The sequence below is a fragment of the Nocardia sp. NPDC058499 genome (assembly GCF_042719915.1).
Taxonomy (GTDB): Bacteria; Actinomycetota; Actinomycetes; order Mycobacteriales; family Mycobacteriaceae; genus Nocardia.
Genome location: NZ_JBHXMZ010000002.1, coordinates 373447 through 428109, shown reverse-complemented (window position 1 = coordinate 428109; position 54663 = coordinate 373447). Strand labels below are relative to the sequence as shown.

At 66.8% G+C, this 54663-nt stretch carries 58 protein-coding genes and 1 pseudogene; 26 read left to right on the top strand and 33 right to left on the bottom strand.

The features are described from left to right. Window positions 1–5: 5 nt before the first annotated feature. Entirely contained in the window at window positions 6–494 is a 489-nt protein-coding gene (locus tag ACFWPH_RS07155) for a nuclear transport factor 2 family protein (RefSeq protein ID WP_378748698.1), read from the bottom strand. 206 nt (window positions 495–700) lie between these two features. On the opposite strand from ACFWPH_RS07155, the gene bphC reads away from it, so the two are divergent. After that, window positions 701–1612 (top strand): biphenyl-2,3-diol 1,2-dioxygenase, encoded by a 912-nt coding sequence (gene bphC / locus ACFWPH_RS07150; RefSeq protein ID WP_378748697.1) that lies wholly within the window; start codon window positions 701–703, stop codon window positions 1610–1612. Between the two features lie 8 nt (window positions 1613–1620). On the opposite strand, the gene ACFWPH_RS07145 is transcribed toward bphC, so the two are convergent. Continuing rightward, entirely contained in the window at window positions 1621–3165 is a 1545-nt protein-coding gene (locus tag ACFWPH_RS07145) for an acyl-CoA carboxylase subunit beta (RefSeq protein WP_378748696.1), read from the bottom strand. 199 nt (window positions 3166–3364) lie between these two features. Between ACFWPH_RS07145 and ACFWPH_RS07140 the strand changes: the two genes are divergently transcribed. Next, complete coding sequence (locus ACFWPH_RS07140; RefSeq protein WP_378748695.1) at window positions 3365–4858, top strand: alpha/beta hydrolase; 1494 nt, start codon at window positions 3365–3367, stop codon at window positions 4856–4858. Window positions 4859–4904: 46 nt separating this feature from the next. After that, window positions 4905–5642 (top strand): MerR family transcriptional regulator, encoded by a 738-nt coding sequence (locus ACFWPH_RS07135; protein ID WP_378748694.1) that lies wholly within the window; start codon window positions 4905–4907, stop codon window positions 5640–5642. Window positions 5643–5796: 154 nt separating this feature from the next. Here the strand turns inward: ACFWPH_RS07135 and ACFWPH_RS07130 are convergent, their stop codons facing one another. The 7 genes from ACFWPH_RS07130 to kdgD form a co-directional block, all read right to left on the bottom strand. After that, on the bottom strand, window positions 5797–6261 hold the full coding sequence (locus tag ACFWPH_RS07130) for a RidA family protein (protein ID WP_378748693.1): 465 nt from the start codon (window positions 6259–6261) through the stop codon (window positions 5797–5799). Window positions 6262–6340: 79 nt separating this feature from the next. Further along, window positions 6341–7990 carry a M24 family metallopeptidase gene (locus tag ACFWPH_RS07125; RefSeq protein WP_378748692.1) on the bottom strand — a complete coding sequence of 550 codons (1650 nt, stop codon included), beginning with the start codon at window positions 7988–7990 and terminating at the stop codon, window positions 6341–6343. A gap of 54 nt (window positions 7991–8044) precedes the next feature. Beyond that, window positions 8045–8824: an ABC transporter ATP-binding protein gene (locus ACFWPH_RS07120; RefSeq protein ID WP_378748691.1), complete on the bottom strand. Its 780-nt coding sequence runs from the start codon at window positions 8822–8824 to the stop codon at window positions 8045–8047. A gap of 19 nt (window positions 8825–8843) precedes the next feature. Then, window positions 8844–9869 carry an ABC transporter substrate-binding protein gene (locus ACFWPH_RS07115; protein WP_378748690.1) on the bottom strand — a complete coding sequence of 342 codons (1026 nt, stop codon included), beginning with the start codon at window positions 9867–9869 and terminating at the stop codon, window positions 8844–8846. A gap of 20 nt (window positions 9870–9889) precedes the next feature. Continuing rightward, window positions 9890–10747, bottom strand: coding sequence for an ABC transporter permease (locus tag ACFWPH_RS07110; protein ID WP_378748689.1), 858 nt, complete (start codon window positions 10745–10747; stop codon window positions 9890–9892). A 222-nt stretch (window positions 10748–10969) separates the two neighbouring features. Further along, complete coding sequence (locus tag ACFWPH_RS07105; RefSeq protein WP_378749417.1) at window positions 10970–12541, bottom strand: aldehyde dehydrogenase (NADP(+)); 1572 nt, start codon at window positions 12539–12541, stop codon at window positions 10970–10972. A gap of 77 nt (window positions 12542–12618) precedes the next feature. Continuing rightward, window positions 12619–13545: a 5-dehydro-4-deoxyglucarate dehydratase gene (gene kdgD / locus ACFWPH_RS07100; RefSeq protein WP_378748688.1), complete on the bottom strand. Its 927-nt coding sequence runs from the start codon at window positions 13543–13545 to the stop codon at window positions 12619–12621. A gap of 115 nt (window positions 13546–13660) precedes the next feature. Here kdgD and ACFWPH_RS07095 point away from each other — a divergent pair, with 115 nt between their 5' ends. Then, complete coding sequence (locus ACFWPH_RS07095) at window positions 13661–14569, top strand: LysR family transcriptional regulator (protein ID WP_378748687.1); 909 nt, start codon at window positions 13661–13663, stop codon at window positions 14567–14569. Between the two features lie 16 nt (window positions 14570–14585). Here ACFWPH_RS07095 and ACFWPH_RS07090 read toward each other — a convergent pair whose 3' ends face one another. Then, window positions 14586–15527, bottom strand: a complete 942-nt coding sequence (locus tag ACFWPH_RS07090; protein ID WP_378748686.1) for an SDR family oxidoreductase — start codon at window positions 15525–15527, stop codon at window positions 14586–14588. A gap of 287 nt (window positions 15528–15814) precedes the next feature. On the opposite strand from ACFWPH_RS07090, the gene ACFWPH_RS07085 reads away from it, so the two are divergent. Next, on the top strand, window positions 15815–16654 hold the full coding sequence (locus ACFWPH_RS07085) for a helix-turn-helix transcriptional regulator (RefSeq protein ID WP_378748685.1): 840 nt from the start codon (window positions 15815–15817) through the stop codon (window positions 16652–16654). A gap of 38 nt (window positions 16655–16692) precedes the next feature. Here the strand turns inward: ACFWPH_RS07085 and ACFWPH_RS07080 are convergent, their stop codons facing one another. Then, on the bottom strand, window positions 16693–16902 hold the full coding sequence (locus ACFWPH_RS07080) for a hypothetical protein (RefSeq protein ID WP_378748684.1): 210 nt from the start codon (window positions 16900–16902) through the stop codon (window positions 16693–16695). 374 nt (window positions 16903–17276) lie between these two features. Between ACFWPH_RS07080 and ACFWPH_RS07075 the strand changes: the two genes are divergently transcribed. Next, window positions 17277–18017: a hypothetical protein gene (locus ACFWPH_RS07075; protein WP_378748683.1), complete on the top strand. Its 741-nt coding sequence runs from the start codon at window positions 17277–17279 to the stop codon at window positions 18015–18017. 155 nt (window positions 18018–18172) lie between these two features. Beyond that, window positions 18173–19048, top strand: a complete 876-nt coding sequence (locus ACFWPH_RS07070) for an alpha/beta fold hydrolase (RefSeq protein WP_378748682.1) — start codon at window positions 18173–18175, stop codon at window positions 19046–19048. Between the two features lie 86 nt (window positions 19049–19134). Here ACFWPH_RS07070 and ACFWPH_RS07065 read toward each other — a convergent pair whose 3' ends face one another. After that, window positions 19135–19299, bottom strand: a complete 165-nt coding sequence (locus tag ACFWPH_RS07065) for a hypothetical protein (RefSeq protein ID WP_378748681.1) — start codon at window positions 19297–19299, stop codon at window positions 19135–19137. Window positions 19300–19427: 128 nt separating this feature from the next. Here ACFWPH_RS07065 and ACFWPH_RS07060 point away from each other — a divergent pair, with 128 nt between their 5' ends. The 3 genes from ACFWPH_RS07060 to ACFWPH_RS07050 all read left to right on the top strand — a co-directional run bounded on the left by ACFWPH_RS07060 (window position 19428) and on the right by ACFWPH_RS07050 (window position 22143). Continuing rightward, entirely contained in the window at window positions 19428–20945 is a 1518-nt protein-coding gene (locus ACFWPH_RS07060; protein ID WP_378748680.1) for an FAD-dependent monooxygenase, read from the top strand. Beyond that, window positions 20942–21505 (top strand): TetR/AcrR family transcriptional regulator, encoded by a 564-nt coding sequence (locus ACFWPH_RS07055; RefSeq protein WP_378748679.1) that lies wholly within the window; start codon window positions 20942–20944, stop codon window positions 21503–21505. The genes ACFWPH_RS07060 and ACFWPH_RS07055 overlap by 4 nt, the downstream gene beginning before the upstream one ends. Window positions 21506–21702: 197 nt before the next feature. Continuing rightward, the gene (locus ACFWPH_RS07050) at window positions 21703–22143 is read left to right on the top strand and encodes a DUF6069 family protein (RefSeq protein WP_378748678.1); all 441 of its coding nucleotides are present in this window, start codon (window positions 21703–21705) and stop codon (window positions 22141–22143) included. Window positions 22144–22224: 81 nt separating this feature from the next. Here the strand turns inward: ACFWPH_RS07050 and ACFWPH_RS07045 are convergent, their stop codons facing one another. The 4 genes from ACFWPH_RS07045 to ACFWPH_RS07030 all read right to left on the bottom strand — a co-directional run bounded on the left by ACFWPH_RS07045 (window position 22225) and on the right by ACFWPH_RS07030 (window position 25936). Beyond that, the gene (locus tag ACFWPH_RS07045) at window positions 22225–23466 is read right to left on the bottom strand and encodes an MFS transporter (protein ID WP_378748677.1); all 1242 of its coding nucleotides are present in this window, start codon (window positions 23464–23466) and stop codon (window positions 22225–22227) included. A gap of 345 nt (window positions 23467–23811) precedes the next feature. Continuing rightward, the gene (locus ACFWPH_RS07040; RefSeq protein ID WP_378748676.1) at window positions 23812–24300 is read right to left on the bottom strand and encodes an FBP domain-containing protein; all 489 of its coding nucleotides are present in this window, start codon (window positions 24298–24300) and stop codon (window positions 23812–23814) included. A gap of 99 nt (window positions 24301–24399) precedes the next feature. Continuing rightward, window positions 24400–24828: a VOC family protein gene (locus ACFWPH_RS07035; protein ID WP_378748675.1), complete on the bottom strand. Its 429-nt coding sequence runs from the start codon at window positions 24826–24828 to the stop codon at window positions 24400–24402. A 139-nt stretch (window positions 24829–24967) separates the two neighbouring features. Beyond that, entirely contained in the window at window positions 24968–25936 is a 969-nt protein-coding gene (locus tag ACFWPH_RS07030; RefSeq protein ID WP_378748674.1) for an AraC family transcriptional regulator, read from the bottom strand. Between the two features lie 86 nt (window positions 25937–26022). Here ACFWPH_RS07030 and ACFWPH_RS07025 point away from each other — a divergent pair, with 86 nt between their 5' ends. Both ACFWPH_RS07025 and ACFWPH_RS07020 read left to right on the top strand, forming a co-directional pair. Beyond that, on the top strand, window positions 26023–26451 hold the full coding sequence (locus ACFWPH_RS07025; RefSeq protein ID WP_378748673.1) for a nitroreductase family deazaflavin-dependent oxidoreductase: 429 nt from the start codon (window positions 26023–26025) through the stop codon (window positions 26449–26451). Between the two features lie 267 nt (window positions 26452–26718). Continuing rightward, entirely contained in the window at window positions 26719–27807 is a 1089-nt protein-coding gene (locus ACFWPH_RS07020) for a protein kinase family protein (protein WP_378748672.1), read from the top strand. Window positions 27808–27898: 91 nt separating this feature from the next. Here the strand turns inward: ACFWPH_RS07020 and ACFWPH_RS07015 are convergent, their stop codons facing one another. Beyond that, a complete protein-coding gene (locus ACFWPH_RS07015) occupies window positions 27899–28267 on the bottom strand; it encodes a hypothetical protein (RefSeq protein WP_378748671.1) in 369 nt (122 codons plus the stop codon). A gap of 289 nt (window positions 28268–28556) precedes the next feature. Here ACFWPH_RS07015 and ACFWPH_RS07010 point away from each other — a divergent pair, with 289 nt between their 5' ends. Beyond that, window positions 28557–29123 (top strand): dihydrofolate reductase family protein, encoded by a 567-nt coding sequence (locus ACFWPH_RS07010; RefSeq protein ID WP_378748670.1) that lies wholly within the window; start codon window positions 28557–28559, stop codon window positions 29121–29123. A 27-nt stretch (window positions 29124–29150) separates the two neighbouring features. On the opposite strand, the gene ACFWPH_RS07005 is transcribed toward ACFWPH_RS07010, so the two are convergent. Then, complete coding sequence (locus ACFWPH_RS07005; protein ID WP_378748669.1) at window positions 29151–29894, bottom strand: SDR family NAD(P)-dependent oxidoreductase; 744 nt, start codon at window positions 29892–29894, stop codon at window positions 29151–29153. 106 nt (window positions 29895–30000) lie between these two features. Here ACFWPH_RS07005 and ACFWPH_RS07000 point away from each other — a divergent pair, with 106 nt between their 5' ends. Both ACFWPH_RS07000 and ACFWPH_RS06995 read left to right on the top strand, forming a co-directional pair. Further along, on the top strand, window positions 30001–30573 hold the full coding sequence (locus tag ACFWPH_RS07000; RefSeq protein WP_378748668.1) for a TetR/AcrR family transcriptional regulator: 573 nt from the start codon (window positions 30001–30003) through the stop codon (window positions 30571–30573). Window positions 30574–30694: 121 nt separating this feature from the next. Beyond that, complete coding sequence (locus ACFWPH_RS06995; RefSeq protein ID WP_378748667.1) at window positions 30695–31300, top strand: dihydrofolate reductase family protein; 606 nt, start codon at window positions 30695–30697, stop codon at window positions 31298–31300. A 268-nt stretch (window positions 31301–31568) separates the two neighbouring features. Here the strand turns inward: ACFWPH_RS06995 and ACFWPH_RS06990 are convergent, their stop codons facing one another. Then, window positions 31569–32588 (bottom strand): alpha/beta fold hydrolase, encoded by a 1020-nt coding sequence (locus ACFWPH_RS06990; protein WP_378748666.1) that lies wholly within the window; start codon window positions 32586–32588, stop codon window positions 31569–31571. 107 nt (window positions 32589–32695) lie between these two features. Between ACFWPH_RS06990 and ACFWPH_RS06985 the strand changes: the two genes are divergently transcribed. Continuing rightward, window positions 32696–33295, top strand: coding sequence for a helix-turn-helix domain-containing protein (locus ACFWPH_RS06985; protein ID WP_378748665.1), 600 nt, complete (start codon window positions 32696–32698; stop codon window positions 33293–33295). 193 nt (window positions 33296–33488) lie between these two features. On the opposite strand, the gene ACFWPH_RS06980 is transcribed toward ACFWPH_RS06985, so the two are convergent. The 3 genes from ACFWPH_RS06980 to ACFWPH_RS06970 form a co-directional block, all read right to left on the bottom strand. Further along, a complete protein-coding gene (locus tag ACFWPH_RS06980) occupies window positions 33489–34268 on the bottom strand; it encodes a MerR family transcriptional regulator (protein ID WP_378748664.1) in 780 nt (259 codons plus the stop codon). Between the two features lie 4 nt (window positions 34269–34272). Next, the gene (locus tag ACFWPH_RS06975) at window positions 34273–35073 is read right to left on the bottom strand and encodes an alpha/beta fold hydrolase (protein WP_378748663.1); all 801 of its coding nucleotides are present in this window, start codon (window positions 35071–35073) and stop codon (window positions 34273–34275) included. A gap of 299 nt (window positions 35074–35372) precedes the next feature. Further along, window positions 35373–36161 (bottom strand): helix-turn-helix transcriptional regulator, encoded by a 789-nt coding sequence (locus tag ACFWPH_RS06970; protein ID WP_378748662.1) that lies wholly within the window; start codon window positions 36159–36161, stop codon window positions 35373–35375. Window positions 36162–36282: 121 nt separating this feature from the next. Between ACFWPH_RS06970 and ACFWPH_RS06965 the strand changes: the two genes are divergently transcribed. Both ACFWPH_RS06965 and ACFWPH_RS06960 read left to right on the top strand, forming a co-directional pair. Further along, window positions 36283–36639, top strand: coding sequence for a VOC family protein (locus ACFWPH_RS06965; protein ID WP_378748661.1), 357 nt, complete (start codon window positions 36283–36285; stop codon window positions 36637–36639). Between the two features lie 13 nt (window positions 36640–36652). Beyond that, window positions 36653–37072: an SRPBCC family protein gene (locus ACFWPH_RS06960; protein ID WP_378748660.1), complete on the top strand. Its 420-nt coding sequence runs from the start codon at window positions 36653–36655 to the stop codon at window positions 37070–37072. Between the two features lie 357 nt (window positions 37073–37429). Here the strand turns inward: ACFWPH_RS06960 and ACFWPH_RS06955 are convergent, their stop codons facing one another. After that, window positions 37430–38230, bottom strand: coding sequence for an LLM class flavin-dependent oxidoreductase (locus tag ACFWPH_RS06955; protein ID WP_378748659.1), 801 nt, complete (start codon window positions 38228–38230; stop codon window positions 37430–37432). A 90-nt stretch (window positions 38231–38320) separates the two neighbouring features. After that, window positions 38321–38830 carry an O-acetyl-ADP-ribose deacetylase gene (locus ACFWPH_RS06950; protein ID WP_378748658.1) on the bottom strand — a complete coding sequence of 170 codons (510 nt, stop codon included), beginning with the start codon at window positions 38828–38830 and terminating at the stop codon, window positions 38321–38323. A 185-nt stretch (window positions 38831–39015) separates the two neighbouring features. On the opposite strand from ACFWPH_RS06950, the gene ACFWPH_RS06945 reads away from it, so the two are divergent. The 3 genes from ACFWPH_RS06945 (at window position 39016) to ACFWPH_RS06935 (ending at window position 41015) form a co-directional block, all read left to right on the top strand. Then, window positions 39016–39651, top strand: a complete 636-nt coding sequence (locus ACFWPH_RS06945) for a histidine phosphatase family protein (RefSeq protein WP_378748657.1) — start codon at window positions 39016–39018, stop codon at window positions 39649–39651. 65 nt (window positions 39652–39716) lie between these two features. After that, window positions 39717–40613, top strand: coding sequence for an aminoglycoside phosphotransferase family protein (locus tag ACFWPH_RS06940; RefSeq protein ID WP_378748656.1), 897 nt, complete (start codon window positions 39717–39719; stop codon window positions 40611–40613). A gap of 96 nt (window positions 40614–40709) precedes the next feature. After that, window positions 40710–41015: a hypothetical protein gene (locus tag ACFWPH_RS06935; RefSeq protein WP_378748655.1), complete on the top strand. Its 306-nt coding sequence runs from the start codon at window positions 40710–40712 to the stop codon at window positions 41013–41015. A gap of 113 nt (window positions 41016–41128) precedes the next feature. Here ACFWPH_RS06935 and ACFWPH_RS06930 read toward each other — a convergent pair whose 3' ends face one another. Continuing rightward, window positions 41129–42058: an oxidoreductase gene (locus tag ACFWPH_RS06930; protein ID WP_378748654.1), complete on the bottom strand. Its 930-nt coding sequence runs from the start codon at window positions 42056–42058 to the stop codon at window positions 41129–41131. 62 nt (window positions 42059–42120) lie between these two features. Between ACFWPH_RS06930 and ACFWPH_RS06925 the strand changes: the two genes are divergently transcribed. Next, window positions 42121–42693: a TetR/AcrR family transcriptional regulator gene (locus tag ACFWPH_RS06925; RefSeq protein ID WP_378748653.1), complete on the top strand. Its 573-nt coding sequence runs from the start codon at window positions 42121–42123 to the stop codon at window positions 42691–42693. 72 nt (window positions 42694–42765) lie between these two features. Here ACFWPH_RS06925 and ACFWPH_RS06920 read toward each other — a convergent pair whose 3' ends face one another. From ACFWPH_RS06920 to ACFWPH_RS06910, 3 genes are all read right to left on the bottom strand, one after another. Then, complete coding sequence (locus ACFWPH_RS06920; protein WP_378748652.1) at window positions 42766–43518, bottom strand: phosphotransferase family protein; 753 nt, start codon at window positions 43516–43518, stop codon at window positions 42766–42768. An 83-nt stretch (window positions 43519–43601) separates the two neighbouring features. Then, on the bottom strand, window positions 43602–44969 hold the full coding sequence (locus ACFWPH_RS06915) for a flavin monoamine oxidase family protein (RefSeq protein ID WP_378748651.1): 1368 nt from the start codon (window positions 44967–44969) through the stop codon (window positions 43602–43604). Window positions 44970–45063: 94 nt separating this feature from the next. Continuing rightward, window positions 45064–46434, bottom strand: a complete 1371-nt coding sequence (locus ACFWPH_RS06910; protein ID WP_378749415.1) for a flavin monoamine oxidase family protein — start codon at window positions 46432–46434, stop codon at window positions 45064–45066. 64 nt (window positions 46435–46498) lie between these two features. Here ACFWPH_RS06910 and ACFWPH_RS06905 point away from each other — a divergent pair, with 64 nt between their 5' ends. Beyond that, on the top strand, window positions 46499–47101 hold the full coding sequence (locus ACFWPH_RS06905) for a TetR/AcrR family transcriptional regulator (RefSeq protein WP_378748650.1): 603 nt from the start codon (window positions 46499–46501) through the stop codon (window positions 47099–47101). A 206-nt stretch (window positions 47102–47307) separates the two neighbouring features. Here ACFWPH_RS06905 and ACFWPH_RS06900 read toward each other — a convergent pair whose 3' ends face one another. Further along, entirely contained in the window at window positions 47308–48528 is a 1221-nt protein-coding gene (locus tag ACFWPH_RS06900) for an MFS transporter (RefSeq protein WP_378748649.1), read from the bottom strand. Between the two features lie 71 nt (window positions 48529–48599). Here ACFWPH_RS06900 and ACFWPH_RS06895 point away from each other — a divergent pair, with 71 nt between their 5' ends. Both ACFWPH_RS06895 and ACFWPH_RS06890 read left to right on the top strand, forming a co-directional pair. Continuing rightward, window positions 48600–49184 (top strand): TetR/AcrR family transcriptional regulator, encoded by a 585-nt coding sequence (locus ACFWPH_RS06895; protein ID WP_378748648.1) that lies wholly within the window; start codon window positions 48600–48602, stop codon window positions 49182–49184. Window positions 49185–49466: 282 nt separating this feature from the next. After that, window positions 49467–49829: a hypothetical protein gene (locus ACFWPH_RS06890; protein ID WP_378748647.1), complete on the top strand. Its 363-nt coding sequence runs from the start codon at window positions 49467–49469 to the stop codon at window positions 49827–49829. A gap of 553 nt (window positions 49830–50382) precedes the next feature. On the opposite strand, the gene ACFWPH_RS06885 is transcribed toward ACFWPH_RS06890, so the two are convergent. The 3 genes from ACFWPH_RS06885 to ACFWPH_RS06875 form a co-directional block, all read right to left on the bottom strand. Continuing rightward, window positions 50383–51123, bottom strand: coding sequence for an aminoglycoside N(3)-acetyltransferase (locus tag ACFWPH_RS06885; RefSeq protein WP_378748646.1), 741 nt, complete (start codon window positions 51121–51123; stop codon window positions 50383–50385). Between the two features lie 613 nt (window positions 51124–51736). Further along, on the bottom strand, window positions 51737–52675 hold the full coding sequence (locus ACFWPH_RS06880) for a hypothetical protein (RefSeq protein WP_378748645.1): 939 nt from the start codon (window positions 52673–52675) through the stop codon (window positions 51737–51739). Between the two features lie 76 nt (window positions 52676–52751). After that, window positions 52752–53321 carry a TetR/AcrR family transcriptional regulator gene (locus tag ACFWPH_RS06875; protein WP_378748644.1) on the bottom strand — a complete coding sequence of 190 codons (570 nt, stop codon included), beginning with the start codon at window positions 53319–53321 and terminating at the stop codon, window positions 52752–52754. 230 nt (window positions 53322–53551) lie between these two features. On the opposite strand from ACFWPH_RS06875, the gene ACFWPH_RS06870 reads away from it, so the two are divergent. Next, the gene (locus ACFWPH_RS06870) at window positions 53552–54391 is read left to right on the top strand and encodes an NAD(P)H-binding protein (protein WP_378749413.1); all 840 of its coding nucleotides are present in this window, start codon (window positions 53552–53554) and stop codon (window positions 54389–54391) included. A gap of 63 nt (window positions 54392–54454) precedes the next feature. On the opposite strand, the pseudogene ACFWPH_RS06865 reads toward ACFWPH_RS06870, so the two are convergent. Then, window positions 54455–54586: pseudogene (locus ACFWPH_RS06865) on the bottom strand (AAA family ATPase); the annotation flags it as partial. Between the last annotated feature and the right edge of the window lie 77 nt (window positions 54587–54663).

Sequence of the window (54663 nt, the reverse complement as noted above, 5' to 3'; positions counted from 1 at the left end):
GTGACCTATTGCCGGCCGGCCCGCCCGAGTAGTTCGCGGGCGGCCGCGCTGCCGTCGAGTACCCGGGCGGTGCGACGTTCGATGAGCCATCTGCCGTCGACACGGACGAGGTCGAAACGGTTGGCGGTGACCCGCCACACCCGGAACGAGTCCGCATCGGGGTTGCGGCGCAGCAGCAGCGAATGGCAAGTGGCCACAGCGGTATCGCCGTCGACGCGGATGTGGACGGGATCGAGCAGATGTCCGCAGCCCTCGGCGATGTAGTCCTGGTGCGGTGCCGTGCGCACCATCTCGGTGATCGCGTCGCGGCCTTCCAGCACCCGGATATCGATGTCGTATACGGCGTTCTCGGCCCACAGTCGGCCGACTGCGTCGGCATCACCGGCATCGACCGCCGGGCCGTAGGCGGACAGGACCTCCTGGATGGCGGCCTTGTCCTCGAGCGCCCGCACTCGATCGAGCAGGGAAGCCACCAAGGCCCCGGTGTCGGTCATATCCACCTTTCCCCAGGTTCGGGCATGTGTATGCCGGTGCCGTCGCCACTGTTCTACCGGTTCCGGGTGGTCCGGAACCCGCACGGTTCCGCTGAACGAGACCCCGGATGTATCGGCATCTCGACACTGGGAATGTTGGCCACACCACCCGCGTGCGGAGGAGTTCCGCGACGCGGCTGCCGAAGGGCGTTTCGAGGGAGACAGCAATGACAGAACTACGTAGTCTCGGCTATCTGCGAGTCCAGACCCAAGACGTCGCGCGCTGGCGCGAGCTGCTCATCGACGGTCTCGGAATGGCCGTCGGTTCCGGCCCCGAACCGGATGCGCTCTATGCGCGGGTGGACGAACGCCGCGCCCGTCTCGCGATACTTCCCGGTGATTCCGACAGGGCGCTGGCCGTGGGCTGGGAGGTACGCGACGAGTTCGCGCTCCGGCGGGTACGTGAGGCGGTGGAGAAATCCGGGCGGACCGTAGAGGTGCTGTCGCGGAAGGAAAGTGCCTATCTCGATGTGGAGCAGGCCATCGCATTCGACGATCCGGCCGGCACCCGCCTGGAGGTGTTCCACGGCCCGGTTCTCGATCACAGCCCGCTGGTGACACCGTTCGCCGGGCGCTGGGTGACCGGTGCGCACGGACTCGGCCATGTGGTGCTGCCGAGCGCGAAGTTCGCCGAATCGTACGAGTTCTATACCGAGGTGCTGGGTTTCCTGCCGCGCGGTTCGATCCGGCTCGACGAGGAGGGGGTGAACCGGGTGCGTTTCCTCGGTATCAACCAGCGCCATCACAGCCTCGCCCTGTGTCCGGCGCCGCCGACGGAGGAGCCCGGCCTGGTGCATCTGATGACCGAGGTGGACACCCTCGATGCGGTGGGCCAGGCCTTGGATCGTGTCAACCGGCAGGAGTTCTCGATCTCCTCCACGCTGGGCCGGCACACCAACGACAAGATGATCTCGTTCTACGTCCGCGCACCCGGCGGCTGGGACCTCGAGTTCGGTACCGAGGGCATGCTCGTCGACGAGCGGTATTACACATCCGAGGAGATCACCGCGGACGCCTACTGGGGCCATGACCAGTCGGGATCCGAGCCGTTGAAGGCATTCATTCCCCCGGCCGGCTGACCCGCGAATCACAAGGGCAGCAGATGATGCTTCCGCGGGTAGCGGATGACCTTCTTGTCGCGGAGCAGATGCAGCGCCCGCCGGAGCTCCAGCCGCGTGGCCGACGGTTCGATCACGGCGTCGATATAGCCGCGCTCGGCCGCGATCCACGGAGTCGCGACGGTGGCGTTGTAGAAGTCGATCATCTGCTGCCGGAGCGCGGTGCGCTGATCCTCCGGGGTGGCGTCGAGGATTTTGCGCTGGGTCAGGCCGACGGCGCTTTCCGCACCCATGACCGCGATCCGGGCGGTGGGCCACGCCAGATACACATCGCAACCGAGTGCCTTGGCCCCCATCACGGCCCATCCGCCGCCGTAGGCCTTCCGCACCACCACGGTCACCTTGGGCACCGTGGCTTCCACGTAGGCGAACAGGAATCGGCCGCCGCGTTTGATGACGCCCTGCTTCTCCTGTTCCACCCCGGGCAGGAACCCGGGGGTGTCGACCACCAGCACCAGCGGGATCTCGAAGGCATTGCAGATGTGGATGAAATGCGCAGCCTTATCGCCGGCCTTGGCATCGAGTGCACCCGCCAGCACGGTCGGCTGATTGGCGACCACACCCACCGGGCGGCCGTCGACACGTGCGAAACCGGTGATCAGGTTCGTGGTGGCGGCCGCGCCGATCTCGTGGAATTCACCGTCGTCGAAGATCCGCAACAGCACGTCGTGCATATCGTAGACAGCGTTGTCCGAGTCGGGGACCAGCGTGTTCAGCGTCAGATCCGATTCGGTGACCGTCGGTTCCAGACCGGGATTCACGACCGGCGGTAGCTCGGAGAAGCTCGACGGCAGATAGCTCAGATAGTTGCGGACCCATGCGAACGCGGACGCTTCGTCCTCGGCGATGTGGTGGATATTGCCGTAGGCGGCCTGATTGTAGGCCCCGCCCAGCTCCTCCATATCCACCTTTTCGCCGAGGGCGTCCTCGAGAATCTTGGGGCCGGTGACGAACATATGCGCGCTCTTCGTGGCGACCACGACATCGGTGCAGATCGGCTGATACACCGCACCCGCCGCGCAGTTGCCCAGGATCAGCGAAACCATCGGCACCGCACCGGAAAGCGGTTCCATCATGGTCGCCAATTCGCCGTACCAGCGTAGCGAGGTCACGGCCTCCTGGACGCGCGCGCCGCCGGAATCGTTGATACCGATCAGCGGGCAGCCCATCTTCCCCGCCAGGTCCATGATCGCGGCGACCTTGCGGCCGAACATCTCACCGATGGTGCCGCCGTACACGGTCTGGTCATGGGAGAACACGGCGACCGGCCGCCCGTCCACCAGGCCGCGCCCGGTGACCACACCGTCACCGTACAGAGCGTCGGGATCGGTGGGATTGCGTACGAGAGCGCCGATTTCGACGAAGGTACCCGGATCCAGCAGCATCTCGATCCGGTCGCGGGCGGACGGTATGCCCTTACGCGCTCGTTTGGCCGCCCCCGCCTCGCCGGCCGGCTCCTGCGCGATCTCCAGCTTCTTACGCAGGTCGGCAAGTTTTTCGGCGGTTGAATTCATCGATGACATCCAGAGTGTTCAGCAGGAGAACCACACCGTGATCGGGGGCGATAGCTACCGTACCCGGACTCGCGGAGGTCCGGGGTTGTGAGCTTTCACCGAGCTCGCCACGGCGACCTTGACCCTGCCCCGAGGGCACGGTGTGCAGTGGTGGTCGGCAAGGCAGTTCTTGTCACACCACATTCGGGGAGGTTTGGTTATGGTCCGCAAACGGAAGGTTGCCCGCGGGGCGACCCTGATGGCTGTGCTCGGTCTGACCGGCGCGTTGGCGGGGGCGCCGCCGGTGGCGGCCGAACCCGCGGCGCAGGTGCAATGGGCCGCCTGCCCCCCGGACGTGCAGGCCGCCCCACCGCAGTTGCAGTGCGCCACCGTGCCGGTGCCCTTGAACTACGGCGAGCCCGAAGGTACGCAGATCGAGATCATGATCTCCCGGCTGGCGAGTACGAAACCGGATAAGCGTCGCGGTGTGCTGTTGCTGAACCCGGGCGGTCCCGGTGGAACCGGTCTCGACCAGCCCGGTTTTCTGGTAGCCCAGGGGCTGCCGGCCGATGTGCAGGACAGCTACGACCTGATCGGAATGGATACTCGTGGAGTCGGCCATTCGGCGCCGGTGAGCTGTGGATTCACCGATGACCAGGCGTACTTCGGCAATATTCCGCCCTATGCGGTGGACGATGCGGCGGTCACCGCGCAGGCCGCAGTTGCCCAGGGAGTTGCCGAGCAGTGCGCGGCCAACGACCACGAAGGCAGACTGAGGCAGCTGTCGACGGCCAATATGGCCCGGGACCTGGACCGGATCCGTGCCGCGCTGGGGGAGGACAAGGCCAGCTTCCTGGGCTACTCCTACGGCACCGCACTGGGTGCCGCGTACGCTTCGATGTTTCCTGAACGTGCCGATCGGATCGTGCTCGACAGCAATATCGGCGACACCTTCCTCGACCACGACGGGATGCGCAGGTACGGCCGCGGTATGGAGGAGACCTTCCCGGACTTCGCGAAATGGGCTGCCGCGCGGCACGATACCTACGGCTTGGGCCGCACCCCCCAGGAGGTGCGCGAGACCTACTTCACCCTCGCCGAACGACTCGACAAGAACCCCGTGGACGGGATGGACGGCGGCCTCTTCCGGTTCGGCAACTTCTTCACGCTCTACCGCGAGGCCTTGTACGAGTCCGCGGCGGAGAGTTGGCGGACGCTGCTCGACACCGGGACTGCGGGGCCCGCGGCCGGCCGCCCGCCGGGTACCGGTGCGCCTTCGCCCAGCGATAACGCCTGGTCGGTCTTTCTCGGGGTGACCTGCAACGACGTCGAATGGCCCCACGACGTCCAGGCCTACAGCCGCGCCGTCGCCGAGGACCGCGAGAAGTATCCGCTCTACGGGGCTGCTGCCGCGAACATCACGCCCTGCGCCTACTGGCAGCTCGGGCCGTCGGAACCACCGGTGCGGATCGATGCGGAGGGCCCGGCCGACGTCCTCATCCTGCAGAACCGGCGCGACCCGGTCACACCGCTACGCGGCGGCGAGTTGCTCGACGAGAAGTTCGGTGAGCGGTCGCGGCTGGTGACCGTCGACGGTAGCGGGCACGGGGTCTACGTCCTCGGCACCAACCCTTGTGCATCGGAGGCGGCCACTGCCTACCTGGTCGACGGCACCATGCCCGAGCAGGACGTAACCTGCGAGAAAGCGGGCTGAGCACTACGAGAAGAGTTCCGGGCAGCATACGCACGAGGAGGTAGCAATGGCGTGGAGTACCCGCCGGCTCGCCGAACTGGCGGGTTCGACCGTCAAAGCCATCCGCTATTACCACGAGATCGGGTTGCTCGACGAGCCGGAACGCAGGTCGAACGGGTACAAACAGTACGAGGTCCCGCACCTGATCCGGCTGCTGCAGATCAAGCGATTGAGCGAACTCGGGGTCCCGTTATCGCAGATCCCGGCGGCGGGGCAGGCGGACGACGAGTCGGACCAGGCACTTCGCGTGCTGGACGCGGAACTGGAAGCGACGGTCGACCGGCTGAACCGCATCAGAGCGGAGCTGGCAGTGCTCATGCGCCACCGCACCCCCGCCCATACTCCGCCGGCATTCGCACCCACGATCGCTCAGGGCGTGCCCGAGGCACACCAGTCGATGCTCATGGTCTATTCGACCGTTCTCAGCGACCGCGCCCTGGAGGTGCTGCAGCAGATGCTCGCCGAACGAGACTCGGTCGACGTCGATTTCGAGAATCTGCCCGCCGACGCCGACGCCACCGCCATCGAATCCCTCGCCGAGCGGATGGTGTCCGCGGTTCTGCGGAGCCGGGAGAAGTACCCGCAGTGGAAGGACCTGGCAGCGGACGCGCCGGGTGGCGCGAAGAACGCCGAGGACACCATCGCCCAGGCGATGTTCTCGCTGTACAACATGGCGCAGCTGCGGGTGCTGCACGAGCTGAATATCCGGCTCGTGCAGCTCGGTCGCGATCGACTGGAGGAATAGGCCTCGTTGGGGGCCGGGTGACCCGCTGCGCGGGCGGATCCGAGGCCGGTCCGAGGACCCCGGAAGGCCCCGGCCGCCCTCATCCGGCCGGGACCCGGCCGAGCGCCGCGAGGGTCTCGGGCCGTGGCGATGCGCAGCGGTGCCGGTGCGCCTGTCAGTCCGCCCGGACAGCCACGGTGGCGTCGAGTTCGACGAGCGCACCCTGGGGCAGTACATGTGCCGGTAGGGCGGTGCGCGCATGCCGGCCGGCGTCGCCCAGAACGTTTCGCAGCAGCCGGGAGGCCCCGTCGGCCACGGTCGGTTGATCAACGAATTCGCGCGAACTCGCGATATGGATATCGAGTTTCAGGATCTGGCGGATATTCGCCAGGCCGACGGCATCGTTCATCCGGGCCAGCAAGTTCAGCGCGGCGGTTTCGGCCGCGGCGATACCTTCCTCGACGGTTGCGGTATCACCGAGGTGGCCGCGCAGTATGTCTCCCTTGGCAGTTCGTGAGATCTGTCCCGAAATCCACAACATCTCGCCCCATCGGGTGGTCGCCTCGTACGCGTAACGAGGCGGGCCCAGGACGGGCAGCTCGAGGGAGAGCGCCGCCAGGCGTTCGTTCGTATCAGTCATGGTGTTTCCGATTCGACGAGCGGGCGCGTTGTGCCACGCGCGAGTGGGTAGAGGTGCAGCGTAAGTCGCTCCGGCGCGGTCATCGTTTGCTCACGATGTAGGTGCGGTCGCGCCCGATGTACCACAGATCCTCGGTGCCGATTGCCGCATTCTCGTAGCGCCAAGGGATTTCGGCGGCGCCGTAGGAGCCGATATCGAGGACATGCTTGTAACCGGGACGCAGCTCGTTCGCGAACGACTCCTGCTTGCCCATGAGATGTCCGACATTGCGTTTGCGGTATTCGGTATCGAAGTCGATATCCGTTCCCAGCATGCCGATCTCCACCATGCGGTCCAGATGCGGAGCCAGGTAACGCAGCGTCCCTTCGTGGACGTCCTCGCAGATCACGCCCGGGGCCAGTTGCCCGATGATGCCTTCGCGGACCACATCGAAGAAGAAGGCGTAGGCCTCCTTTGCCGCCGGAGTACGCGGGAGCGAACGTGCCATATCGGAGGTGGCCACCGTTACCCCGTCGCAGACGATACGCACCCCGGCGTCGAGCTGGATGCAGGTCGTCTCCGCATTGATCGGGTAGTCGACGGGCGGGCCGGGGAAGAGCATCCGGTTGGACGAGTGCAGATTGGTGAAATACGGTTCCACACCGACCGGGATCTCGTTCGCCGTGCGGAATTCGGCGATCTTGTCCAGGTAGACGGAGTAGATATCGAGTTCGGAGCACGAACGTCCCGCGTCCAGGCCCGCTTCCGCCCAGGCCAGCGCCTCCTCGATCGCGAAGACGCTCGCCCGCGCGGCGATCACCTGGAACGCGAGATCTTCGTGATCGCGGATATCGCGCCAATGCCCCAGATCACGCGATACCGGTACCAGCTCCGCATGTTCACGTTCCAGTTCGCGGGCCAGGCCGATACCGATCCACTCGTCTTCCACACCGGTGCGCGGGCCGCGGGCGAGTTCGCGTACCGCCGCACCGACGGAGGGGAATCGTCCGATCGGTGCACCGGGCGCGGCGGCACCGCCTTCGGGAACCAGCACCAGCAGTTTCCCGGAGCCGGCCAGCCATACCGCGACCGCACCGTCCGGCTGTGCGAAACCGGTCGCTTCGGTGAAGTTCGGGGGCGCGGCGAGCAGTAGCGCGTCCAGCGAGCGGTCGTCGGCCAGGGAGCGTAGCGCCGAATACCTGCTGTCCTCGGTGGTGGTGAACTCTTTTTCCAGGCCCGCGAGATGCTCGACGCCGTCGATGAGCCGCCGCGCGGTCTCGACTCCGGTCGCGCGCCACGCCGCGAACCGGCCGAGTACTTCGTCGGTATCGATCTCGTAAGCGGTTACCGGGGTGGGGTCCTGGTGGGCAACGGTGAGGTCCACCGCCCCGGACAGCGCGAGGTAGTGGCTGTAGACGACATCCGCCGCCAGCTGCACGCCCGAACCGTCGGCCAGCTCCCGGACCAGATCGGTGAGCGAGGTCGCGGCGGGAGTGTCGGCGATGATCCGGGGGTCGATCGTCACCCACGGTGCGTAGAACTTGATCCGGTCCTTCGGGACCCCGGCCGACAGTGCGTTGCCCTGCTCCTGCTGGCGTACGAGCAGAAACTCTTCGTCGTCGGTGCGTGCGATCAGGGGGGCCACGAGCGGATAGGAATCGAGGCGGATCGCGGAGAAGAGCAGGCTTTTACGTGCCTCGAGCCCGTAGGTTCGCACGACCTGTCCGGCGTCGGCGGTGATACTCAGCATTGCTTCCCTCATTCTCTCGGGATTCGGTATGGGAGAAAGGTTTCGGAGCGCGGGTCAGCTGATACCGGTGGTGACCCCGATATGGGATTCGATCTCCGTGACGTAATCGGAGAAAACCGGGGAGAACCGGTGCTCTTTGCCGCGCGGCCGCGGCAGGTCGATCGCGATATCGGCGACGATCCGGCCCGGCCGCCCGCCGACGACGACCACCCGGTCGCCGAGCCAGACCGCTTCGGAGATGCTGTGCGTCACGAACAGGACGCTGCATCCGGCAGCCTGCCAGATACGCTGGATCTCGAAGTTCATCGAATCGCGGGTCATGGCGTCGAGCGCGCCGAACGGCTCGTCCATCAGCAGTAGTTGGGGCCGCGAGACCAACGCGCGGCAGATCGCGACCCGTTGCTGCATACCGCCGCTGAGCTCGTAGGAGTACCGGGTGGCGCGATCACCGAGACCGACCATCTCGAGGAGTTCCTGGGCATAGCGGCGCGATTCGTCGGTGCGGGTGCCGCGGAATTCCAGTGGTAGCAGCACATTGTCGATGTTGTTGCGCCACGGCAGCAGCACCGGGCTCTGGAACACCATCGCGATATCTTCCAGACCGTCGTTGATCGGCCGGCCTTTGACCAGGATCTCGCCCGCGGTGGGCTGCTGCAGTCCGGAGATCGTTTTCAGCAGGGTGGTCTTCCCGCTGCCCGACTGTCCGACGATCGAGACGAATTGTCCCGGCTCGACATGGAAGTCGAGTCCTTCGAGAACGGTGTTGTCGTGTCCGTCCCGGGAGCGGTAGGTCATACCGATGTTGTTGACCGAGATGGCGTATTCGTTGTTCATAAGGCCCTCTGTCCGGCTGTTACGGCGCTTGAACGGTCTCGTCGCGGTGGAGCGGCGCGAGAAACTCGTTGGTGTAGATATCGGCTGGGGAGAGATCGCTGTCGGCCGGCAGGCCGAGGAACTTCCGGGCGATATCGATCATTTTCGTGACACCCGCGTCGTCCATGACCCCGAAGTTGTTCGCGGCCTCACCGGTACCCCAGTTCAGGGAGCATTGTTCGCGGATGGCCAGGGTGACGGTTTCGGTTTCGAAACCGCTGACCTCGTTCCGGAAATCCTGTGCGGCCTCTTCCGGATGCGCGCACGACCACAGAAAACCCTGCTGCATCGCCCGGTTGAATTTGCGCACCTGTTCGGGGTTGCCGGCAAGTTTGTCGTCGGATACGACGATGCCGTTGCCGTAGAGGTCGATGCCGATATCCGCCCACTTCAGCACGACCGCTTCGCGGCCGAGTGCGTCGATGGCCGGTTCGTCGGAGACATACAGGGCGAGGTTGGCATCCCACTGCCCGGCCAGCAGCCCGGGTATCTTCGACCCGCTCGAGGCGTGTACGACGTTCACATCGCCTTCGGCGAATCCCAGCTTGCTCATCGCGTACGGCCACATCGCGGTCATCGCGCCCGCGCCCTCGGTGGCGAGGGTTTTGCCCCGCAGATCGTCCCAGCTTTCGATGCCGGTACCGCCCAGCGCGACAACCGCGTAAGCCGACTTGGCTTGCAGCAGGTTGACGTGTTTCACCGAGGCTCCCCGGCCCTGGCTGATGATGGTGCTGCCGAAATCGGCGAAGCCCACATCGACCTTGCCTGTCTCGACCGAGGTGACCGTATTGGTCGAACCCGACCCCGGCATGATGGTGATATCGAGCCCTTCCGCCGCGAAGAAGCCACGCTCGACCGCCGCGAAGAACGGTGCGTGCTTCGGCAGATAGCCGACGTCCATCATGAGAGTCATCGAGTTCTCGCCGCCACCGCTTGTACACGCCGGCAGGGTGGCGACCATGATCGCCCCGGCGATCGCGGCAAGTATTCGCCTCGAGTTCCGCATCAGAATCTCCGATCCCCTGGTCACTTCGCGTGGTTCTTCCACGGGACGAGCTTTCGTCCCGCGAGATCGACGATGAAGAACAGCGCCAGTGCGATCGCGGCGAGAACGATGAATGCCGCGAACATCGAGGGCAGATCGACCTGGCTGTTGGCCAGCAGGATCACATACCCCAGGCCCTTCGATCCGGCGATGAACTCACCGACCACCGCGCCACCCACGGCGAGCGAGATGGAGATCTTGGCGCCGGAGAAGATCGAGGGTAGCGCGTAGATCATTTCGATCTTCGTCATCTTCTTCCACGACGACGCCTTGTTGATCCGGGCCAGTTCCTGCAGTTCGTTGGGTACCGAACCGAGACCGTCGTAGGTATTGATCACCAGGGGAAAGAACGCGATCGCCATCGCGACGAAGGCCTTCGATTCGAAACCGAATCCGAACCACACGATGAACAGCGGGGCCAACGCCACCTTGGGAATCGTGTCGATCGCGACGAGTGCCGGGTAGAGGAAACTGCGAATCGTCGCGGAATAGTGCAGCGCCGCGCCGCACAGAACACCCAGCGCCGTACCGAGCGCGAAACCGGCCAGTGCTTCTTGCAGGGTGACGAAGGTGTTCGTCGCGAAGTACTCGGGGCGTTCGATCAGCTCGGCGAATGCCGAGACCGGGCCGACCAGCAGGAACTCCGGTGGGTCGAAAACGACCACCAGCAGTTCCCAGACGACGAAAAGCCCGGCGATACCCGCGACCGCTTTGGCCGCGGTCACCAGCGAATCCCGCCCGAACATTCTCGATTTGGACCGGGCTACCTGCGCGGGGCGGGACGCCTGCTCGGCGGCGGGCGGGCGCACGGTATCCGTATCGACCTCAGGAACGGTCATCGCGGGAACTCCCCTCGAGAGATGTGCAGGGTGCGGAGATCGCCGCGGACCGATTACCGGCCGGTCCAGGACGGGACAGCGAACATCGCGGTGGTGCAGTGGCGGGACGAGGCGATCGGCGATGGCGGGGGCCGGTGACAACAATCGAGATTTCATGTGGATCCTCACAACATTGGAAGGGTGCGATAGCCGCCGGCGGCGGTGTACCGGCGGATCGGTTCGTCAGCCGGTGGCCGGCTTGCCCTGTTCGACTTCGCCGTCGACGCGTCGCCATACGCCGAGCGGATTGTCGTCGCACACCTCGGCCGGCAACAGCGCCGCCGGCACGTCTTGATACGCGACCGGACGCAGGAAACGTTCGATCGCCAGCGTCCCGACCGATGTGCTGCGCGGAGCGGTCGTGGCGGGGAAGGGCCCGCCGTGCACCATCGCGTGCCCGACCTGCACTCCGGTGGGCCAGCCGTCGAACAGGATACGGCCCGCCCGTTCCTCCAGTAGCGGCAGCAACGTGGCAGCCAAGGGCCGGTCGGCGGGATCGGCGTGCACGGTCGCGGTGAGCTGGCCTTCCAGCGCCCGGACGGCCGCGGTCAGTTCGGTTGTATCCGCGCAGCGGACCAGCAGTGATGTCGCGCCGAAAACCTCGGTTTGCAGCTGCGGGTCCGCGAGGAATGCGGCGCCGTCGACCGTCAGCAACCGGGCGCCGGCGCCCGCCGCGCCGTCGGGTCGCGCACCGTGAGCCAGCTCCGTGACACCGTCACGTGCGGCCAGGACCGTACCCGCGGCGGTGTAGTGGCCGGCGATATCGCCGGTGAGCATGACGGCTCCGGCGTTCGCGGTGACGGCCTCGGCCGCCGCCGTGGTGAAGGCGTCGAGTCCGGCGCCGTCGACCGCGAAGATCAGCCCGGGATTGGTGCAGAACTGTCCGGCGCCGAGTGTCAGCGACGCTACGAACGCGGCGCCCAGAGCGGCACCACCCTCGGCCAGGGCGGCCGGTAGCAACAGGACCGGGTTGATACTGCTCATCTCCGCGTACACCGGGATCGGTACGGGTCGCGCCGCGGCCGCGGCCGCGATCGCCAGCCCGCCGGTGCGCGACCCGGTGAACCCTACGGCCCGGATCCGCGGATCGCTCACCAACCGGGTGCCGATCTCGTGTCCGGGACCGACGAGCTGGGAAAACGTCCCTTCCGGCATATCCGTCGCGGCGGCCGCGTCGGCGACCGCCCGGGCCACCAGCTCAGCGGTGCCCAGGTGCGCGGGGTGTGCCTTGACCACCACGGGGCAGCCCGCGGCCAGCGCGGATGCCGTATCGCCACCGGCGGTGGAGAAAGCCAAGGGGAAGTTGCTCGCGCCGAACACCACGACGGGGCCCAGCGCGATCCGGCGTTGGCGGATATCGGGGCGGGCATTGTCGCCGGTCCGCCCGGGATCGATCCGGGCGCCCTGCCAGGTTCCCGCCCGCAGCTCGGCCGCGAACAACCGCAACTGACCACTGGTGCGACCGACTTCGCCGGTGAGCCGCGGCCGGGGGAGTGCGGTCTCGGTATGTGCGCGCTCGACCAGTGCGTCGCTGCGCTCGTCGAGCAGGTCGGCGATGTGTTCCAGGAACCGTGCCCGCCGCTCGGCGGGCAGCGCCCGGAACTGCGGGAACGCCCGGTCCGCGAGGGCGCACGCCCGATCGATCTGCTCCTCCGAGGCCGCGCGGTAGACCGGTTCGACAACCTCGCCGCTGCGCGGATCGCGGGCCTGCACCTGTGCTCCAGTGCCCAGGACGAGTTCGGTTCCGATGACCATGGCGCCGGTGGGGTGGGGCTGGGGGTGGTCGGGCACAGGGGCCTCCTTCGAATTCATCACTGATCGCTCGCGGAAAATCAGACGGTGACGGAGCGCGAGGCCTCGACGACCTCGGTCAACATCGCCATCTCGGTATCGTCCAGGTCGGTCAGCGGTGGCCGCACCGGGCCCGCATCGTGCCCGGTGAGTTTCATTCCGGCTTTGACCACGCTGACCGCGTATCCCGCCTTCCGGTCCCGGATCGCGGTATAGGGGAGCACGACCTCGTCGAGCAGGCGGCGGACGGTAGCCCGATCTCCCGCGCGTACCGCGCCGTAGAAGTTCAACGCGAATTCGGGCAGGAAGTTGAAGATGGCCGAACTGTAGGTGGTCACACCCAGTTCCAGGTAGGGCAGCGCGAACGTCTCCGCTGTGGGCAGGCCGCCGATATAGACGAGCCGGTCGCCGAGCCGGGAGTGGATGCGGGTGATCGCCTCCAGGTCACCGATACCGTCCTTGTATCCGATCAGGTTCGGATGGGAATCGGCGAGTTCGGCGAGTGTTTCCGGTGTGTAGACCGCGTTCGCCCGGCCGTAGACGACCACGCTGAGCGAGGTGGCTTCGCAGACCGCGCGCACATGGTTGCGCAGGCCGTGTGCGGAGGATTCGGTGAGATAAGGCGGGAACAACAGCAGTCCGTCGGCTCCGGCTGCTTCCGCGTCGCGAGCCATTTCGATGGCCTGGGCGGTGCCGTATCCGGCCGGGGCGAGTATTGGGGTGGATTCCGGAGCGCTCTCGGTGGCCGCTCGTACTACCCGCCCGACCTCCTTCGGCGTCAGGGAGAAAAACTCGCCGGTGCCGCCGGCGGCGAACAGGCCGGCCACCTCGTACTTGCCGAGGCGGACGATGTTCTCCCGGTAGGCGGGCTCGTCGAACGCCAGATCCCCGGTGAAATGGGTGACCGGGAACGACAACAGACCGGAGCCGAGCTGTTGGGCCAGTTCGGTCGGTGTGAGGGCGGACATCAGGGGTTCCTCCTGCGCATAACGGCTGTTCGTCAGTGAATGCGACCACAGTAAGAAACCCGAGTGATGCATGTCCAACACTCTTTCCGCATGCATCAATACCTATTATGGATCGGTGTTTACGCTGAATCAGCTGGAAAGCTTTGTCGCCGTGGCCGAAACCCTGCACTACGGACGTGCGGCGGAACGACTGTCGATCAGCCAGCCGCCGTTATCGCGCCGGATCCAGTTGCTCGAACGCGAGCTGGGAGTCGAACTGTTCGACCGAGCCGGCCGCGCTGTCCGGCTCACCACCGCGGGTCAGTCCTTCCTCGGCGACGCCCGGCGCATCCTCGGGCTTTCGGAACAAGCGACGCTGACGGTGCGCCGGGTCCCCACAGGCGAGACCGGAACAGTGGCGATGGGGTTCACCGCCTCCTCGGCGCATTCGGTGCTGGACGCCTTCGTGGCGGCCGCCCGCACCCGGCTACCGGGCGTAGACCTGATACTCCGGGAACGGGTCTCCGGAACTCAGCTCGAGGAATTGCGTTCCGGTGAACTCGACCTGGTCCTGGTACGGCCGCCGGTCCGCGGCACCGAACTGGTGCATCGCCGGCTTTACCGGGAACCCCTGCTGGCCGCGATACCCGCCGAGCACCCACTCGCCGCACCGGGTCACACGCTGCATGTGCACGACCTCGACGGCGAACCTTTCGTCATGTACTCGCCGGCGGAGGCCCGCTACTTTTACGAGGTACTCGTCGGTGTTTTCCGCAGTGCCGGAATCGCGCCACGGTATGTCCAGCACCTCAGCCAGGTGCACACAATCCTGGCCCTGGTGCGCGCCGGGCTCGGGCTGGCGCTGGTCCCTCGGGCAGCCGAGGCATTCGGGCTCGACGGTGTCGTCCTGCGCCCGGTGCACGGGATCGACGGCGAACCGGTCGAACTCGTTACCGCCTGGCGCGCCGACGACGACAACCCCGCGTTGCGCGCCATCCGGGAACTGCTGCTGGAGGTGGCCGATCACGGATTCTCGCGCAGGTGAACCTCGGTGCGGTCGTTCAGGTGGCAAAGGCCGTCTCGGTGAGCTGTTCGGAGATCTCCCAGATTCGTGCGGCGTCCGCGGTACTGCGCAGCGGCGGATACAGTTCGTGTTCGGCGGGCGGGCCGCCGAGGTGGCCGGGGCCGCTGGGGCCGTAGAGCCGGCCGGCTTCGGCGGCGGGGTCGGTGGCGGCCATGAGGGCGGGCAGTGGGGCGGTGTCGACGGTGCCGAAAAGGATGCCGCGGGCGGAGAGCGCGCGAATCAGGCGGACCCGGGGAGTGTCGCGGTCGCGGCCGAGTTCGGGGCGGGCGGCCAGCAGGTTGGTGGGGGCGACCCCGGGATGGGAGAGGTTGCTCGTGATACCCCAGCCGTGGGTCTTGCTGCGGCGGTCCAGTTCGAGACCGAACAGCCCGAACGCGATCTTCGACTGGCTGTAGGCGCGCTCCCCGTCGTAGCTGTGCGCCCAGTTCAGGTCGTCCCAGTTGATCGTGCCCCGCCGCGCGGCGACACTGATCTGCGAGGTCACGCGGGCGTGGCCGGCACTCAGCAGCGGAAGGATATGTCCGACGAGGGCGAAATGGCCGAGGTGGTTGGTGCCGAACTGGAGCTCGAACCCGTCGGCGGTCGTCTGCCGCTGCGGCGGGGTCATCACGCCGGCGTTGTTGACGAGGAGATGGATCGGTTCACCTTCCTGGCCGAGGGTGTGGCCGAGGGCCGCCACCGATGCCAGCGAAGAAAGGTCGAGACTGCGTAGCGAGACCTTCGCCTCCGGGTGACCCTGCCGGATCCGTGCTACCGCCGCCTCGCCTTTACGGGGGTTACGGACAGGCATGATCACCTCCGCGCCGGCCGCGGCCAGTCGCGCGGCGACAACCGCCCCCATCCCGTCGCTGGCGCCGGTGACGAGCGCGCGTTTCCCGGACAGGTCGGGCACGGTGATGTCGACGGGTCGGCGTGGCATTGTTCTGCTCCTCGTGGTGGGGGTGGCGCGTCGGTAACGCCCGGAGAATTCGTCGGTCCCGTGTCCGGGGTACGTCATAAGCGTGAGCCGAGGGAAACGAGATATCCAGGACCTCCCGATCACAGGCTCGGCGAGTCGCCTCTCGGTCCGGTCATCGGCGGGCCGGCAACGCTGGTGCATCCGGCCCGTATCGGCCTGGGCCGGACGTACCGGGGGATCGGTGATCCGTGGATACCGGTGCTCGCCGACGGTAGAAACATGGCAGGAACCGAGAAAGAAGGAGCGCCGTGATCGATCGCACCGGGCTGGCGGAATTCCTCCGCAATCGGCGTGCGGCACTGCAACCCGAAGACGTCGGTCTTCCCCGCGGCGCGCGTCGCCGGACCGCGGGGCTGCGGCGCGAGGAAGTCGCGGCACTGTGTCATATGTCGGCCGACTACTACTCCCGGCTCGAACGGGAACGCGGGCCGCAGCCGTCACCGCAGATGCTCGTATCGATCGCCCAGGGCCTGCACCTGTCGCTCGACGAACGTGATCACCTGTTCCGCCTCGCCGGACACACCCCACCCACGCGGGGTGTGATCAGCGAGCACATCAGCCCCGGCCTGCTGCGCGTTCTCGACCGCCTGAACGACACACCCGCGGAGATCGTCACCGAACTCGGCGAAACCCTGCGGCAGTCACCGATGGGTATCGCGCTCACCGGCGACCTGACCCGATACACCGGGCCTGCCCGCAGTATCGGCTACCGATGGTTCACCGATCCCACCACCCGGCAGCTCTACGCGCCGGAAGAACACGCGTTCCTCACCCGGATGTACGCCGCGGGACTGCGCGAGATCGTGACCCTCCGCGGCCCCGGCTCCCGCGCCGCGGAACTCGCCGACCTGCTGCTGGCCCGCAGCGAGGAGTTCCGGCGGGTATGGGAGGACCACGAGATCGGGATACGCCCGCGCGATATCAAGCATTTCATCCATCCCGAGGTCGGCGCTCTGGAACTGAACTGCCAGCGGCTGGTAGACCCGGGCCAGGCGCACGCACTACTCGTCTACACCGCCATCCCCGGCAGCGAAAGCCATGACAAACTGCACCTCCTGTCTGTGATCGGTGCGCAGCCGCTCGGCTGAAACCGCGGATCTTCGCCGGGTATCGTGACCGCCCCGGGTCAGGACCCGCCGATCGGCCGGGGGCGGCTACCGCCGGACTGGCTTTTTATTTTTTCTGACGTATGGTCGAAGTCAGTCGGATGGAACTTCGGGAAAACAGGAGCGACAGTGGCTGACAAATCGCGCGGAAAATCGCTGAAGAAACCTTCGTCGACCATGAAGGAACGGCGGGCCGAGAAGCGCGAACGGCAGGAGAACTCGACGGCCATCGTGCGAAAGAGGAAGCGTTGAGGGGTATCTCGAAGGATCGACGGACCCGCATTCGTCGCCGGTACTGAGCGGCTTCGGGACGGAACTACGGTGAGACCCCCTTCCTGGGGGTGGTAGCGCGGGACATTTCCGCGGCTTATTCCGGGTAACCGCGTTTTCATTACAGGTCGTGTGTTCCATTGCGCAACACGGCACAGTTCGCGGTGATCGGCCGTGCAATTTTTATTTCGGGAGTAAAGCATGAATGCATCAGGAATTGTGGACCGAAGAAACGGCCGGGAATCCGGATTCAGCACGGCCGAGATCAAGTCTCGAATCGAGGCGATGTTCGATGACCCGACCTACCCCATACCGGCAGATAGGTGCGACAGTCGTGATCGCGACGAAGAAGAGCCCTGAGGAACGGACCGCACTCCGGCCGTGGCGCCGCGTATTCGACGTTCCGGCGGCGCCGGAGTCCGGCCGGTCGCTGGTCACCGAACGCCCGGCGGCACTGGCCGAGACGATCCTCACCGAGGTCAATCGCCGCGGCATTCCGGCGAGTTTCGCAGCGGCGCCGCATATTCCGCGGCCTCCGCTCGGGTCACCCGCGGTCCCGCAGCCCATCACCGTCGGGAGGCGGTCCGGTGCGGAGGCGATCGTCGTCGTGATCGATCGGTCGCTGGTCGACTTCCTGTTCGGCAGGTCCGGGGATGGCCGGCCGAACAGGTGGTCGCCGCTGCGGTCGGCGCGAGCACGATCGTACGAGAACCGGTTGTGCGAGCGGGTGATCGCGACCGCGACCGTTGTCGATGCCTGCCGCCTTCTCATCCTGTGCGATACCGAGCAGACCTCCGTGCCCGAGCGAACGCGCGCGATCCGCTGGGTCCGCGAAGTGGCATACCGCATGGGCTATGAATGTTCGATCAACGGCCTGCTCGACCTCGGCGCCTCGTATCTCGTTCTGGTCGCCGATGTGGAGGCCGGCGCGGCCGCACGGTCGGTTGTCGATTGGTATCGGACCGGAGCGGTGCGGTGTGCCCGCCTCGGTGACAGAAGGGATTCCGGTGCCGCCGTCGTCGACCTGCGGGCGGACGAAGTAGCCACGGCCGCAGTCGGCCGGCGGGTGGTGTAGGTTGTGGCCTATGCTTTTGTTCTTCGTGCGCCTGCGCCCCGAATAGTCGGCGCACTCCTCCGGCCCCTCCGGGCCGGACTCTATTCCGAACCGCCGAGAGTTGCGGGTAGACGTGTCGCCGACTGGTAGTGAACTTCTCCACGAAGGACTTCACCATGTCTGCGTATTCCTCTGTAACTTCTTCCGCGGCCCCTACTTTCGTTCTCGTGCACGGATCCGGCACGAGTTCGTTCATGTGGGCTCCCCTGCAACGTGAACTGGCGCTGCTCGGGCACCGCTCCTACGCCGTGGACCTCCCCGGTCACGGTCTCGAAGCCCAATACTCGGTGGCGTATCAAGCACCACAGGACCTGGACGTGCTCGCCGATACGGCGTCGACACTGGCCGGGGTGACCCTCGACGACAATGTGGACCGCGTCGCCGAGGTGGTCACCCGGTTGCATGAGCACGGCCCGGTGATCCTGGTGGGCGCCAGCCTGGGCGGGGTCACGATCACCGCCACGGCCGACCGTGTGCCGGAACTCGTCGACGGGCTGGCGTACATCTCGGCGTGGGCGTGCACGACCCGGCCCAGTCCGGTCGCCTACATGTCCGAACCGGAGTTCGCGGATAGCCTCTTACCCGGCCTGGCCCCGCTGAACGTCGGTGATCCCGCCGTTCTCGGCGCCGGTCGTGCGAACTACCGGACGGCGGACCCAGTAATGCTGCGCGCTTTGAAGGAAGCCACCATGGCCGACCGATCGGACGCGGAATTCATGGCCTTCCTGAACATCCTGCAACCCGACGAGTCGATCGAAGTGATGGTCGCGCATGCCCCCGCGAACCCGGCGACCTGGGGCCGCATTCCGCGGATGTTCGTGCGGCTCACCGTAGATAGATCTCTGCCGATCGCGATGCAGGACCGCATCATCGCCGATGCGGACGCCCTGACACCGGATAACAAGTTCGCGGTGCACACCCTGGACACCAGCCACGCCGGGTTCATCCACCACGGCGCGGAGGTCGCGCGGATGCTGACCCAGGCACACTGACGGGTGATTGTGCGGTGCGGCCCCGGACCGCACCGCACACGCTTGTTACCCGATAGCCGGGCGGTGGTTCGGGAAACTACCGGACGTCAGAGCGCCCGGCCCGGATGCCGGGCGTAGGACTGCGCCATGGCGTGGTGCGCATGGTCGGGCAACCGGTTGTGCCTGCCCGGATCGGCGCCTTCGATCGGACGGGTGTGGTCTACGCGCGGCCACTGTCCTCCCGTGGGTTTGCGATGTACCATTTGGTACATAGGTGTGGGGTGGTGATCGAAACCCCGCTGCCGGTCCGGTCATGACGCGAGTACGGCACCGATCCGGCCACGCGAGGGAGTGCCGCCTGTGGCCCCCGCACGCGCTACGAGACAGGAAGTGTCAGGTTATGGGTGTTCTTATCGCCGGCGCCGGTCCGACAGGGATGGTCGCCGGGCTCGTCCTCGCCGCGAACGGGGTGGCGTGCCGCGTGCTGGAGCGGCGCGCGCAGCCCGGCACCAGTTCTCGGGCGCTCGGATTACAGGCGCGTTCGATGGAGCTGCTGGCAGGTCTCGGGCTTGCCGGCGAGATCGAGCGCGTCGCCTACCGCCTCTCGGGTGCCTCGATGATGCGCGGTGATACCGAACTTTCCCGGTTCATCTGGGTCCCACCGCAGAGCCCGTACCCCTACACCTACGTGCTTCCGCAGTCGGGGTTGGAGGATATTCTGCGCGACCGCTTACGCGCGGCGGGCGTCGAGATCGAGACCGGCGCCCAGGTGCAGACGGTGACCCAGCATGAAACCGGTGTAGAGGTCACGCTCGCCGATGGCCGCGAGATGACGGCCGAATGGCTGATCGGTGCCGACGGGTCACGCAGCCGGGTGCGCGCGGAACTCGGCATCGAACTGGCCGGCCGGGAAACCGGCGAAACCTACTATCTGGCCGATATCGTTCTCGACAAGCGGCCGCCCTTCCAGGACAGTGCCATGTGGCTGGGGCCGGCCGGCCCCTTCATGCTGATGCGCCTTCCGGGTACGGACGAGCTCTGGCGGATATTCGCCGATATGACCGATACGGACTCCCTGGCCGAGCGGCCCGGACCGGGTATTGCCGAGCTGCAAGCACTTCTCGACGAACGCGGTCCGAGCCGGATGCGGATCACCGAAGTGCAGTGGACGTCGATCTATCGCACCCGGGTGGGTCTCGCTACCGGATACCGCCGGGAGCGGGTGTTTCTGGCGGGCGATGCCGCCCACGTGTTCCCGCCCTTCGGGGGCCAAGGGATGAATCTCGGTATCCAGGACGCCGTCGATCTGGCGTGGCGGCTGGCGGGTGTCGAACACGGTGCGCCCGCGGATCTGCTGGCCGCGTACGAAACCGAACGGCGCCCGGTTGCCGCGGCAACCATCCGCGATGTCGAGAGCCGGCGGCGGCTGTACGCACTGCGCAACCCGCTTGCCCGGAAACTTCGTGATGCACTGCTCCGGTACGGGTCTCGCGTCCCGGGCGCCGCGCGCAAGGCGAGCCTGCAGAATTCGCAGCTGGACGTCGGCTATGGCCGCGGCGGGGGATGGCCGCTCGCGCGCGGCCCGCGGAGCGGGGAGCGGGCGCCGGACGCTCCGCTGGCCGAGGGAACGGTGCACGACCGGCTCGGTGTCGACCATTTCACCTTGCTCGTTTTCGGCGCCGCGTCTGCGGCCGGAAAACGGCACGGGGTAACGGGCACCGCGTGTTCGGCAATGGGGACAGTCGAGGTGCGGGTCGACGACGATACGGACCCGACCGGGTCGGCACGCGACAGATACGGTCTGCGGCGCGGATATGTGCTGATCAGGCCGGACGGATACGTGGCGTACCGGGGCAGTGACGGCGCCGCGGCGCGTCGGGCGGCCGCCGCCGGTACCGGCGCCGGGCAGAACGCGTGAGCACCGCCCGCGAAGCTCTGCTGGAACGGGTGGTCGCCTGGTTCACGGCCAACGGTGTCGGAGATACGAGTATGCGTACCGTGGCCGAGGGCATCGGTACGAGTCACCGAATGCTGAACTACCACTTCGGTTCTCGTGACGGACTCTTGGAGGCTGTGGTCGCTGCCACCTGGGGCCGGCGGAACCTGGTGCTGGCCGAACTGCTCGACGCCGACCCCGACCCTTACACGGCGGCGTACGCGTTCTGGGACCGGATCGCCGGCGAGGCAACATTGGTGGCGCCGCTGTTCTTCGAGGTGGCGGCGGCCGCGATGCAGGGAAAACCGTGGGCGGTGCCGCTGCGGCAGTGGGTCGAGCAGTGGCGGGAAGTGCTGACCACACTGTTCATCCGGGCCGGGCACGAACCGCGCGAGGCGGCGTTGCAGGCGCAGATGGCGCTGGCCATGGCGCGCGGACTGCTGTTCGAGCTCGCGATCACCGGTGACGAGGGTCGGGCGGCGGCGGATACCGCGATCCGGACCTTTCTCGAGTCGACCAGAACTGCCGGGCAGGGAGCGTGAGTGGCTCCCGTGGGGGAGTCGCCCGGCGGCCCGATTCGGCCGTCCGGCGTATGGCGCCGCGTGGGCGCCCGCGGCTGCGAGGGTTCGGCTTCGACGGTGAGTGACCTCCGTCGCTGCGAGCCCAAAAAGATTGACCTGAATAATTGTTGAGGTTTCAGGATGATCTCACCCGAACTTCACAGCTCCAGGAGGTCATCATGAGCACCACGACCACTACCGCCCGCTCCGCCGTCCGCATCCCCGCGCTGAACCGTCCCGTCGCCCTCTTCGGCGCGATCGGTGCGGCACTGCTGGCCAATATCGTCGTCTGGCTGATCGGCGCGGCCGCCGGCGGCACATTCGAGGCGACCAACGCGGGGCAGGTACAGAGCGTGGCCCCGGGGGGCATCATCATGCTGACCGTGATTCCGATGCTGATCGGTCTCGGCGCGGCAGTGCTGCTGTCCTACAAATGGATCGGTGTGCTGCGCCTCGCCGCGGCGATCGGCTCGGTGATCGCCGTTGCCACCATCGCCATGACCGTGAGTGCCGATTTCGACACCGCCTCCACGGTCGCGCTGTCGGTCACGCACCTGACGCTGGTCCCCGCCCTGGTCGTCGCCGCCGAGGGGTTGCGCCGCAAGCTGATCGAAGCGTGATCTGCACGAACCGGAAGGGCCCGCATCCGTGAGGTGCGGGCCCTTCCGGTCGCCGAAGGCCGGACCGAGATGATCCGACGCTCAGGGAATAGAGGTCGCCGCGGTGCCGGTCATCCGTCTGCGCTGCGCATCTGAGCCCAGGGAAGTGATCACCACGATTACGCCGGCGACCCCGATGGCAGCCGCGGCAAACGAAGCCGTTGCGGCCCAGCCGAACCAATCGACAGCCGCCGCTCCGGCGGCCGAACCGAGGGTTCCGCCGACGAAATACACGAGCATGTACGCGCTGTTGAACCGCGCCGGCGCGGCAGGATCGATCGAGAGCACCGTGCTCTGGTTCGCCACCTGTGCAGCGAAGAGTCCCGCGTCGAAAAGAGCCAGACAGACCAGCGTCACCACGGTGTCGGTGAGCGTGAATGCCATGATGGCTGTGGCGACTCCGGCCAGCGAAAGTCCCACCAGAATCACCCGGCCGGCGCCCACCCGGTCGGTCCAGGATCCGGCTACCCGGGTCGCAAGGATGCCCGAGAGTCCGGCCGCCGCATACAGGCCGATCTGCTCCGCGGTGTACGAGAACGGCGGTTTCGAGAGCGCGACCGCGAGCCCCGCCCATACCGCGCAGAACGCGAAAAACCATATCGCGCCGCGTATCGCGGCAACCCTGAGCTGGGTGTACCGCACGAACAGCCCAGGCAGGGAGCGCAGGGTTTCGACATAGCCACGCCCGCCCACACCCTGCGCCGCCGGCAGTACCAGCGCGCAGGCCGCAGCGAGTACGGCACAACCCACGGCGAATACGAGAAGCACGCCACGCCAGCCGATCTGCTCGGCGAGCCAACCGCCGGCGATCCGGCCGGCCAATATTCCCGCCGATATTCCGGCGGTCACGATGCCCAGGATCGTCGCCCGCCGTCGCGGCGGAGCGAATCGGCCGGCCACGGAGCTGAGGCCCGCGCCCACCGCCGAGCATGTTCCGACCACACCCGTCAGCAATCCCAGCGCCCAGACCTCACCCACCGCGGCGCACGCCGTCAGCGCGCCCGACATGACCGCGAACTGGATCGCGAGAACCCGCCCGGGCGGGAAGCGGTCCACCAACGGCACGAGCAGGCCGAGCCCTGCCATGTATCCGGCGGGTCCGCACGCGAGCGCAAGACCGACAGTGGCGATCTGTGTGCCCAGAGAGTGCGCAACATCTGCTATCGCGGGCTGCAGCAGATAGATCGTGGAGGTGCCGAGCGCGGCGGCGAGCGAAAGGAAGAGTACGACGGAGCCCGGCAGTCGATCGCCGGCGTGTGGTCCTGTGGTGGGTTCGGTTCTCACATCGACCGACGGTATGAAGTCGCAGGTCCCGGAGCTGGCGGGATTGCGACATCACCGTCGCGGCGACAAATCGGCAACTGGCCGCGGGCCGAGTAGCGCCTCGGCAGTCACGTCAGCGGGCCCCTCCCAGAAGGATCGCGTCTCTCGATCAGAGGCCGAACGTTGCACTCCTCCCCGGCCGGCACGGACCGTCCGGGGGCCGGTCCGTCCCGGCCGGGGAGGAGAGGGGCAGCCCCGGATTCTCCTGCCCGGGCAGGAGAATCCGGAGTCGCCCGCGAGTCCGGTCTCGAGTGTCGGCGCATGGGCCACAACCTCTTTCTCTTGTTGCGCATCGTCAGGCGGCGATCAGGCGCGGACCCGGCCGAGGAACGCGGTCACGTTCTGCCGGATCTGGTGGATACGGTCGGCGGGGTCGTAGTCGTCGCGGTAGGCGCGACCCAGCGCCGGCGTCATCACATGCCGCGCGTACAGCGAACAACAGAGGTCACCGCACATATAGGTGCCGGTCGAATTACCGCGCCGACCCGCCTCACCGGCCTTACGGGCGGTCATCAATACGACGCCCCCGTTGGTGTGGGTGGTCGAACAGACGGTGCACATCTGGCTCCGCCGCGGCCCGCCCGTCTCATAGCGCAGCGCGATACCGGCGAGACCGTCCGCCTCGGGCAGCACCAGATACGCGCGACCCGGCAACCCCGGATCGGTCCAGCCCAGGAAGTCCAGATCGTCCCACGGGCGGGTCGCCAGGTCGGGCGGGATCGTCAGGCGTTTGGCATCTCCTTTCGAACAGTTGACGAACGACGCTCTGATCTCTCGTTCGGTGACAGGTTCCATCGGTTGTCCGGCTCCTTCGAATCGGATGGGCAAACCGCGACACCCTATCGACCGTCCCGAAACCCCGGCAACGCAATTTCCGCAGCCGGTGGGCCCGGGTCAATGCACGCAGAATTCGTTGCCCTCGATATCGGTCATGGTCACGAAGTACTGGCCGCGCTCGCGGCCCGTCCGCTGCGCAGTGCCACCGAGGCCGCGCAGTTCGGCCACCAGCGTGTCGACCCGCTCGATCCTACGAGCGGGCGAGTCATCCGGAAACGTCGCCTGAATGTCGAGGTGCAAGCGGTTCTTGACGGTTTTGGATTCCGGCACCCCGAGGAAACACAGCCGCTCCGGCCCTTCCGGGTTGTGTATCGCGGCAAAGCGGACCCTTTCGTTCGCGGCGAACCCCTGACCGATCTGGTAGTCCATCCAATTGTCGTAGTCGTCCGGAACCGGGTCGACCCGGTAGCCCAGGGCAGCAGACCAGAAGGCGGCCATTCGATCCGGAGCGTGGCAGTCGATGACAACCTGAAACTGTCGAGACATGATCGAGAGAGTGCCTGCCCCGCCACCGTCGGTAAACCCCGGCTTCCCAGAGCAGATCGTTCCCGTGCCGCCGCGTTCCCGTGCCGCCGCGCCTGTCTCGGCTACCCGGCCCTTCGCCGCAGCAGCCCCGCAGCGACGCCTACATCATTTGTCTGCCGGCACCATGCGTTGGTGGTGGCACGTGCCCGTTCGCCCGGACCGTTGTACGGAACTGCCCCGGCGCCTGCGAACGTGTCCGGCGGAAAGCTCGACTGAACGCATAGACCGAGGTATAGCCGACCGAGCGGGCGATGGTTTCGAGGGTGTCGTCGGTGTCCCGCAAGCGGACCGCGGCCAGATCCATCCGCCACTGCGTCAGGTAGTCGGCCGGCGCGGCACCGGTCACGGCGCGGAATCGCCGCGTCAGCGTGCTGCGGGAGATCGTCAGCTCCGCGGCGAGTGAGTCGATGGTCCAACCCCGGGCGGGCTCCTGATGGAGCTTGGTGAGCGCGTCGCTGACCACAGGGTCGGCCAGCACGCCGAGCCAGGATCCGCGCGCCTCGTCCGGACGTTTCGCCGACCAGACCCGCAGCAACTGCACCAACAGGATGTCGACCAAGTGGTTGAGTACGAATGCGGTCGCGAACTGCGGGTAGGCCAACTCCCGTGACAGCAGCCGGACCGTGTCGTCGAGGCAGGTGCCGCCGTTGTCCGCTCTGATGTGCAGAACCTGCGGCAACGAGGTCATCACCTGCGTCGACACCGTGGGGTCGTATTCGTAACCCGCGCCGAGGATATGGGTCTGCACCGCACCGGCACCCAGACGCAACACGCTGCCGTCCGCCATGGCCGCATCGCCGCCGCAGTCCCCGCACGGGGCGAGCGGCACCCCGGGAGCGCTGCTCAGCCCGTGCTCGACACCGCTCGGCAACAGCACCACATCGCCGGGCATCAGCTGTTGTGCGTCTCTACCGGGCAGGCACAACCATGCGGTGCCCGAGGTGACGGCATAAAAGGCTGCGGTGCAGCGTGCGCCCCAGGAGATCCCCCACGTGCCGCCCGCCTCGAGGCGCGCACCGGCGCTGCCACGGACACCGCCGATCGCGAGGATGTCCGCAAGAATGTCCATGCGATCGATGATAGTGCGACAAACAGATATGTTTCTGGCCGATTCGGCTATCGAATCATTCAGTATATGCCGCATATGGTCGAACCATGGCAGACGTGAACGACATCATCGAGATGAACAGCCAGGTCATCACCGAGTTCCGGGAGAAGGGTGGCACCGTCGGCGGCACCTTCGAAGGGTTTCCGCTCATCCTCGTGCATCACCTCGGCGCCAAATCGGGTATCGAACGCATCGCGCCGCTGGTTCCCTATGTCGAGGGCGAGCGGATCTTCGTCTTCGCCAGCCTGGGTGGCAGCCCAAAGCACCCCGCCTGGTACCACAACCTGGCGGCCAACCCGAACACCACCGTCGAGTACGGCACGGAGACGTTCTCGGTTGTCGCCCGTGTGCTGCCCAGGGCCGAGCGCGATGAAATCTATGCCAAGCAGGTCGCCGTGCAGCCCCAGTTCGGCGAATACCAGCGCAAGACCGACCGGGTCATCCCCGTTGTCGAATTGCAGCGGATCGGCCTCTGACGCGGGCGATCGCGGCTGCCTCGTTTCACTGGGTGGATCGAGTTGGGCCGGTGACCGGCGGCGATGTCGACGACGTTCTGTTGTAGGTGCGTGACACGGCCCAGGATCAGTGGCCAGGACCTTCGCGCGATGGCTGAGGAGAACGTCGACGCTTTCCGGTAAGTTACCGGTGCCGTGGAAAGCAATCGGCGCACTCCTGCGCACTCTCCCGACGCGGCGATATCCCAGGACATGTCGCGCCTGCCCCGCCTGCACGCCTACAGTGCTGTGTCCACAGCCCTGGCGCTGTACAGCGATCACGCGTTGCGCGAGCTCGTGGATACGGCCACGCCGCTCGACCCCGGTATCGGCGGGAAGTCGGCGCTTTTGGAGGTCGCCGGAATTCCGGTCTTCGTGAAGCGAGTACCTCTCACCGATCTGGAACGGCAGCCGGAGCACGCCCGGTCCACGGCGAACCTGTTCGATCTGCCGCTCTTCTGCCAGTACGGCGTCGGTCTCATCGGCAGTTCGGGGTTCGGGGCCTGGCGTGAGCTGGCGGTGCACTGCATGACGACGAATTGGGTGCTCGCCGCCGAATACGACGGCTTCCCACTGATGTATCACTGGCGGGTGCTGCCGGACACGACGCCGCTGCCGGAGGAGCTCGCCGATATCGATCGTGCTGTCGCCTACTGGGATGGTCGACGTCAGGTGCGTCACCGGATCGAAGCCCTGCGGGACTCTTCGGCGAGTATCGCGCTGTTCCTGGAGTACATCCCGCAGAACCTGCACGAGTGGTTGAAGGACCGGATCGCGGAGGGTGACGAGGCCACCGACCAGGCCTGCGTCATGGTGGATCAGGGACTGTCCGCCGGCATCGCGTTCATGAACAGCCGTGGGTTGCTGCACCTCGACGCGCATTTCGAGAACATCCTGACCGACGGTCGACGCCTCTTCTTCGGCGACTACGGTCTCGCGCTCTTCTCGGGGTTCGATCTCTCGCGGGAAGAATCCGCGTTCTTCGACCGGAACTCGAGTTACGACCGTGGCTACACTGCCTTCTACCTGGTGAACTGGCTGGTCACAACCCTGTACGGGCTTCCGCGGGAGGATCGGGAAGCGCGCGCCGCCATGGTGCGCGAATTCGCTGAAGGCAAGCTGCCGGAGGGCATCCCGGAGGAGGCCGCCGCAACCCTCACCCGGCACGCACCGGCCGCCGCAGCGATGTCGGACTTCATGCGCGCGTTCCAGCAAACCAGCCGGAGCACACCGTTTCCGGATGAGGAGATCCGCCGCCGCTCGAGCGGGCCGTCCCATTGTTCCGGCGAAGTTCGGAACGGGCTCCCGGATCAGCGTGAGTGGCTGTCCGCCGAGTAGCCGCCGGCAAATCCGGCATGTGTGCAGGCCGGCATCAGGTTTCGCCGATCGGCGACGTCGACGTTCACCGGCGTGGCGACGCCGCGTACGTTCAGTACCGATAGATCTTGACGTAGGCGTTCGTGCTGGTTCCGATCGTGATGGGCGTCAAGCATGAGGCCGAGCCGTGACCGGACGGGCTGAAAGAACCGCTCCACGAACCCTGGTAGTGGCCGAAGGCCGGTAACGGGAAGGCGAACGGCTGGGTGTGCAGGCCGTAGCACTCGACTATGAGCGAGTATTCCCGGCCCGCGGGTTCGTCGAAGTCGTGGCAGGTTGCCGTCGCGCCGATCAGATCCCGCGTGACGGTACAGTCCTCGGGCGCGGCGTGGGCCGCACCGGCGCCGATTACTGTGGTGAAAACCGGAACCGAGGCGGCGGCAAGGACGATCCGGGCCGCAGCGATTGCTGTTCTTCTCATGGTGAAGTCCTCCAGGTTTCTCAGCGGTTCTCCGCCGATTCTGCGCCGTGTGCCTCGCGCCCGGACGACGACCGCGCCGAATGGATCTCGAGAGTCTGATCGGTCGGGCGGAGGAAACACTCATTCAGTTCCACGAGAGGCGGCAGCGCCATAGTAAGGCGGCCGATGGCTGCTTGTCGCGTACGTCTGGTGGCGGCGCAAGATCGGGCTTCGACCCGCGGGCTCGCCACGGCCGGGTCTCTCGCGTGGCGTCGCGATGAGTTTTGCCTTCCGGTGCAGTCTGATCTCCATGGGCACACTCATCTATGGCTTCAATGTCTCGGTGGACGGGTACATCGCCGATGCACAGGGCTCCATCGACTGGAGCGATCCGAGCGAAGAACTGCACCAGTACTGGAACGACTTCGAGCGAGAGACCGCCCTGGCGTTCTACGGGCGGCGGCTCTACGAACTCATGTCCGCGTACTGGCCGACGGCCGACCAGGACCCGGACGCCACCCCCATGATCGTCGACTTCGCCCAGATCTGGCGCGATATGCCCAAGGTCGTGTTCTCACGCACCCTGGAGTCGGTCGACTGGAACTCCCGCCTGGAACGCGGCGACCCGGTGGAGGTGGTGCGGAAACTGAAAGCCGAAACCGACGGCAGGCTGGAGGTGGCCGGCGCGACGCTGGCCGCACCGATCGTGCAGGCCGGTCTGGTGGACGAGTACCGGCTCGTGATCGCGCCGACCGCCGTGGGCGGCGGCACCCCGTTCTTCCCGGCGCTGCCGTCGTGGATATCGCTGCGACTGTTGGAGAACCGCACCTTTCCCTGCGGTACGGTCCTGCTGCGTTACGAGGCGCAACGCGACTGACGCAGCCGGTCGCGCCCTGCGGACGCACTATGCGCCGTATCCACCGTCGATCCTCAGCACTGCGCCGGTGACGTAGGAGGCCTGCGGACTGGCGAGGAAGACGACGCCTGCGGCGATCTCCTCCGGCCGGCCGTAGCGTCCCATCGCGGTTGTCGGGAGGAACATGGATGCGGCCGGGCTGTCGGCGGGGTTCATCTCGGTGTCGATGAACCCGGGCTGGATGATGTTGACCGTGATGCCCCGGTGGGCCAGATCGCGGGCTGCGCCGCGGCTGTAGCCCTCGAGGGCGGACTTGGTGGCCGTGTAGTCGGTCATCCCCGGAAAACCGACCCGTGTTCCCACACCCGAGCTGATACTGACGATCCGCCCGCCATCGGGCAGTAGCGGGATCGCGGCCCGGATTGCGGCCACCACGCTGGTGTAGTTGATGGCGAGCTGGCGGTCCAGGGCCGACTCGTCGAGCTCGCTGTCGATCGGGCCGGCAACGGTGACGCCCGCGTTGTTGACCAGAATGTCCAGCTTTCCGAACTGCTGGATCACGCTGTGGATGAGGCTCGCCGCTTGCGTGGCGTCCGACTGGTCTGCCTGGAAGGCCGCCGCGCGGACCCCCTTTGCTTCCAGGTCGGCGACCACGGCCTCGGCCCGGTCCGCCGAGGCCGAGTAGCTGATCGCGACGTCGGCTCCTTCGTCGGCCAGCGCCAGCGCCGACGCCGCCCCCATGCCCCGCGATCCGCCGGTCACGATCGCGACCTTGTTGTCCAGCTTTCCCATGTGCTTCCTGCTTCCCGGTAGGCCTGATCATCGGCGGAGTTCTTTACCGTGCGGTCCACAATAGCCATACTGGACCGAGCGGTCAAAAATACGTACCCTGGGCTGCATGGCACGACCGCGATCGTTCGACGAGAAGCAGGTGCTGACCGCCGTCCGTGATCAGTTCTGGGACGCCGGTTATGCCGCGACCTCGCTGGAAGACCTGATGCAGGTCAGCGGGCTCGGCAAAGGCAGCCTCTACGCAGCGTTCGGTGACAAGCATCAGCTCTTCCTCCAGGTGCTGCGCGGGTACACCGACGCCCGCCATGATCAGCTTCGGAAAACACTCACCGAGACTCCGCGGGCCCTGGACGCACTGCGCATGCTCCTCGAGGCGCCGGCCGAGGCCGATGCGCGGCGTGGCTGCCTGATGGCCAACAGCACCTACGAACTCGGTCATGCCGATCCGGAAGTTCTCGCCCACGCCCACCGCACCTACGAGGCATCCACGGCACTGATCGGTGACTGTGTCGCCCGCGCGCAACACGAGGGCGACGTGCCCGCCGAGGCAGATCCCATCGCGCTGGCACGGGCCCTGCTGGCCGCGCAACAAGGGCTCGTGTTCATGGGCCGGACGGGGTTGGACACGGGCACACTCGCCGCCACGGCACGCTCGCTCACGGCTCAACTCCTGCCCTGAACCGATAGGCGCGAATTCAATTGTTCGCCCTGCCCGGGTTTCTCCTCACCCCACGGCGCGGCCGATGATTTTATGGCTCCCGGCCGGTCCAAGCTCGTGACACCGTAGAAAGGACACAGCTATGCCGGAGCTTCTCGTCGACTTCATCACCTCTCTCGACGGCTACGCATCGGGAGAAGGATGGCCCGGGTTCTGGGGCCTCGAGGGCCCGGAGTACCTCGCCTGGCTCGGCGAGCAGCCCGAGGTCACCCACCTGATGGGAGCGAACACCTACCGCCTGATGTCGGGCTTCGCCGCCGGCCAGGTCCCGAGTGGTCAAGACGAGTTCAGGCCCGAAGAAGAGGCGTCCGTCGATGAGCTCACGCAAGCGACCAAGGTGGTGTTCTCCTCCTCGCTCGACGAGCCACTGACATGGGCCAACTCCACGCTGGTCCGCGACGACGCCGTCGAGACAGTTCGCGCAATGAAGTCGAGCGGTTCGGGGATCCTCAGCACGATCGGGAGCCTCAGTCTGAGCCGGTCGCTGCTGCGAGCCGGACTCGTCGACCGCTTCCGGGTCGTGATGTTCCCGGTGATCACCGGGGCCACGGGCGCAGAACGCATCTACGACGGCTATCCGGACGTCGCCCTCGAAATGATCGAGCACCGCACCTTCGACGGCAGCATCCAACTGGTCGAGTACAAGCCCCGAGTGCTCGAGCACCCGCCGCTCGGCTCCCCTGCGTGAGGTCGCCCTGTCCGCGGGTCCGGACCGCCACCCGGCGATCGTGGGAGCCGGCCTGCGTAGTGGTGCGGGCTGTGCCGACCTACCGAGGCGTACGACGCTGTGCTTCGGGATCGGCCGGCTGACCGAGGTGTGAGTCGCCCGGGCCGATGTCACCGGTGGGTGGTGCAGCTCGCTCGCCACCGCGATCACCAGCCGTGGTAGTCCGATCACGATTCCGGCTGCTACCGGGATGCTCGTGGTGTTACCTGTCGGACCGCACTGCGGGAGTTCAGCCGTCGAGGAAACGCAGTAGTTCCGCCGTGACGAAGCGGGGATTCTCCTCGACGAGCCAGTGCCCGGCGTCCGGTACGTCCGTTGCCCGCACGATATCGGCTATCCGCGGTGCCACGGTGGCGCGGACCGGGTCGAGCTGTCCTTGGGCGGTCAGCAGCAGAGTAGGGGCTTGGACAGGTTTCGCCGCGACGGTAGTGCGGACGTCCAGGTCGAGGCTGCGGTACAGCTCGAAGCCGCCGGTCAGCGCCTCGGGGCGGGCGTATGTCCGGGCGTACTCGTCGATCTCGGCATCGGTGAACGGCGAGCGGGTCGACGTACCGCCGAAAGCTGTTCCGCCGAAGGCGACCTGAGGGTAGAACAGGGCAAGGTATTCGCGGACGTCGTCGCCCACCACCGCCTCGGGAACCCGCCGTTGGGAATGGAAGGCGATATGCCAGCTCATCGTCCGGTAGGTGCCGGCATCGATCGCGGGGCCGGGTAACGGGAGATCGAAGTAGCCGAGTCGTGCGGTATCGCCCGGGAACTGGGCGGCGTACTGGAATGCCACCGCGGCACCGAAATCGTGTCCCACGACGCGCGCGTCGCGCACGCCGAGCCGCTCGGCGATCAAGGTGTGGATATACCGGGCGAGAGTGGCCTTGTCATAGCCGGTCGGCGATCCGGTGCTGTCACCCAACCCGGGAAGGTCGACGGCGTAGACGGTGTGGTGTTCGGCGAGTTCGGGCATGATCGGCCACCAGCCGTACCAGGTCTGCGGCCAACCGTGGATCAGCACCACCGGTGTACCGCTGCCGCCGGTCACGTAATGCATGCGGACGCCGTCGATATCGGCGAATTCGTGGCGGAAGGTGCCTTCGAAGTCGGGGTCTTGGTGGGTGGCCGCGGCGTAGGGGGCGATCTCGGCGGCGGTCGGCGCGCCGCATGCCGCGGCACAGATCGTGAGCAGGCAGGCGAGCATGGCGGCCGCCGCCATGCGCAGAGCCTGACGCGCCGGTGGCCTGGTTGCGGTGGTCATCGTGATCCGTTCTGTGGAGGTGAACCCGTCTGTGGCCGGGCCGGTTCAGTCTCACCGGCCACACCCTCACCTGGCACGAAGTCTTGCGGTTCCGGCAAGATGCCCGGATGGACCGGGAAACGGAAGAAGTACTCGATGTGGTGGGTCCGCGGTTACGCGCGCTCCGCCGTGACCGCGGAATCACCCTCGCGGACCTGACGGAAAAGACGGGAATCTCCGAGAGCACGCTGTCCCGGCTGGAGAGCGGGCAACGCCGCGCCAGTCTGGAATTGCTGCTACCGCTGGCGCGTACCTACGACGTTCCACTCGACGATCTCGTAGGCGCCCCGCGCACCGGCGATCCCCGGATCCACCTGAAGCCGATCCGGCGATCCGGCATGGTGTACATCCCGCTCACCCGGCGTCCGGGTGGAGTGCAGGCGTTCAAGATGATGATTCCGGCCCGGCAGCAACCGCTGGAACCCACACCGCAAACGCACGACGGCTTCGAATGGCTGTACGTCCTCAACGGCCGCCTACGGCTGATCCTGGGCGACCGTGACCTGACGCTGCCGGCCGGTGAGGCCGCCGAATTCGATACGTCCCTGCCGCACTGGCTGGGCAGCGCCGACGGCAGTGCGGTCGAGTTGCTGATCCTGTTCGGCCCGCACGGAACCCGCGCGCATGTGCGCCCCGGCTCGCAGCGGTCCCCGGACGACGCGCAATAGGACTCCGGTCTCGTAGTCCGGGCCCAGACCATAAGGTGGCCAACCGATCTGGAGCCGGCGCTCATCCGATCAATCCGAGTCCTTGCAGGGCTTCCGGACCGGGCACATCGGGCAGCGCGCCGAAGCGGAAGCCGAGATAGCCGCCGCTCTCGATGTTCGCCGACCGGCGCACGTGGCGCAGGTACGTCTCAGGTCATTCCGGTCTGGGGATGTCGATGCCGGCGGCGCGGAGCTTCGTTTCGACGAGCAACGCCAAACGGCCCGAGGCGGAGTTCTGTTTTTCGCCGTGGTGGGCGATCAGCCGGTACCGGGTCGCGGTCTCGGTGTGGGCTTGCAGACCGGTGACGATCCTCAGCTGGGCAGGGTTGGCGAGGTAGTGCTCGGCCATATCGGTGGCCAGTTCGGCAACACGCGGGTCGTCCGATTCCCAGCCGATGACTTCGGCGCTCCGCTTGGCCAGTTCGACGAAGCGGGGGTCGCGCAGCGCATGCTCGATATCGGCGAGGTAGTCGTCGAAACCTTCAGGGACCAGGGCCTTGGCCAGCACGAAGGATTCTCGGGCGGTCTGCACGTCATCCGGTGTGAAGCCGAGTGCCGGCATTCCCTCCAGCATCGCCACCGCGCGGTCGGGCAACAAGGTCCGGTCACCGGAGGTGAGCCGGTCGAGCGTGTCTCGCTGCGCGGTCAACTCCGCGATCCGTGCGGTGAGGCGCCGGCCGACATCGGCGAGTGCGTCGGCGAACTGCGCGGCGTCGGAGTCGATCAGCGGGCCGAGGTCGGCCAACGGCACCCCGGCGGCGGCCAATGTCCTGACCTGTACCAACCTCAACAGCTCGGGTGAGCCGTATCGGCGGTAACCTGAGCTGTCGCGCGCTGGTTCGTCGAGCAGGCCGAGCTTGTGGTAATGCCGCACCGTTTTGATCGTGATGTCGGCGAACGCGGCCGCCTGGCCGATGGTAACCCCGTCGGTCATCGACTCAGCGATCCTGTTCATCGTGTTCTGCGGTGGTCTCCCGTATTGCGGCGGCGACAGCCCGGAAATCCCTACGCAGGATCTGCGTGTGATTGCTCGCGACCTTCGTGCTGACCCGCAGATTCGGATTCCGGTGGAGCACCGGATCGAGAGAGGCGCGCATCTGCTCCATCTCCTGCGCGCCTCCACCCAGGTTCGCACCCGTGGCGAGGATGTAGCGTACCGGGCAGGCCAATCGCTCCAAGACCGGTTCGAGCGCGGCGCAGACCTCGTTGATCTCGATGTTGACCTCGGCATGCTGAGCAGCGCTCATCGACGCCGACATGCCGAACGGACGCACGAGCGGCAGGAACAACCGCATCCGGCGCCACAGACGCCGAATCGTTTCCCGCCCTTCCGCACCGGTGTATCCCCACGGAACCGCGCCGTCGACCGAGACCACGCCGGCGACCCGGTGCGGGTTGCGGTCGGCCCAGTGCACCGCGAGCGCCGCACCGTAGGACCAGCCGACCAGCAGCGGCCGGTCCAACCCCGTCGCCTCGACCACCGCGTCGATGTCACGAAGACAGCCCTCGAAGGAATAGTCCGCCGACCGCTTCGACTCGCCGCGAGCCCGCTCGTCGTAGGTGATATGCCGCCACCGAGGGCCGAGTTCGGCGATCACACGCCGCCAGGACCGCTGACTGGCGTAGGAGCCGTTGAGATACACAACGGGACGACCCGGGCCACGGGTATCGGTGACCGACAGGGCCGTGTCGTCGACAGGCACCATGCCGGTCCACGGTGAGGTCATTGAACGAGTCATGCGGTCAGCCTCCACCTTGACCTCGGGTCAAGGTCAAGGTGGAGCTCGACGAGACGTCGGAATTCGCCGTTGGACTGCTGGACAGGCCCTCTGCCGCGCTGCCGTACCCACAGGAACGACGGTGTCCAATGTGCCGACCATGGTCAGCAGGTCCAGCTTGTCCGCGCTGTCGGTGCCGATGGCCGAGTGCACCAGAGCAGCCGTGGTCGGCCGTCTTCGCTGAACAGATCGAGGCAGTTGACTTCGATCAGGCCGAGAGCCGCATCTCGCGCTCGGGCACCACAGTGGAACCGCGCTTTTCAGCGGCACGGTGGGAGGGTGGTGGTCAGTAGTCGGTGTAGGGCGGTGGGGGTGTGGCCCAGGTGTTCGCGGACGGTGCGGGTCAGGTGGGCCTGGTCGGCGAAGCCGAGGTGTGCGGCGAGGTCGGCGAGACCGGTTTCTCCGTCGGTGATCCGGTCGAGCGCCTGCCCGACTCGTATCCGGTTGCGGTAGCGGGTCAGCGACACTCCCATGTGCTGGGAGAACACCCGGCTGAGCCGATACGGCGAAACCTTCAGTAGTGCGGCCAGAGCCCTCAGCCCGGCCGACTCCGGTGCCCCGTTGATGATCGCGTCGCGGGCCGCGGTGACCAGCAGGCGGTCGGCGGGCCGCGGCCGTGGGATCGGTTGTTCGGCGGCGAGTGCGACGAGCCGGACCAGTTCCTCGGTCGCCGCGTAGTCGATATCGCCGCCCGCGGCGGCGGTGAGCATGCGGCGGTGCGCGAGTTCGATGCGCGCATCGACGTAGACAGTCCGCGGGTGCACCGCGCCTTCCAGTAGGCCGGGCTCGATCGTTACCGCGGTGCAGACGTCACCGCCGGCGGGGTGGGAGAAGCCTTCCTCCTCACCCGGTGTGCCGAGGTAGCCGACAGTGCGGTCCAGGTCGGCGAGTTCACCGTCGGCCTGTCGCCGGAACCGGCCTCGGCGCACGAGCACGAGCCGATGGTCGTCGCGGGCTTCCGGAGCCGAGAAGTGGGTGTGGTCGGAGCGGCAGTTCACGGTGGTGACGGTGAACTCCGGCCGGGCGGCGAGGGTCGTGGCGGACAGCACTCACCGACCGTATGGCCGGGGTACGACAAGAAACCGCCCGCAAAAACCTTCAAGACCTGCGCGGGCTCGGGCATGGATGCTGAGACGGCAACACCGACTACATCGAGGAGACAAACGACATATGACCGTCCACGCGAACCTGGCCGCGATCACCCTCGACTGTGCCTCACCGACGGTGATGGCGGAGTTCTACCGCGAGGTCACCGGCTGGAAGATCACCCATGCCGACGACGATTCGGCCTACCTGGGGGAGGGACCGATCCAGCTCGCCTTCCAACGAGTCGAGGGATACCAGGGTCCTGGCTGGCCCGATGCCGGCAAGCAAGCCCACCTCGACTTCACAGTCGCCGAGGTGAAAACCGCCACCGAGCGGCTGTGCACGCTGGGCGCGACCGTTCCCGAGTTCCAGCCGGGGCAGGGTCAGTGGACGGTTCTCGTCGATCCCGAAGGTCATCTGTTCTGTCTCGCCGCGGCCTGATCAGGAGGATTCCATGGCATCCATTCACAAAGAATTCGTTGTCGACGCCACCCCCGAGCAGGTCTGGGATGTGCTCGCCGATTTCGGCGCGGTGCATGAGCGTCTCGCCCCGGGTTTCGTCACCGATACTCGCCTCGACGCCGACACTCGCACAGTAACCTTCGCCGACGGCACCATCGTCGCCGAACGACTCGTCGACCTCGACCCGGCAAGCAAGCGCGTGGCCTACTCGATCGTCGGTGGGCACCTACACCCCGCCCACCACCACGCCTCGATGCAGGCCCTGCCCGCCGAGAACGGCAAAACCCTGTTCGTCTGGCACACCGATGTCCTGCCCGAGGCCCTCGCCACACCGATAGCCGAATCCGTCGAGCAAGGATCAACAGTCATACATCGGGCACTGGAAACGGCAGCAACCGCAGTCAAGCGGTAGCGGCCTAGCCACAGAGCGAGACGCGCCGTGTCACCGACGGCACCGGGGCATTCCTCGACTTTGTCAGCTCGGCATTCGACGTCGAGGAACTCGGACGGGTGGCAACCGACGACGGTTGATCGGCCACGGTGAGATCCGGGTAGGCGACACCGTGGTACCGGCGTTCGACCGGCACGCGGACTGGGCCGCGATACCGAGCCTGCTGCGAGTATTCCGAGAGAGAATGCAGGTTGCCCAGGCGACACTCGATGCCGAGCTCAGCGGCCGACCAGTGGGCCGGAGCAGCGCGCCGGTTCGCAACGGTTCCAACTGACCAGTCCGGGCTGGGCGTCGACGCGGGTGCCGCCGCACTCGCGACTACCGACCGGCGAGTTCGGCGACGACCGGAGCAAGACGGCCGGCGGAGTCGGCGCCGAAAACGAAGTAGGAGAAGCCGCTCTCCTCCCGGCGTCGCTCGATTTCCTCGGCGGCGGCTGCCGGATCGGCCGAGAGGACGGTCATCGCGTCTGCCGCGCGAAGCGCAGCAGGGTCGGTATCGGGGGGCGCCATATGCGGAGCGACAGAGTCACCGATCACCGGCACGGCCAGCGCGAGCTCGACGTCGGCGCGGAACTCGCGCGCCATATGCGCGACTTCGCGCCGAGGCTGAGCCCCCAGCACGAAGGTGACCGTATCCGCCACCTCGGCCGCCAACGCCTGGGCCTTCGGCCCCAATACCGCCATTGCCACGGGCGTATGACGATCCGGGCCGTCGAGGTCTCGCAACGTTTCGACCGTCTCCCGCACCTGTGCCAACCGTCGGTGCGGCGGCGGTACGGCAGGCATTCCCTTGTCGCGCAGCTCGTCCTCGATCCCGGGTCTGCCGGTGCCGATTCCCATCTCGAAACGGCCCTCGGTCAGCAGCGACAGCGAGTGCGCTTCCCACGCCGTCAACCACGCCGGGCGGAACGGAGAGGCGTACACCCAGGTGCCCACGCGCAGGTCGGTCAGGGCCGCGGCGGTGGCCAGCATGGGGCCGGGCGCCGGTTGCGTCTGAGGGAAGTCGGGCACGAGCAGCGTCGAGTAACCGCTGTCGGCGATGCGGCGCACACGATCACGCCACGCCGGCACGCCGGTGGTGAGCGGAGCAACGACCCCGAATCGGAACGGTCTCGTCATGTCCGGACTCCTATCTTCCGGTCGGTCCAGAAGACAAGACGACGGAGCCGCCCGATACTCATCGCCGCAGCCCAGTTTATGTACGGCGCGCTATTCCAGTGCTGCGGCAAAGGCCGCGAGTGCTCGCTCGTCGAACAGCACGAACCGCACGTACTCGACGGCCGTTTCGGTGGCACGCACCGTCTCGACGGCAATTCGGGCACCATCGTCCATCGGCCAGCCGAAGATGCCGGTGGAGATCGCGGGGAAGGCCAGGGTCTCGGCGCCCAGTTTGTATGCCACGCGCAGGGATTCGCGGTAGCAGGAGGCGAGCAACGCCGAGTGGTCCTCGTTGGCCGACCATACTGGGCCCACGGTGTGGATCACCCAGCGTGCGGGCAGTCGTCCCGCGGTCGTCGCCACCGCCCGTCCGGTCGGCAACCCTTTGCCGAGGTGCGCGGCGCGCAGGTCACGGCACTCCGACAGGATCTCGGGACCGCCCTTGCGGTGAATGGCGCCATCGACGCCACCGCCACCGAGCAACGAGGAATTCGCGGCGTTGACCACCGCGTCGACCTGCTGTTCGGTGATATCACCGCGCACTGCCTCCATTCGCGTCATCGGGTCCATTGTGCTGGCATGACCGACGACGATGCCATCGGATATGCGTACCGAGCACCGAGCCGAAGTGAGGTCGAAGTTCGCCGTCACACCAACGCGGCAGTTACGGCGGCCGACGCCCCGAATGCGCCGATGAACGACGCCCGGATTTACTGGGCGGACACACCAGATCTCAACGAGGGAACATGCAGAATCTCTACGTGGTGAGCCACCCGCACGCCGACCACACCGAAGCCGGCCTCGTCGGCGGCTGGCACGACTCGCACCTGACACCGCCCGGCCGGCGCGACGCACACCTGATCGCCGAGGAACTCCACCGCCGCCGCGACCCACTGCGACCGGTCCGCATCACAACATCCGACCTGTCCCGTTGCGCCGCAACCGCCGGGATTCTCGGCACAGTCCTCGACGCCCCGGTTTCGGCGGATCCGCGCCTGCGTGAGATCAGCTTCGGTGAAGCAGAAGGCCGGCCGAACGAGTGGCTGGCTCAGCGGCAGATCCCCGCACCGGACCATGACCGGCTCGACCACCGCGGCCCCATCGGTGGTACCGAGACACGGCGTGAGGTCGCGACCCGGGTCGGTGCCTGCATCAGTACGTTGATGACCGATATCGGCCACGACCACATCGTGGTCACCCACGGATTCGCCCTGACGTTCGTAGTGACCACCTGGATGCAGATCCCCGTCGATGCGGTCGGTTTCGCCTCCTTCGCGACAACGCCCGGCGCGATCACCCACCTACGCCTCGACGACTACTGGCGCAACCGCACACTGGTCGCCCTCGCCGACACCACTCACCTGAAAACCGATAAGTACTGACCGACCACGATCGCCGACCATTCCCGTGGCCAGGCCTCCATACCGCCTCAGTACAGTGACTTCGCATGACCGGCACCGAGCTGGAGATCAGCGAAGACATGGTCCGCGACCTGCTGCGCGAGCAACATCCCGACCTTGCGGGCCTGACCATCCGCGAGGTGGCGGGTGGCTGGGGCAACCAGATGTGGCGTCTCGGGGACGAGCTGGCCGTACGCATGCAGCGCATGGACCCCACCCCGGACTTGCAGCTGAAGGAGCGGCGGTGGCTGCCCGTGCTGGCCCCGCGCCTGCCGCTGCCGGTGCCGACCCCGGTGCGATTCGGTGAACCGTCCGAGCGTTTCCCCAAGCATTGGACCGTGATGACGTGGGTTCCCGGCGAACCGCTCGACCGCGCCACGATCAGCCGAGGCGCCCATGCGGCCGATACGTTGGCGGCATTCCTGCAGGCGCTGCACGTTGCCGCACCCGCCGAGGCGCCGATCGCTACCGACCGCGGCGCCCATCCGAAGGACTGCGCGGACGGCTTCGAGGCCTTCTTCCAGGCCGTCGCCCCCGCCGACCTCGCCGCCGATATCCGGCAGGTCTGGGACGATGCCGTCGCCGCCGGCGCGTGGGAGGGCCCACCGGTGTGGGTGCACGGCGATCTCCATCCCGCGAACGTCGTCGTCTCGGACGGAACACTCTCGGGCATCGTCGACTTCGGTGACCTGTTCGCCGGTGACCCGGCGTGGGACCTCGCCGCGGCCTGGGTGCTGCTGCCCGCAGGCACAGCCGCAAGGTTCTTCGACAGGTACGCGCACGCGGACGACGCGGCGATCCGGCGGGCCCGCGGACTGGCGGCCATGAAGGGCCTGTTCCTGATGCTCATGGGGCAGAACGGAGATCGGGGTCTTCCGGGCGGAAAACCGCACTGGGGACCTGCAGGCCGGGCGGCACTCGAGCGTGTTCTGAAGGGCATGTGACAAACCGGTCGACGGCTGGTAATTGAACGACACTTGCCTGGTGCGAGATCGGAAGTTGCCTGGCTGTGCGGCCGAAGCTTCGTGCACGATACTGGCGTGGAACACCTTCCTATCGATGTGCGTGCGGCTATCCGCTTCTTCGCGTTCTATATTGCCAACGGCACGGTTGATCTCGAACTGCTCGACGGCATCGACTACAAGCCGCAACTGATGGCTTCGGGGTCAGCGCTGGAGATGGTCTTCGCGATTTTCACCAATGTTCTCCGTATCGACGAGGCCGGAAAAGTGGTCAACGAGGACGAAGCTCAGGAGCGGGCAGCGCAATGGATCCGCGCCTACTGTGATCGGGAATACCGGGTCGACCCTCCTTTCGAAGCTTGGGAAACCGAGTTGCACCTGTGACGAGGGTGATCGCCATGCTGACCCGCGCCCTTGACGCTGGGTGCCGTTCGCGTGGTTCACCGCTGACGGAGCCGACGGCCAAGCCGGTTACCAGCGGGGGCATGGCCTCCAACCTATGCTCCCGAGACGCCTGTTGCCGGGACGTGGGTTGGTGACGCCGGTGCGAAGGGGAAGCGCGTGCCGGTGAAGTGTTCGGAGACGCCCCAGAGTCGTGCGGCGGAGTCCGGATCCTCGGCCACGGGGGATATCTCGCCCACCGTCGCCGGACCGCGAATACCGCCGAAGCGGCTCGGGCCGACGAAACTGCCGCCGGGGATATCGCCGACGGCCGCCAGCAGGGTGGGCAGCGCACCGCCGTCGGGTCCCTGGGCGAGCATGGGTGTGAAGAGGGCCGACAGGGTATCGAGGAGCCGGTTGCCGCTGGTGATCCGGAAGCCTGTGGAGGCCCATCCGGGATGCGCCGTGGTCGCGATGACCGGCGAGCCGACTGCGTTCAGGCGGCGTTGTAGTTCGGCAGTGAACAGCAGGACCGACAACTTCGACGCTCCGTAGGCGCCGAACGGCTTGTAGGGGCGTTGTGCCCATTGCATGTCGTCGAAGTCGAGTTGCGCGGTGCGGTACGCGGTCGACGAGGTGGACACGATGCGGTCGGTGATTCGGTCCACCAGCAGGTTCGTCAACGCGAAGGGCGCCAGATGGTTGACGCCGAACTGGAGTTCGAAACCGTCCGCGGTGTGCTGCAGCGAGTCGGTCATCGTGCCGGCGTTGTTGATGAGCACGTCCACTGTGCTGTCGATGCTGTCCGCGAACTGCCGGACCGATGCCAGGGAGCTGAGGTCGAGCGGGCGGACTTCGACCGTGCCGCTCATCTCGGCGGCGGCTGCACGGCCCTTGTCCTGGTCTCGGACAGCGAGGATGAGCCGCGCGCCCTTGGCGGCCAGGGCGGCCGCCGCGGCACGGCCGATTCCGCTGCCGGCGCCGGTGACGATGACGGTGCGGCCGGTCTGGTCCGGTATCTGCGAAGGAGAGGCAAGTGTGAGCATGAGGCCAATGTACCCACTGGAAACAATCTGGTCAACGGAAACATCCTTGATAAACTGCCCGCATGACGCCTGACCGCCCTTACCACCACGGCAACCTGCGCCAGGCTGTGCTGGAGCAGGCCACGCCGGTGGTGCGTGACAGAGGGGCCTCGGAGCTGTCACTGCGCGAGCTGGCCGCCGCTATCGGCGTGACGCACTCCGCTGTGCGCCGCTACTTTCCCGACCGCCAGCAGCTTCTCGACGCACTGGCCGTAGAAGGTTTCGCTCTGCTCGGGGCCCGGCTACGTGACGCCGTCGAATCCGCCCCCGGCTACCGCGCGCAGATTCACTCGATCGCCCGGACCTACCTCGACTTCGCGACTACCGAGGCAAACTTGGCCGAGCTGATGTTCGCTCACAAACACGGAGCAGGTGGCGACGCCGTGAGCGAGAGTGCCGACGCGGCCTTTGCGCCGATGTTGCTGGTGTTCCAACGCGGCCTGGCCGGCGACCCGCGGAGTACGAGCCCGGAGCGGACCGCACTGATCTTCTTTGCCACCCTTCAAGGGCTGGCCGGGCTCGTGAACTGCGGCATGATCACCGCCGGCCAACTCGGCGGGTTCATCGATGAGGCTGTCGCGCAATTCCCGCAGTAGTCGTTGTGACAACGGGGTCAACGGCACCGCGGGCGAACGACGACTCCCGCGCGTAGCCGGTACCGCGGTGGGTCAGGCTCGCAACGCCTGGGTTCTCAATATGTCGATCTCGCAGCCCGGTGAGTTCGGTTCGAAGCCGTGCTCGACCAGCCAGCGGGCGCCCCGCAGGCTGCGCAACGACCACCATGCGCGGATTACGTCGAGGTCGGCGGCGGTGCCGTAGCCGGTGAGCACGTCTCCGAGGTGTTCCGGGTGTCCGAGCGTCAGGGTGGCGAGGTCGTACAGGGCGTCGCCTTGGGCTGCTTCGGACCAGTCGAGCACGCCGGTGATCTCGTCGCCGTCGATGAACACATGGGCGACCTGTAGGTCGCCGTGTGTGAACACCGGTGTCCAGGGCCGGAGTGCGGCCTCCGCAATCCGGCGGTTGCGAGTGATCACGTCGGTGGAAAGAACGCCGTTCGCGGCGAGCCACTCGCATTCGGTGTCGAGTTCCGTGGCCAGCTCGTCGATGCCGGAACCAGGCCGCGGCGGCAGCGGCGCGTCGTGCAGCCTCCGCACGGCGGCACCCACCGCAGCCCACGCCGCCGACGATGCGGTCGACGGCTCGCCGAGGCGGCCGAGCGCAGTACCCGAGAGGGCGGCGAGTGCGAGTACGGGCGGTCGGCGCCACAAGATCTCCGGAGTCGGGATCGGCGCCCGCTCCATCGCGTCGATTTCGATCTCGGCGCGTGCCTGATCGGTATCGATCTTCAGGAACATATTGCCGGCCCGCAGCGTCGCACGCTCGTGATGGGCGACGACAACCTCCACCCCTTGCTTTTCCACGCCGGCCATTATCGCGGCGCCGACCGGCCGACGTCACCGTGTTTACCGGTGCACGGTTGGTCGGCTCTCCGTGCTCGGTTTCGTTATCGCGGTGTGAGCTGGTCTCGCTGTGCGAGGGTATCGAGGACCTCGTGGGCTACGCGGATGCCGGATTCGATGGCACCGTCGAGGTAACCGGGATGATCGATCGCGGTTTCGGCACCGGCCCAATGAATGTCACCCACCGGTGTGAACGGCAGCGGTGGCAGTGCGTCGGTGGCGCCGGGTTCCGGGAGTGCTGTGTAGCCGCCGCCGACGTTGTCGTCGAGATGCCAGGCCTTCTCGTGCCAGCCCACCGGTTCGAGGACCTCGGCGCCGAGCCTGGAAACCAGGGGGCCGAGGATGGTTTCGCGCCTGGAAGCGGCATCGAGCCCGTCGAGTGCACGTGCGTGCGGGCCGCCTACCAGCATGCACAGGTGGCCGGGACCATCGGGCGGGCTGGTGTCGAACACGGCTGTTCCGAAGGCGCCGAGGACCATCATCTCCGCGTTCGTGCCGCGGTCTCGCCAGAACGGCCGGTCGAAAACCGCGATCGCTTTGTAGACCGACCCCATGTAGGAGCGGGCGGCGATGGCGATCCGATCGGGCGGCAGCGGCGGCTCGAAGCTGATGCGGTCCAGCAGCGGCGGTGGAACTGTCACCACGACTTTCGTGGCGGCGACCGTACCCGCGCTCGTAGCGAGGGTGACACCGTCGGCGCCCTCGCCGATCGAGGTCACTCGATGCCCGAGTCGAACACGGGCGCCGAGTTCGCCGGCAAGGCCTTCGACGAGGGTGCCGACACCTTCGACCAGCAGATCCTGCTGCGCGCCGCCGGTGGTCGACAGCATGGTCCGCAGTCCGCCCTGCAGGCGGATCATCCTCATCATCGCCTGCACCGACAGTCGGTCGAGATCGGCGGTCCACGAGGTCGAGGCGGCCAGTTCCAGAAGTCGTCGTGGTGTGCGCCCGGGCACCCTGGCCAACCAATTCGCGACAGTCGTGGTGTTCCACCGCCGGGGCGGAGGGATATGGGACAACGCTTCCAGGCCGAGAAGGAGACCCGCGGTCGCCAGCATCGACGGCGCGCCCGGCCGTACCCGTCGAGCGCCGTCGAGGATGGTAGGCAGGGGCGTGGTGTGCATGCGGAATCGGGTGGCGCCGAGTTCGGTGGCCAGCGCGGCGATGCGGTGATGGTCGTGGCCTATCCACTGCCCGCCCAGGTCTACGCGTGACCCCAGCGCGGTGGTCTCGCTCATCGCGCGCCCGCCCAACCGGTCGGCGGCCTCGAGTACGAGCACATCGACGCCCGCCCGGTGCAGGGCGCGGGCGGCTGTCAGCCCCGCCAATCCTGCTCCGACTACGGCCACTGTTGTAGTGGTCGGGACGGGACCCGAGGAGGTCTCGGTCTGCGTAGAGTCACCGCTGCTCATATCTGCCTTTCCGGGCGGACGGGACCGCCCTGTCCTGAACCGGTCGATCGCCGTTGCTGCGCCGGCATATCTGCGAGCGGATCGGCGGTGGCTGTTATTTGTCCGGCGCCGCGGCAGCCGGGGCCCTGATGATCTCCCCGGCGACGCGGTGGCCGGACTCGGCGGCGCCGTCGATATAGCCCGGCCAGCGCGTGGCGGTTTCGGTGCCCGCCCAGTGCAGCGGGCCGACCGGGCGGCGCAGCGCGGGCCCGAACCGGGTCAGGGTGCCGGGCGTGGCGAACGCGCCGTAACAGCCTCGGCTGTATTCCTCTTCGGCCCAGTCCTTTTCGATGTAGTCGATGGGTGCACGAGCCCCCGGTCCGAAGTATCCGGCCAGATCCTCCAGCACCAGCGCGCGCCGATCGGTCGGGCTCAGACGGGCGCCGGCGTCGGCGTGGCGGCCCTCGAGAAACCCGACCAGCACGCCGGGACCACCCGCGAACGGGGTGTTGTCGAAGACAGTGCCCAGAGCTCGCCGGTCGCTGTTGGCCTGTCCGCTCCAGCCTTCGGCCCGCCAGAACGGTTCGTCGTAGGCGACATTGACCTTGATCACTCTGCCCATCGGCATCCGCTGTACGAGCTGGTCGCGGTCGCCGGGCAGACCCGGGGTGAATCGGAGGCGAGCGGCCAGCGGTGGCGGTATCGCGATCACGGCGTGGCGCGCACGCACGGTCGCACCGCCGGCGCGGACACGCACACCGGTGTCATCCCACTCGATATCGGTCACAGGACTGTCGAGGACGATGCGTTCCCCCAGTTCTCTTGCCATGGCCAGCGCGATGGCCTGAGTGCCGCCCACGACCCGGTCCTGCTGGGCGCCGTTACCAACGTTGATCAGCGCGTCGAGCCCGCCCGCGGCGCCGATGTAGAAGTTCGCCCACAGTGCCGACATATCCTCCGGCCCGGCTGCGAACACGGCTTCGGTGATCATTCGGAAGAATGCGCGCCCTTCGGCGGTGTGGGCGTGGTTGCGCAGCCAGGTGTCGAAGGTCTGCGCGTCCAGGGAGCCGGCCCGGTCGTACTCCCACGGCTCGGTCCGGACGACCTTGCGCGCCGACCGGTCCAACCGCAGCTGCGTCTGGACGATATCGAGCAGCGCCGCCGGGTTCACGCGGGGAATGCGGCCGGTGTACTCGGAACGGGAGCGCCCCAGTTCGGCGATATGCCGCCCAGCGGTGTGGGTGGGGTAGGTCTGCAGGCCCAGTTCCTCGATCAACGTCAGCACCTGATGCTGGGTGGGGCCCACCCACTGCCCACCGACCTCGATCGGCGAGCCACCGGGAAGTTCGGCGTTGAGCAGGCGGCCGCCCACCCTGTCCCGTGCCTCGAGTACCAGCACGTCGGATCCGGCGCGTACCAGGTCACGAGCGGCGACGAGGCCCGCGGTACCGGCGCCCACAACCACCACGTCCACCGACTTGTCCATACCCACAGCTCCGATCCGTGCACTGTGCATCTGACATACATGCTGTATGTGATAAACATAGCGTATGGAGTCTTTGCGTGACAAGCACGTCGAGAACACCCGGCGGGCTCTGCTCGAGACCGGGGCTCGTCTCTTCGCCGAACGGGAATACGCCGATCTGTCGGCAGAGGAGCTGGTGCGGGCCGCCGGCCTGACCCGCGGCGCGCTCTATCACCACTTCGACGGCAAGAAGGGTCTGTTCGAGGCGGTCGTCGACGACCTGGAACAGCAAGCGGCACAACGTGTCCGAGCCGCGATCGACTCCTCGGCGGATCCGGTGGAACGCGTCGGACACGCGATGGACGCTTTCCTCGACATCTGCACCGAACCCGCGTACCGCCACATCGTGCTGCTCCAGGGCCCCATCGCGCTGGGCTGGCGGCGCTGGCGTGAAGTCGATCAGCGCCACCTCAGCGGGCTCGTCGTCGAAGGCGCCCAGCACCTGCTCGATGCCGGCCGTATCCAGCCGTACCCGCCGGAACTACTCGCCGGCGCCATCTACGGCGCCCTCACCGAAATGTCGCTCACCATCGCCGAATCCGACGATCTCACCCTCAGTCGCGCTCGAGCCGGAGAGCTGGCCCGCGCTCTGCTCGGCGGGCTGGTCACCGGCACCGCACACCACTGAACCGGCACGATAATCGGGCCCGTCGCACTGCCTCGGTGATCCGTCGCCGGCAGCGGACGGCACCGCCGCCGCGCGGCGTCCGGACGTGGCCCGTCTCGGTATCGGCCGGTGAAGCGGCCGGCCGGCTCGATACCTGCTCCGCGCGACTCTTTTCGGGCGGCTGCCGGCGTGGTACCGCACAGCGTGGCCATCGCCTGCGCGGAGAATCAGACAGACTCCGTCGCCTCCGGCTGCTTGGCTGGTCCTGCAGTACGGCTCCGTGTAGCCGGCAGCATGATCACAAGCGCAAGGAACGCTAGACCCGCGGCGGCGGCCGGGACGAGACCCACACCGACCGAGAAGACTCCGCCGCCGACCATGCCTCCGAGTGCTGCGCCGATGTAGACGGAACTGCTGTGCACGGCCATAGCTTGGGATGCTGCCTCCGAGCCTGCGCGGGCGAGCATCATCGATTGGATGCTCGGAGGTACTGCCCATGCGGCTGCCGACCAGATGGTGAGCAGTACAGCGGTCAGCACCACTGGGATCGGCCTGACGGTCCAGAGCACCGCAAAGGCCACCATGACGGCACAGAACACCAGGCTCACGAAAGCGAAGACCAGACCGGGGGCGTACTTGTCGATCAGGCGACCTGATGCCTGCGTGCCGAACAGGCCGCCGATTCCGCAGCACACCAGTAGCGCGGCCAGCACTGTGGGCGACACATCGGAGAGCCCGGAGAGGAAGGGGGCGATGTAGGTCTGGAACGAGAGGTTGCCTGCGACGGCCAGGGTCGTGACGACCAGGATTGCCGTGACAGTACCGTTGAGCAGCGGCCGGACCATGTCGGCGAGCGTTTTGCGCTCGTCGATCGCGTGTGCTTCCGCCTGCGGAAGGGTGCGCACCAGTACGAGGAGTGCGGCGATGCCGAGGAGGCCGGCGAATACGAATGTGGCCCGCCAATCGAGGAGTGCTCCGATCCATGTACCGGTCGGGATGCCGATCAGTACCGCGCCGGTCAATCCGGTCATCACCGTGGCCAGGTAACGGCCCTGGTGCTGCGGCGGGGCTTCGGCGCTTGCTGCGGCCAGCGCGGTGGGGAGAACGAGGGCAGCTGCCAGCGCGGCGATGACGCGCAGCGCCAAGAGGGCGCCGTAGCTGTCGACCAGCAGGACTGCGAAGTTCGCGGCACCGAAGACGATCAGGGCCCCGCACAGTGCGCGCCGTCGTGGAATGTGGAGTGGCAGAAGCGCCCACATCGGGGCGGCGAGCGCATAGGTCAGTGAATACACCGTGACCAGTTGACCGGTGGTGGTCTCGGGTAGCTGGACCGTCTCCGAGATCGCCGGCAGGACACCGATGATGATGTAGTCGTCTGTCTGCACTGCGAACGCCGCAAGAGCCAAGGCGAGCAGCCACACGGGCTGGGATCTGGGCGAGAACCTCATGTCGTAAGGGTAACGTTTGTTTCCTTTATGAGGCTAAGGGTATTCTCCTGACGAGACGAGGAGGTGCGAGCATGCCCAGACCGGCCAGCCCGCAACGCCGACGCGAGGTGACCGATGCCGTCATCGAGCAGCTCGCCGCCACCGGTATCGGGAACTTCTCCCTGCGGACGCTGGCCGAGGGAATCGGCCAGAGCACCCGCGTACTGACCCATCATTTCGCCGACAAAACCGCCCTCATCACGGCCGTACTCATTCGACTCGACGAACGGCAGCACCAGGCGCTTCGGTCGACACCCGGCTGGGACGACCCCGCCATCGAGGTCGGTTCTCTCGTCCGGTCGGCCTGGGAGCGCAACCTCGGCCCGGACGAGCTGGCCATGACCCGCCTCATCCGGGAGATCGAGGGACTCGCCGCCGCGGGACGCCTACCGTTGCCGGCCCCGGGGTTCATCCGGGGCCGGGCCGAGTTCGTCGCCTCGTGCCTGGTCCGCCGAGGCCTGCCCGAGAGCAACGCACTCACCTTGGCGACCCTGCTCAACAGTGCCTACTCGAGTCTCCAGAGCGACTACCTCATCACCGGAGACACGCAACGGGTCGAGGTCGCTCTGCACGAGCTGTGCGCCTGGATCGACGGCTGCGTGCGACAGTCCAACTGAGCGAAGCCGGCAATCCCGGCGCACTCGTCAGCGGCGAGTGAAGTCGCACAAGTAAGTCGGCCGGAAACTCCTTCGAGCCGACGCTGTGGAGAAAAACGGAAACCTGGGTCAACCTGCGCAGGAGGGCAGGCGGGGTAGGCCGGATCATCGGCGAGCACGGTTTCCGGCTAACTCCGACCGAGATACCGAAGGTGAGCATTACTCCGGCCGATACGACATTATGGTCGCAGATCTGACTACTCAGGTCGCACACTGCGTTTTCGACTGATCAGGGATCTACACGTGCATAGTTCAAAGATATCGACCCGCACCGTGCTCGGCAGCGTCATTGCCCCGCTGCTCATCGTCGGTTCAGGGGGCGTCGCCGCGGCCGAGCCCGCACCGGCGCCCGCGCCGGTGCAAGCCCCCGATGCTCCGGGGTCCGGGGAGGTGGCGCCCATCGCGGCGTGCATGGCGCCCGGTGACTCCATCGAACTCCGGGCCGGTCTGGGCGCCCTGCTCGGGACCGGAAGCGGCGCGGCCGCGGGCCTGCCCGTCTTCTTTGTCGGGGCCATCCCGTTCGGGATCATCGGCGGCGTGATCGGCGCCATGATCGGCTCGACCACCTACGCGCAGGACGCCTGGCGGGCTCCGCAGAACTGCTGATCGGACGGGGCCGCGGGGTCAGCCCTTTGACGGGGTAGGTGGCGTCGAGCCATTCGGCGAACGAAGGCCGGCTGATTCGGGCGTGCGGCCGGCCACCACCCGCGGTCCTCCAGCAGCGCCCGATACACACCGACCACGGTCGCGGCGCCGACGATCTCGCCGCGGTCGACCATCCGCATTCCTTCGTCGAGTGGTAGCCACCAAATCATTTCGGCCTCGTTGATCCGGCCGGGTGTCGGTGAGCTCGGCGCTGAGGCTCTCGCCGCGTATGTTTCCGTGTTGATTGGGAAGCTGGAGCTGTCCGAAGTGTGGCTCCTCGGTTGCGTCCAAGGGCGATGACGCGGGCTGGGTAGGGGGCACAATCACGGCTCTCGATGATCATGCCGCGTTGGTGCCGGTGAAGCAGAGCCTTTGCCCACAACGCGGTTGCGTGGATGGCCCCGCTGACGTGAGGCCCTGCCCGTGCCGCGGTCCCAGCCAGGCAGTTCTACAAGCGGATCGGGTCGTTCGCCTGAATAACCGGCTCCGGGTTGACCTGTTGTGTCCGCGAGAACTATCCGATAGCTCTGCGTAGCGCGCCGGTGGCGAAATCGACCAAAGGGCGCTGTTCCAGCAGTCGCACGACTGCCGACCCGAGCCGTCCGGTGCTGATGTGGGCCGGTCGTGTTGCAGCGAATTCGTCGAGGATGTCGGCGAAGTGGGTGTCGTCGTAATCGAGGTCCGCGAATTGCACCCACTGCCGTTGTCCGTCGCGGATGAGTGGGGCCCCTTGGGTTATCGCGGTTGCCGTGCCGGCGCGAACCTCTGCCAGGTGCAGGCTCGTGCAGTTGTTCGTGCCGATCAGCAGCACTCGTGCATCGCGGTCGTACAAACGCGCCAGTGGTGAACCCTCACCGAGTGAGATGCTCAGCTCGTGGCCGCCGACGATCGCCGCCGCTTCGGCGCCCCATGCGGCGAACGACACGTGCGGATGGTGACTTCGCTGCACATCCGGCCAGGTGCGAAATGTCTCGGCAACCGCTCCCATCCACTCGCTGGGGGTTCGTTCGGGATCGAAGGCGGGCAAACTGGCCTGCACCTCCGGTACCCATTCCGGCGGTACGGGAGGGTTCTGCCATCGCGCGGGATCGGTCAGGCCCGACGTATGTGCAGGGAAAACGAGTGTGCCCGAGGTGGTGAGCGTGTCCTGTAGTGCCTGGAGGACGGCGACGGCACCACCGGACACCCACCCCAGCGACTTCAGGCTCGCGTGTACCAGGACGAGGTCGCCGCGACGCAGCCCCAGTGTTCTCATATCCTGCGCAAGCGAATCTCGGGTGTGGGGCCGGGTTTGGCCGGTCGGTGCTTGTGGTGGCCGCGACGAGGACATGGAGGAATCGCTGTGGACCATGGCCGGCAAACTATCAGGGCCACCAGTCGTCGCCCCTATCACCGACAGGGGTAGTCCAATCACGAAGCCGGTGATTACCCAGTGGCTCATGATGTCAACTGCCCGGATATCCAGCGGGCGAACCTCAGGCGGGTAGTACGGTCTCGACGTTCGCGATGGCTCTGACCGCGCCTACTCGGACATCTGGAGCAGCGAGGGGTAGCCGGCCGTCCGTCGTGGTCGATTACAAGTGTTACGTCTTCGACCGCTACACCTGGGACAGTTCCGGACCCAGCCCGAAAGGCCGATGCGCGAGTTCTGCCGGGCGACGACCTCGTCGTCGCTCAGTGATAGACCGGGCCGATTGAATCGGCGAAATTCGACGTCACCGAAGGTCAGCCGGGTACGCGATCGACTGTGATCCCGCATCGAAATCTCGGTGTGACGCCTGCTGCCTCGAGCAGCAGGGTGCGGCTCGAATCTTCGGAGCTCGAGATCGGGAGGTTTACGCTGCCTGCCGAGTTCGACTTCGATGGGGTCAGGTTCGTCTACGAAGCCACAGGTAGCCGACGATCAAGGCGGCGAGAACGACGAAGTGGAAAACGACGTCGTCGGTCCGTCCACCGTTGGCGACGAGGAAGAGACCGAACAGCCACAAGGCCAGCACGGCGCCGATACAGCTGTTGAGTTGATGCCGTCGACTCCAGCCCGGTCGCGCCACCCACCGACGCAGGATCGTGGCGAGGGCCGCGGCGAATACCAGTGCGGCGAGTGTCCACACCATGAACGGTGCCGGGGTGCCGATGTAGGCGACCAGATACAGCATCAGCCACGCCAGTCCCGCACCGAATCCGACAAAGCCGACGGTCGCGGGCCCGGGGCACCGCTTCGTCGACGTGGTGGCCCATGGTTGCCGGCACCTGCCGGCCGACAACACCAGGATGATCACCGCCGCGACACCGCCGATGATCTGGGCGGCGGACAGGCGGAAATCGGACCGAACGAACGAGATGAACACGAACACGGCGAACCCGAGGGCGAACACACCCGCGAAGACGGTCAGCATCGAACGCGACAGCCAGGCGGTGTGTCGCTGGGCGGGAAAGATCAAGTGCGTCAGCACGATCGGTATGGCGATGCTCCACACCGCGTGGTATCCGGTGACCACGACCGCCCACAGCCAGTTCACCTCGAAGGCCCGCCCGTAGACGGTTTCGCCGTCCATGCCTTGCGGATTGAAGATCGTCTGTAGCCCGAGCCCTTCCTCGAGTACGGCGAAGGCGACGGCGAGCATCAACAGCCCCCACCCGTTGAGGCCCCGGCGTTGCACTACCTCCCGGACCAGCAGCACGCCCGCGCCGTAGAAGCAGAGGATCGCGATGGCCCGCAGCGGCTGGGCGAGATAGCTGAATCGAAATGCCGCCCCGACGACTTCACCGATCAGCGGTGAGAGCACGAACAGCACCAAGACCGGCAACGACGCCCTCACTGTCGCGGAAGGGAGCCGTGGCCGACCGTGCGCGCCCGCACCCAGCTCCGCGGAGCGGCCGCCCCTACCCGTCACCATGATCGCTTCCCCGCTCTCGTGTCACAGCGATGCCGTCGACGAACAGCATCGGCCAGTCGCGTTCGAACACCGCCCGGTCGGTGGTGCCGCGGTCGCGGATCTCCCGTGGCAGGTCCGTCATCGCGTTCATCAGTACCGAGGCGACGAGCCGGGCATCTGTCGACCGGAATTGGCCGCAGCGTTGTCCTTCGATGATGAACGAGCGCAGTTCCGCCAAGCCCTCGACCCGCTCGGCGTCCTCGGTCTGCCCACCTGTCTGCTGGTGGCGCGTGAACTGGGTCAACACGAGCATCGCCGGCAGGTTGTCGAGGCAGTACGTGGCGAACCGCCGCAGCATGCCTTCCAGCGCTGAGGCATAGCTGTCGTCCGCTTCGACGGGCTGCATCGCTTCGTCGACTCGCTGCTGGATCGTCGCGCGCATCTGATCGATCAGTCCCTGCCGGGAACCGAAGTGGTAGTTGATCAGTCCTGGGCTCACCTGCGCGCGCGCCGCGATCGCGGCGTTCGACGCTCTCGTCAGCCCCACCTCCGCGATCGTCTCGATCGCGGCGTCCACGAGCTGGCGTCGGCGCGCCAACTCGATGAAGCTCGGCTCAGCACGTACTGATTTCACGCTCAGAATTTTAATCGATCCATCAGAAATTTGTACTCAGGCGACAGACCAGACATGCGCGAGTGTTCGGAAAACGACAGCCGCGCCTCGAGCCCTACCTCACCGAGGGATCTTGACCTGTATATAGGTTGAGGTTCTAGCGTGGGCCTCAGTTGATCACCACGCGAGAGGGCATGCTCATGATTCTGGTCACGGGAGCCACCGGGAACATCGGACGCTCGTTGCTGAAGGAGTTGCGCGCGTTCGGCGCCGAGCCGATCAGAGCGCTCACCCGTGACACCGGTGGAGCTGCTTTCCCGGCCGGGGTCGAGGCAGTCGAGGGCGATCTGGCCGATGTTTCCTCGCTGACGGCCGCGCTGGACGGGGTGCGGTCGATGTTTCTCGTGCCGCGGCTCGGGCCGGATGCCGAGATCATCGAAATTGCTCGGCGGGCCGGTGTCGAGCATGTGGTGCTGGTGTCGTCGATTACCGTGGAGACCCATCCCCACCTCGGTCCCGCTGCCGACAACGCGGCGGTCGAGAAGCTTCTGGAGGCCAGTGGAATGGACTGGACGATCCTGCGGCCGACGCAGTTCGCGTCCAATGCCCTGATGTGGGCGTCGACTATTCAAGCGCGCCAGCCCGTTCAAGTGCCTTATGCCGACATCGGGCTCCCCACGATTCACCCCGCTGACATTGCGGCGGTGGTTCGGGTCGCGCTGACCGAGCCCGGCCACCTGGGGCAGCGGTATGCACTGACCGGTCCCGCACCGGTCAGTGCGCGTCAGCAGGTCGCAACCCTCGCCGGGCTGCTGGACCGGGACATCGAGTTCACCGAGATCACCCGGGAGGATGCCCGGCCCGGCATTGTCGAGGTTTTCGGCGAAGACGCCGCCGACGCCGTCCTGGACGTGACCGGCGGCGACGTCAACGACGCTCTGCTGCGGGTGCGCGACACGGTCGCGCGGGTGACGGGTTCAGTGGCCAGGACCTTCGCGCAATGGGCTGAGGAGAACGTAGACGCTTTCCGGTGATGTGTGCCGGGGGCGTGCTGAACGATCGGCGCACTCCTGTGCTGGTCCGGTGGTGTCGTGGTATCAGTTCTGTTCGGCGCGGGTGCCGGCGAGTCGGTAGGAGTCGGTGCCGGTTTCGATGATGTGGCCGCCGAAGGTGAGTGGGTCGACGATCGCGGCGCAGAGCCGCGGGTCGGTGAAGGTTTTCGTCCCGCCCGGTATTTCCCAGTTGGGTTTGTAGGTGGGCTCCACCAGAAGCACCCGGCCCCGCCCGTCGCGAAACAACACTCCCG

Coding starts and splice junctions, on each gene's coding strand:
- ACFWPH_RS07145 (WP_378748696.1), bottom strand. CDS start 3,165: ATGAATTCAACCGCCGAAAAACTTGCCGACCTGCGTAAGAAGCTGGAG.
- ACFWPH_RS06995 (WP_378748667.1), top strand. CDS start 30,695: ATGCCGGAGCTTCTCGTCGACTTCATCACCTCTCTCGACGGCTACGCA.
- ACFWPH_RS06930 (WP_378748654.1), bottom strand. CDS start 42,058: ATGCTCACACTTGCCTCTCCTTCGCAGATACCGGACCAGACCGGCCGC.
- ACFWPH_RS07135 (WP_378748694.1), top strand. CDS start 4,905: ATGGCGTGGAGTACCCGCCGGCTCGCCGAACTGGCGGGTTCGACCGTC.
- ACFWPH_RS07105 (WP_378749417.1), bottom strand. CDS start 12,541: ATGGTCATCGGAACCGAACTCGTCCTGGGCACTGGAGCACAGGTGCAG.
- ACFWPH_RS07035 (WP_378748675.1), bottom strand. CDS start 24,828: ATGTCTCGACAGTTTCAGGTTGTCATCGACTGCCACGCTCCGGATCGA.
- ACFWPH_RS06945 (WP_378748657.1), top strand. CDS start 39,016: ATGCAGAATCTCTACGTGGTGAGCCACCCGCACGCCGACCACACCGAA.
- ACFWPH_RS06975 (WP_378748663.1), bottom strand. CDS start 35,073: ATGACTCGTTCAATGACCTCACCGTGGACCGGCATGGTGCCTGTCGAC.
- ACFWPH_RS07110 (WP_378748689.1), bottom strand. CDS start 10,747: ATGACCGTTCCTGAGGTCGATACGGATACCGTGCGCCCGCCCGCCGCC.
- ACFWPH_RS06950 (WP_378748658.1), bottom strand. CDS start 38,830: ATGACGCGAATGGAGGCAGTGCGCGGTGATATCACCGAACAGCAGGTC.
- ACFWPH_RS07060 (WP_378748680.1), top strand. CDS start 19,428: ATGGGTGTTCTTATCGCCGGCGCCGGTCCGACAGGGATGGTCGCCGGG.
- ACFWPH_RS06910 (WP_378749415.1), bottom strand. CDS start 46,434: ATGGACAAGTCGGTGGACGTGGTGGTTGTGGGCGCCGGTACCGCGGGC.
- ACFWPH_RS06985 (WP_378748665.1), top strand. CDS start 32,696: ATGGACCGGGAAACGGAAGAAGTACTCGATGTGGTGGGTCCGCGGTTA.
- ACFWPH_RS07070 (WP_378748682.1), top strand. CDS start 18,173: ATGTCTGCGTATTCCTCTGTAACTTCTTCCGCGGCCCCTACTTTCGTT.
- ACFWPH_RS06955 (WP_378748659.1), bottom strand. CDS start 38,230: ATGACGAGACCGTTCCGATTCGGGGTCGTTGCTCCGCTCACCACCGGC.
- ACFWPH_RS07025 (WP_378748673.1), top strand. CDS start 26,023: ATGGCAGACGTGAACGACATCATCGAGATGAACAGCCAGGTCATCACC.
- ACFWPH_RS06895 (WP_378748648.1), top strand. CDS start 48,600: ATGCCCAGACCGGCCAGCCCGCAACGCCGACGCGAGGTGACCGATGCC.
- ACFWPH_RS06940 (WP_378748656.1), top strand. CDS start 39,717: ATGACCGGCACCGAGCTGGAGATCAGCGAAGACATGGTCCGCGACCTG.
- ACFWPH_RS06900 (WP_378748649.1), bottom strand. CDS start 48,528: ATGAGGTTCTCGCCCAGATCCCAGCCCGTGTGGCTGCTCGCCTTGGCT.
- ACFWPH_RS06990 (WP_378748666.1), bottom strand. CDS start 32,588: ATGACCACCGCAACCAGGCCACCGGCGCGTCAGGCTCTGCGCATGGCG.
- ACFWPH_RS07090 (WP_378748686.1), bottom strand. CDS start 15,527: ATGCCACGCCGACCCGTCGACATCACCGTGCCCGACCTGTCCGGGAAA.
- ACFWPH_RS07030 (WP_378748674.1), bottom strand. CDS start 25,936: ATGGACATTCTTGCGGACATCCTCGCGATCGGCGGTGTCCGTGGCAGC.
- ACFWPH_RS07015 (WP_378748671.1), bottom strand. CDS start 28,267: ATGAGAAGAACAGCAATCGCTGCGGCCCGGATCGTCCTTGCCGCCGCC.
- ACFWPH_RS07120 (WP_378748691.1), bottom strand. CDS start 8,824: ATGAACAACGAATACGCCATCTCGGTCAACAACATCGGTATGACCTAC.
- ACFWPH_RS07115 (WP_378748690.1), bottom strand. CDS start 9,869: ATGCGGAACTCGAGGCGAATACTTGCCGCGATCGCCGGGGCGATCATG.
- ACFWPH_RS07065 (WP_378748681.1), bottom strand. CDS start 19,299: ATGTACCAAATGGTACATCGCAAACCCACGGGAGGACAGTGGCCGCGC.
- kdgD (WP_378748688.1), bottom strand. CDS start 13,545: ATGTCCGCCCTCACACCGACCGAACTGGCCCAACAGCTCGGCTCCGGT.
- ACFWPH_RS07125 (WP_378748692.1), bottom strand. CDS start 7,990: ATGCTGAGTATCACCGCCGACGCCGGACAGGTCGTGCGAACCTACGGG.
- ACFWPH_RS07130 (WP_378748693.1), bottom strand. CDS start 6,261: ATGACTGATACGAACGAACGCCTGGCGGCGCTCTCCCTCGAGCTGCCC.
- ACFWPH_RS07080 (WP_378748684.1), bottom strand. CDS start 16,902: ATGGCCGTCGAGTTCTCCTGCCGTTCGCGCTTCTCGGCCCGCCGTTCC.
- ACFWPH_RS06905 (WP_378748650.1), top strand. CDS start 46,499: ATGGAGTCTTTGCGTGACAAGCACGTCGAGAACACCCGGCGGGCTCTG.
- ACFWPH_RS07010 (WP_378748670.1), top strand. CDS start 28,557: ATGGGCACACTCATCTATGGCTTCAATGTCTCGGTGGACGGGTACATC.
- ACFWPH_RS07050 (WP_378748678.1), top strand. CDS start 21,703: ATGAGCACCACGACCACTACCGCCCGCTCCGCCGTCCGCATCCCCGCG.
- ACFWPH_RS06980 (WP_378748664.1), bottom strand. CDS start 34,268: ATGACCGACGGGGTTACCATCGGCCAGGCGGCCGCGTTCGCCGACATC.
- ACFWPH_RS07140 (WP_378748695.1), top strand. CDS start 3,365: ATGGTCCGCAAACGGAAGGTTGCCCGCGGGGCGACCCTGATGGCTGTG.
- ACFWPH_RS07155 (WP_378748698.1), bottom strand. CDS start 494: ATGACCGACACCGGGGCCTTGGTGGCTTCCCTGCTCGATCGAGTGCGG.
- ACFWPH_RS06915 (WP_378748651.1), bottom strand. CDS start 44,969: ATGAGCAGCGGTGACTCTACGCAGACCGAGACCTCCTCGGGTCCCGTC.
- ACFWPH_RS06885 (WP_378748646.1), bottom strand. CDS start 51,123: ATGAGAACACTGGGGCTGCGTCGCGGCGACCTCGTCCTGGTACACGCG.
- ACFWPH_RS06925 (WP_378748653.1), top strand. CDS start 42,121: ATGACGCCTGACCGCCCTTACCACCACGGCAACCTGCGCCAGGCTGTG.
- ACFWPH_RS07040 (WP_378748676.1), bottom strand. CDS start 24,300: ATGGAACCTGTCACCGAACGAGAGATCAGAGCGTCGTTCGTCAACTGT.
- bphC (WP_378748697.1), top strand. CDS start 701: ATGACAGAACTACGTAGTCTCGGCTATCTGCGAGTCCAGACCCAAGAC.
- ACFWPH_RS06965 (WP_378748661.1), top strand. CDS start 36,283: ATGACCGTCCACGCGAACCTGGCCGCGATCACCCTCGACTGTGCCTCA.
- ACFWPH_RS06870 (WP_378749413.1), top strand. CDS start 53,552: ATGCTCATGATTCTGGTCACGGGAGCCACCGGGAACATCGGACGCTCG.
- ACFWPH_RS07000 (WP_378748668.1), top strand. CDS start 30,001: ATGGCACGACCGCGATCGTTCGACGAGAAGCAGGTGCTGACCGCCGTC.
- ACFWPH_RS07005 (WP_378748669.1), bottom strand. CDS start 29,894: ATGGGAAAGCTGGACAACAAGGTCGCGATCGTGACCGGCGGATCGCGG.
- ACFWPH_RS06960 (WP_378748660.1), top strand. CDS start 36,653: ATGGCATCCATTCACAAAGAATTCGTTGTCGACGCCACCCCCGAGCAG.